Origin of the sequence: Lamprocystis purpurea DSM 4197 (genome assembly GCF_000379525.1) — a bacterium.
Classification (GTDB): Bacteria; Pseudomonadota; Gammaproteobacteria; order Chromatiales; family Chromatiaceae; genus Thiodictyon; species Thiodictyon purpureum.
Genome location: NZ_KB902363.1, coordinates 176,338 through 233,222, shown reverse-complemented (window position 1 = coordinate 233,222; position 56,885 = coordinate 176,338). Strand labels below are relative to the sequence as shown.

General features: G+C 65.4%; 53 protein-coding genes and 2 pseudogenes (1 of these 55 running past the window's edge). 34 read left to right on the top strand and 21 right to left on the bottom strand.

Going from position 1 to position 56,885, the window contains the following annotated elements; genetic code table 11:
* Nucleotides 1–1,638, bottom strand: the 5' portion of a protein-coding gene (locus tag A39O_RS31625) for a CTP synthase (protein ID WP_020503097.1). The gene continues 21 nt to the left of window position 1, outside the view; only the first 1,638 of its 1,659 coding nucleotides appear in the window; it begins with the start codon at nt 1,636–1,638; its stop codon lies off the left edge, out of view.
* A 324-nt stretch (nt 1,639–1,962) separates the two neighbouring features.
* On the opposite strand from A39O_RS31625, the gene A39O_RS0102280 reads away from it, so the two are divergent.
* Together A39O_RS0102280 and fnr are read left to right on the top strand one after the other, a co-directional pair.
* Nucleotides 1,963–2,472, top strand: coding sequence for a hypothetical protein (locus tag A39O_RS0102280; RefSeq protein ID WP_020503096.1), 510 nt, complete (start codon nt 1,963–1,965; stop codon nt 2,470–2,472).
* Nucleotides 2,473–2,679: 207 nt separating this feature from the next.
* Complete coding sequence (gene fnr / locus A39O_RS0102275) at nt 2,680–3,438, top strand: fumarate/nitrate reduction transcriptional regulator Fnr (protein WP_020503095.1); 759 nt, start codon at nt 2,680–2,682, stop codon at nt 3,436–3,438.
* On the opposite strand, the gene dnaQ is transcribed toward fnr, so the two are convergent.
* The 3 genes from dnaQ to A39O_RS0102260 form a co-directional block, all read right to left on the bottom strand.
* Nucleotides 3,435–4,151, bottom strand: coding sequence for a DNA polymerase III subunit epsilon (gene dnaQ / locus A39O_RS0102270; RefSeq protein ID WP_020503094.1), 717 nt, complete (start codon nt 4,149–4,151; stop codon nt 3,435–3,437). The two genes, fnr and dnaQ, sit on opposite strands and share 4 nt — an antisense overlap.
* A 101-nt stretch (nt 4,152–4,252) precedes the next feature.
* A complete protein-coding gene (gene rnhA / locus A39O_RS0102265; protein ID WP_020503093.1) occupies nt 4,253–4,696 on the bottom strand; it encodes a ribonuclease HI in 444 nt (147 codons plus the stop codon).
* 147 nt (nt 4,697–4,843) lie between these two features.
* On the bottom strand, nt 4,844–5,602 hold the full coding sequence (locus tag A39O_RS0102260; protein WP_020503092.1) for a class I SAM-dependent methyltransferase: 759 nt from the start codon (nt 5,600–5,602) through the stop codon (nt 4,844–4,846).
* Between the two features lie 320 nt (nt 5,603–5,922).
* Here A39O_RS0102260 and A39O_RS0102255 point away from each other — a divergent pair, with 320 nt between their 5' ends.
* From A39O_RS0102255 to A39O_RS31620, 4 genes are all read left to right on the top strand, one after another.
* On the top strand, nt 5,923–7,374 hold the full coding sequence (locus tag A39O_RS0102255) for a transglycosylase SLT domain-containing protein (protein WP_020503091.1): 1,452 nt from the start codon (nt 5,923–5,925) through the stop codon (nt 7,372–7,374).
* Nucleotides 7,375–7,410: 36 nt separating this feature from the next.
* Nucleotides 7,411–8,655, top strand: coding sequence for a methyltransferase domain-containing protein (locus A39O_RS0102250; RefSeq protein ID WP_020503090.1), 1,245 nt, complete (start codon nt 7,411–7,413; stop codon nt 8,653–8,655).
* Between the two features lie 74 nt (nt 8,656–8,729).
* On the top strand, nt 8,730–9,296 hold the full coding sequence (locus A39O_RS0102245) for a L,D-transpeptidase family protein (protein ID WP_020503089.1): 567 nt from the start codon (nt 8,730–8,732) through the stop codon (nt 9,294–9,296).
* A gap of 121 nt (nt 9,297–9,417) precedes the next feature.
* Nucleotides 9,418–9,642, top strand: a complete 225-nt coding sequence (locus A39O_RS31620; protein ID WP_020503088.1) for a hypothetical protein — start codon at nt 9,418–9,420, stop codon at nt 9,640–9,642.
* Between the two features lie 30 nt (nt 9,643–9,672).
* Here the strand turns inward: A39O_RS31620 and A39O_RS0102235 are convergent, their stop codons facing one another.
* Nucleotides 9,673–10,581 carry an HD domain-containing protein gene (locus A39O_RS0102235; protein WP_020503087.1) on the bottom strand — a complete coding sequence of 303 codons (909 nt, stop codon included), beginning with the start codon at nt 10,579–10,581 and terminating at the stop codon, nt 9,673–9,675.
* A gap of 602 nt (nt 10,582–11,183) precedes the next feature.
* Between A39O_RS0102235 and glsA the strand changes: the two genes are divergently transcribed.
* From glsA to A39O_RS31615, 3 genes are all read left to right on the top strand, one after another.
* Entirely contained in the window at nt 11,184–13,016 is a 1,833-nt protein-coding gene (glsA, locus tag A39O_RS0102225) for a glutaminase A (protein WP_020503086.1), read from the top strand.
* A gap of 110 nt (nt 13,017–13,126) precedes the next feature.
* Complete coding sequence (locus A39O_RS0102220) at nt 13,127–13,552, top strand: hypothetical protein (RefSeq protein WP_020503085.1); 426 nt, start codon at nt 13,127–13,129, stop codon at nt 13,550–13,552.
* Nucleotides 13,549–13,734 (top strand): rhodanese-like domain-containing protein, encoded by a 186-nt coding sequence (locus A39O_RS31615; RefSeq protein WP_020503084.1) that lies wholly within the window; start codon nt 13,549–13,551, stop codon nt 13,732–13,734. The genes A39O_RS0102220 and A39O_RS31615 overlap by 4 nt, the downstream gene beginning before the upstream one ends.
* Before the next feature lie 432 nt (nt 13,735–14,166).
* Here the strand turns inward: A39O_RS31615 and A39O_RS0102210 are convergent, their stop codons facing one another.
* Complete coding sequence (locus tag A39O_RS0102210) at nt 14,167–14,691, bottom strand: Pycsar system effector family protein (protein ID WP_020503083.1); 525 nt, start codon at nt 14,689–14,691, stop codon at nt 14,167–14,169.
* Between the two features lie 268 nt (nt 14,692–14,959).
* Between A39O_RS0102210 and A39O_RS0102205 the strand changes: the two genes are divergently transcribed.
* The 6 genes from A39O_RS0102205 (at nt 14,960) to A39O_RS0102175 (ending at nt 25,867) form a co-directional block, all read left to right on the top strand.
* A complete protein-coding gene (locus tag A39O_RS0102205) occupies nt 14,960–16,450 on the top strand; it encodes a ferritin-like domain-containing protein (RefSeq protein ID WP_020503082.1) in 1,491 nt (496 codons plus the stop codon).
* The gene (locus A39O_RS36110; RefSeq protein WP_157639568.1) at nt 16,447–18,813 is read left to right on the top strand and encodes a hypothetical protein; all 2,367 of its coding nucleotides are present in this window, start codon (nt 16,447–16,449) and stop codon (nt 18,811–18,813) included. Before A39O_RS0102205 ends, A39O_RS36110 begins: the two co-directional genes overlap by 4 nt.
* Complete coding sequence (locus tag A39O_RS0102190; RefSeq protein WP_020503080.1) at nt 18,810–20,210, top strand: radical SAM/SPASM domain-containing protein; 1,401 nt, start codon at nt 18,810–18,812, stop codon at nt 20,208–20,210. The genes A39O_RS36110 and A39O_RS0102190 overlap by 4 nt, the downstream gene beginning before the upstream one ends.
* Before the next feature lie 199 nt (nt 20,211–20,409).
* On the top strand, nt 20,410–21,930 hold the full coding sequence (gene qhpG / locus A39O_RS40205; RefSeq protein WP_026199098.1) for a flavin-dependent monooxygenase QhpG: 1,521 nt from the start codon (nt 20,410–20,412) through the stop codon (nt 21,928–21,930).
* Nucleotides 21,927–25,304: an ATP-binding protein gene (locus tag A39O_RS31600; protein WP_020503078.1), complete on the top strand. Its 3,378-nt coding sequence runs from the start codon at nt 21,927–21,929 to the stop codon at nt 25,302–25,304. Before qhpG ends, A39O_RS31600 begins: the two co-directional genes overlap by 4 nt.
* A 146-nt stretch (nt 25,305–25,450) precedes the next feature.
* On the top strand, nt 25,451–25,867 hold the full coding sequence (locus A39O_RS0102175; protein ID WP_026199097.1) for a YybH family protein: 417 nt from the start codon (nt 25,451–25,453) through the stop codon (nt 25,865–25,867).
* A gap of 307 nt (nt 25,868–26,174) precedes the next feature.
* On the opposite strand, the gene A39O_RS0102170 is transcribed toward A39O_RS0102175, so the two are convergent.
* A complete protein-coding gene (locus A39O_RS0102170; RefSeq protein ID WP_020503076.1) occupies nt 26,175–26,390 on the bottom strand; it encodes a hypothetical protein in 216 nt (71 codons plus the stop codon).
* A gap of 228 nt (nt 26,391–26,618) precedes the next feature.
* On the opposite strand from A39O_RS0102170, the gene A39O_RS0102165 reads away from it, so the two are divergent.
* The 14 genes from A39O_RS0102165 to A39O_RS40200 all read left to right on the top strand — a co-directional run bounded on the left by A39O_RS0102165 (nt 26,619) and on the right by A39O_RS40200 (nt 37,515).
* Nucleotides 26,619–27,479, top strand: a complete 861-nt coding sequence (locus tag A39O_RS0102165) for a transglutaminase family protein (RefSeq protein ID WP_020503075.1) — start codon at nt 26,619–26,621, stop codon at nt 27,477–27,479.
* A gap of 354 nt (nt 27,480–27,833) precedes the next feature.
* Nucleotides 27,834–29,279: a F0F1 ATP synthase subunit beta gene (gene atpD / locus A39O_RS0102155; RefSeq protein ID WP_020503073.1), complete on the top strand. Its 1,446-nt coding sequence runs from the start codon at nt 27,834–27,836 to the stop codon at nt 29,277–29,279.
* The gene (locus A39O_RS0102150) at nt 29,276–29,665 is read left to right on the top strand and encodes a F0F1 ATP synthase subunit epsilon (RefSeq protein ID WP_020503072.1); all 390 of its coding nucleotides are present in this window, start codon (nt 29,276–29,278) and stop codon (nt 29,663–29,665) included. Before atpD ends, A39O_RS0102150 begins: the two co-directional genes overlap by 4 nt.
* Nucleotides 29,658–30,014 carry an AtpZ/AtpI family protein gene (locus tag A39O_RS0102145; protein WP_020503071.1) on the top strand — a complete coding sequence of 119 codons (357 nt, stop codon included), beginning with the start codon at nt 29,658–29,660 and terminating at the stop codon, nt 30,012–30,014. Before A39O_RS0102150 ends, A39O_RS0102145 begins: the two co-directional genes overlap by 8 nt.
* Nucleotides 30,007–30,324 carry an ATP synthase subunit I gene (locus A39O_RS0102140; RefSeq protein WP_020503070.1) on the top strand — a complete coding sequence of 106 codons (318 nt, stop codon included), beginning with the start codon at nt 30,007–30,009 and terminating at the stop codon, nt 30,322–30,324. Before A39O_RS0102145 ends, A39O_RS0102140 begins: the two co-directional genes overlap by 8 nt.
* Nucleotides 30,308–31,006: a F0F1 ATP synthase subunit A gene (locus A39O_RS0102135; protein WP_020503069.1), complete on the top strand. Its 699-nt coding sequence runs from the start codon at nt 30,308–30,310 to the stop codon at nt 31,004–31,006. The genes A39O_RS0102140 and A39O_RS0102135 overlap by 17 nt, the downstream gene beginning before the upstream one ends.
* 29 nt (nt 31,007–31,035) lie before the next feature.
* The gene (locus tag A39O_RS0102130) at nt 31,036–31,317 is read left to right on the top strand and encodes a F0F1 ATP synthase subunit C (protein ID WP_020503068.1); all 282 of its coding nucleotides are present in this window, start codon (nt 31,036–31,038) and stop codon (nt 31,315–31,317) included.
* A 3-nt stretch (nt 31,318–31,320) separates the two neighbouring features.
* Nucleotides 31,321–32,136, top strand: coding sequence for a F0F1 ATP synthase subunit B family protein (locus tag A39O_RS0102125; RefSeq protein WP_020503067.1), 816 nt, complete (start codon nt 31,321–31,323; stop codon nt 32,134–32,136).
* Nucleotides 32,133–33,746 (top strand): alternate F1F0 ATPase, F1 subunit alpha, encoded by a 1,614-nt coding sequence (locus A39O_RS0102120; protein ID WP_020503066.1) that lies wholly within the window; start codon nt 32,133–32,135, stop codon nt 33,744–33,746. The genes A39O_RS0102125 and A39O_RS0102120 overlap by 4 nt, the downstream gene beginning before the upstream one ends.
* A 17-nt stretch (nt 33,747–33,763) precedes the next feature.
* Complete coding sequence (locus A39O_RS0102115; RefSeq protein WP_020503065.1) at nt 33,764–35,113, top strand: DUF2254 domain-containing protein; 1,350 nt, start codon at nt 33,764–33,766, stop codon at nt 35,111–35,113.
* Nucleotides 35,114–35,124: 11 nt separating this feature from the next.
* On the top strand, nt 35,125–36,012 hold the full coding sequence (locus tag A39O_RS0102110; protein ID WP_020503064.1) for a F0F1 ATP synthase subunit gamma: 888 nt from the start codon (nt 35,125–35,127) through the stop codon (nt 36,010–36,012).
* 22 nt (nt 36,013–36,034) lie between these two features.
* Nucleotides 36,035–36,433: a hypothetical protein gene (locus A39O_RS0102105; protein ID WP_020503063.1), complete on the top strand. Its 399-nt coding sequence runs from the start codon at nt 36,035–36,037 to the stop codon at nt 36,431–36,433.
* Between the two features lie 237 nt (nt 36,434–36,670).
* A complete protein-coding gene (locus A39O_RS0102100) occupies nt 36,671–37,378 on the top strand; it encodes a TIGR04283 family arsenosugar biosynthesis glycosyltransferase (RefSeq protein ID WP_085954676.1) in 708 nt (235 codons plus the stop codon).
* Nucleotides 37,375–37,515 (top strand): hypothetical protein, encoded by a 141-nt coding sequence (locus tag A39O_RS40200; protein ID WP_157639565.1) that lies wholly within the window; start codon nt 37,375–37,377, stop codon nt 37,513–37,515. Before A39O_RS0102100 ends, A39O_RS40200 begins: the two co-directional genes overlap by 4 nt.
* A gap of 583 nt (nt 37,516–38,098) precedes the next feature.
* On the opposite strand, the gene A39O_RS31595 is transcribed toward A39O_RS40200, so the two are convergent.
* The 7 genes from A39O_RS31595 to A39O_RS0102065 all read right to left on the bottom strand — a co-directional run bounded on the left by A39O_RS31595 (nt 38,099) and on the right by A39O_RS0102065 (nt 44,703).
* Entirely contained in the window at nt 38,099–40,303 is a 2,205-nt protein-coding gene (locus tag A39O_RS31595; RefSeq protein WP_020503061.1) for a hypothetical protein, read from the bottom strand.
* Complete coding sequence (locus A39O_RS31590) at nt 40,234–41,085, bottom strand: ATP-grasp domain-containing protein (protein ID WP_245561722.1); 852 nt, start codon at nt 41,083–41,085, stop codon at nt 40,234–40,236. Before A39O_RS31590 ends, A39O_RS31595 begins: the two co-directional genes overlap by 70 nt.
* Nucleotides 41,086–41,399: 314 nt before the next feature.
* Nucleotides 41,400–41,903: a hypothetical protein gene (locus A39O_RS0102085; RefSeq protein WP_026199096.1), complete on the bottom strand. Its 504-nt coding sequence runs from the start codon at nt 41,901–41,903 to the stop codon at nt 41,400–41,402.
* A gap of 345 nt (nt 41,904–42,248) precedes the next feature.
* On the bottom strand, nt 42,249–42,668 hold the full coding sequence (locus A39O_RS42025; RefSeq protein ID WP_020503059.1) for an SEC-C metal-binding domain-containing protein: 420 nt from the start codon (nt 42,666–42,668) through the stop codon (nt 42,249–42,251).
* 190 nt (nt 42,669–42,858) lie between these two features.
* A complete protein-coding gene (locus A39O_RS40195; RefSeq protein WP_157639564.1) occupies nt 42,859–43,056 on the bottom strand; it encodes a hypothetical protein in 198 nt (65 codons plus the stop codon).
* Nucleotides 43,053–43,730, bottom strand: coding sequence for an HAD hydrolase-like protein (locus tag A39O_RS0102075; RefSeq protein WP_020503058.1), 678 nt, complete (start codon nt 43,728–43,730; stop codon nt 43,053–43,055). The genes A39O_RS40195 and A39O_RS0102075 overlap by 4 nt, the downstream gene beginning before the upstream one ends.
* Nucleotides 43,731–44,346: 616 nt before the next feature.
* Entirely contained in the window at nt 44,347–44,703 is a 357-nt protein-coding gene (locus tag A39O_RS0102065; RefSeq protein WP_020503056.1) for a DsrE/DsrF/TusD sulfur relay family protein, read from the bottom strand.
* A gap of 2 nt (nt 44,704–44,705) precedes the next feature.
* Between A39O_RS0102065 and A39O_RS0102060 the strand changes: the two genes are divergently transcribed.
* The 4 genes from A39O_RS0102060 to A39O_RS0102045 all read left to right on the top strand — a co-directional run bounded on the left by A39O_RS0102060 (nt 44,706) and on the right by A39O_RS0102045 (nt 46,872).
* Nucleotides 44,706–44,951, top strand: coding sequence for a hypothetical protein (locus A39O_RS0102060; protein WP_157639563.1), 246 nt, complete (start codon nt 44,706–44,708; stop codon nt 44,949–44,951).
* A 111-nt stretch (nt 44,952–45,062) separates the two neighbouring features.
* On the top strand, nt 45,063–46,055 hold the full coding sequence (gene arsS, locus A39O_RS0102055; RefSeq protein ID WP_026199095.1) for an arsenosugar biosynthesis radical SAM (seleno)protein ArsS: 993 nt from the start codon (nt 45,063–45,065) through the stop codon (nt 46,053–46,055).
* Nucleotides 46,052–46,270, top strand: a complete 219-nt coding sequence (locus tag A39O_RS0102050) for a glycosyltransferase family protein (protein WP_020503053.1) — start codon at nt 46,052–46,054, stop codon at nt 46,268–46,270. Before arsS ends, A39O_RS0102050 begins: the two co-directional genes overlap by 4 nt.
* Nucleotides 46,267–46,872 (top strand): TIGR04282 family arsenosugar biosynthesis glycosyltransferase, encoded by a 606-nt coding sequence (locus A39O_RS0102045; protein WP_020503052.1) that lies wholly within the window; start codon nt 46,267–46,269, stop codon nt 46,870–46,872. The genes A39O_RS0102050 and A39O_RS0102045 overlap by 4 nt, the downstream gene beginning before the upstream one ends.
* A gap of 100 nt (nt 46,873–46,972) precedes the next feature.
* Here A39O_RS0102045 and A39O_RS36105 read toward each other — a convergent pair whose 3' ends face one another.
* Entirely contained in the window at nt 46,973–50,470 is a 3,498-nt protein-coding gene (locus A39O_RS36105) for a S8 family serine peptidase (RefSeq protein ID WP_026199094.1), read from the bottom strand.
* Nucleotides 50,471–51,085: 615 nt separating this feature from the next.
* Complete coding sequence (locus A39O_RS41535) at nt 51,086–51,289, bottom strand: hypothetical protein (RefSeq protein ID WP_020503051.1); 204 nt, start codon at nt 51,287–51,289, stop codon at nt 51,086–51,088.
* On the opposite strand from A39O_RS41535, the gene A39O_RS37515 reads away from it, so the two are divergent.
* Nucleotides 51,191–51,499: a type II toxin-antitoxin system prevent-host-death family antitoxin gene (locus A39O_RS37515; protein ID WP_245561733.1), complete on the top strand. Its 309-nt coding sequence runs from the start codon at nt 51,191–51,193 to the stop codon at nt 51,497–51,499. The two genes, A39O_RS41535 and A39O_RS37515, sit on opposite strands and share 99 nt — an antisense overlap.
* 402 nt (nt 51,500–51,901) lie before the next feature.
* Here the strand turns inward: A39O_RS37515 and A39O_RS31580 are convergent, their stop codons facing one another.
* From A39O_RS31580 to A39O_RS31575, 5 genes and pseudogenes are all read right to left on the bottom strand, one after another.
* Nucleotides 51,902–53,761, bottom strand: coding sequence for a COR domain-containing protein (locus A39O_RS31580; protein ID WP_245561731.1), 1,860 nt, complete (start codon nt 53,759–53,761; stop codon nt 51,902–51,904).
* A 70-nt stretch (nt 53,762–53,831) separates the two neighbouring features.
* Nucleotides 53,832–54,077 (bottom strand): annotated as a pseudogene (locus A39O_RS37505) (type II toxin-antitoxin system VapC family toxin); the annotation flags it as partial.
* Nucleotides 54,070–54,303 carry a hypothetical protein gene (locus A39O_RS0102020; protein ID WP_157639562.1) on the bottom strand — a complete coding sequence of 78 codons (234 nt, stop codon included), beginning with the start codon at nt 54,301–54,303 and terminating at the stop codon, nt 54,070–54,072. The pseudogene A39O_RS37505 and the gene A39O_RS0102020, both read right to left, overlap by 8 nt.
* 235 nt (nt 54,304–54,538) lie before the next feature.
* Nucleotides 54,539–54,856 (bottom strand): helix-turn-helix domain-containing protein, encoded by a 318-nt coding sequence (locus tag A39O_RS0102015; RefSeq protein WP_020503046.1) that lies wholly within the window; start codon nt 54,854–54,856, stop codon nt 54,539–54,541.
* A 97-nt stretch (nt 54,857–54,953) separates the two neighbouring features.
* Nucleotides 54,954–56,427: pseudogene (locus A39O_RS31575) on the bottom strand (transketolase-like TK C-terminal-containing protein); the annotation flags it as partial.
* Between the last annotated feature and the right edge of the window lie 458 nt (nt 56,428–56,885).

The window sequence follows — 56,885 nt, the reverse complement described above, 5'->3', positions numbered from 1 at the left end:
CCGGGCCGGTGGTTGCGCCTTTCGCTGATCGAGTGCGGCCTTGATGAAACCGCAGAACAGTGGGTGGCCGTCGCGCGGCGTGGAGGTGAACTCGGGGTGGAACTGACAGGCGATGAACCAAGGATGATCCGGGATTTCGATGATCTCGACCAGCCGGTTGTCGAGCGACCATCCGGACAGGCGCAGCCCCGCATCCTGCATCAGATTCAGGTAACCGTTGTTGAACTCATAGCGATGCCGGTGACGCTCGCGGATCTGCGGGCTGCCGTAGACCGCCCGCGCCAGGCTGCCCGGCTCCAGCCGACAGTTCTGCCCGCCCAGCCGCATGGTGCCGCCCAGCTCCGACTGCTCGTCGCGGGTCTCGACCTGGCCATGCTCGTCGCGCCACTCGGTGATCAGCGCGATCACCGGGTGCGGCGTCTGGCGGTCGAACTCGGTGCTGTGGGCACCCTCCAGCCCGCACACGTCGCGGGCGTACTCGATCACGGCGACCTGCATCCCGAGACAGATCCCGAGGTAGGGCACGCGCTGCTCACGGGCAAAGCGCGCGGCCAGGATCTTGCCCTCGATGCCGCGTTCACCAAAACCGCCGGGGACCAGGATCGCGTCCAGCCCGACCAGGCTGGCCGTGCCGTCACGTTCCAGATCCTGCGAGTCGATGTAGACCACTTCCACCCGGGTATCGGTATGCACACCGGCATGGGCCAGCGCCTCGGACAGCGACTTGTAGGCCTCGGTCAGGTGCATGTATTTGCCGACCATGCCCACCCGCACCTGGGCCTCGGGATGGTCGAACCCGTGGAGCACCCGGTCCCACTCGCTGAGATCCGCCTCGCCGACCTCGAGGTGAAACTGCCGCACGACCAGTTCGTCGAGCCCCTGAGCATGGAGCAGGCGCGGAATCCGGTAAATGTTGTCCGCGTCCGCCGCGGAGATGACGGCGTTCTCGGGCACATTGGTGAAGAGCGCAATCTTACGCCGCTCCTCATCCGGAATCGCCGTCTCGCCCCGACACAGGAGCACGTCCGGCTGGATGCCGATGGAGCGTAACTCCTTGACCGAGTGTTGGGTGGGCTTGGTCTTGATCTCCCCGGCGGTGCGCAGAAAAGGCACCAGGGTCAGGTGCATGAAGAGCGCGTTTTCGCGGCCCTCCTCCACCCGCATCTGGCGGATCGCCTCCAGGAACGGCAGCGACTCGATATCGCCCACGGTCCCGCCGATCTCCACCATGGCGATGTCGGAACCGGCCGCGCCGAGCCGGATATTGGCCTTGATCTCGTCGGTGATGTGCGGGATGACCTGGACGGTGCGGCCCAGATACTCGCCACGGCGTTCCTTGCGGATCACGCTGTCGTAGATCTGACCGGTCGTGAAATTGTTGTGGCGGCCCATGCGGGTGCGCAGGAAGCGCTCGTAATGGCCCAGGTCCAGATCGGTCTCGGCGCCGTCGTCGGTGACGTACACCTCGCCGTGCTGGAACGGACTCATGGTCCCCGGGTCCACGTTGATGTAGGGATCCAGCTTGATCATGGTGACCTTCAGGCCGCGCGCTTCCAGCAAGGCCGCCAGTGAAGCCGAGGCGATGCCCTTGCCCAGCGACGAGACGACGCCGCCGGTTACGAAGATAAACTTGGTCATAAGCGGTCAACGATGCGATGAACTGATCCAGGGCTGAGCCCGATTATCCCCGACACGCTACCAAATTCGCCGCAACCCCTCAATGCGCCATCTCGATCGCTACCGCGAAACCGGTGCGCCGCCCGCGATCGGCCAGGGCGAACGCGCGTCGGCCGGCGGCGCAGACGCTCGGGTTCCGCCAATAGTTTACCTATCAAATCGGCTAACAGTCGCGTATAGTCCGGGAGCGCGTCAAATCTAATGAAACGCAGGCCAGGTCACGATCTCCGATCGGCGGCCGCCTCCCACCCGAATTACTACTACATTTATCAGGAGCATCGACAGATGCAAAAATTTGCCAAGTTGATCAGTGTCGTCGCCATCGCCGGCGCGGCTGCCTTTGCCGCGAACACCGCGCAGGCCTGGGGCGGGCCCGGCGGCTGGGGCCCCGGCGGCGGCAACAACAACGGCGGCGGTTGGGGGGACGGCAGCGGCATGGGCGACATGTGGAACGACATGATGGGTGACGGCTCCGGCGACTTCAACATGAACATGAGCGGCAGCGGCACCGGCACCGGTCGCGGCTATGGCCGCGGTTACGGGCGCGGCGACGGGCGCGGCTACGGCAACGGCTACGGCAATCAGGGTTACGGCGGCTATCCGGGCTACGGCTACGGCGGCGGCTACCCCGGCTACGGCGGCGGCTACCCGGGCGGCTACGGCGGCGGCTATCCGGGCGGCGCTTACGGCGGCGGCTATCCCGGCTACGCGGCGCCCATGGCCCCGATGGGTCCGATGGGTCCCTACGGCGCCCCCCCGGCTCCGCCCGCCCCGCCGGTCGCCGAGACCAGGTAACTACAAGCAGGCGTCCGCGACGCCACCGGCCGCGCCCACCAGGCGCGGCCTTTTTTTTGCCTGGAACCTGCGATTCGACCAACTGTTGCCGCTCCGGCTGCCCCATATTGTCGTTCGGGACAAGTGCGAATCGACTTTGACTTGATCCAGATCAAAGCTTGCCCTCAATATAGAGCATTGAGAACACGCCAACTGGGGGCAGCCGCCTTGAACCAGCGCAACATCATTTCGTTTGAGACGCTTCGGGTCGCCTGCAAAAATTGTTCGGTGGGCTCCCTGTGCCTGCCCTTGGGGCTCGAACCGGAGGACATCGGGCGGCTTGAAAACATCGTCAAGCGGGCCCGCCCACTGCACCGCGGTGACTACCTGTTCCGCGACGGCGACCGCTTCCGCTCGCTTTACGTGGTCAAGACCGGCTCAGTGAAACGCTATGCGCCCAGCGCGGAAGGCGGCGAACGCGTGCTGGGCTTCCATCTGCCGGGGGAGATCATCGGACTGGACGCCATCGACAAGGACGCCCATGCCTGCGCCGCCAAGGCACTGGAGACCTCCGCACTCTGCGAGATCCCCTTTCCCCGTCTGGAAGAACTGAGTACAGAGATCCCCAGCCTCCAACGCCAGATGTACCGGCTGCTGAGTAAAGAAATCTCCAACGAAACCGAAATGCTGCTCTTGCTCGGCAAGAAAAGCGCTGAAGAGCGGCTGGCGACCTTCGTGCTCAACATGTCCAAGCGACTGCAAAAGCGCGGGTTGTCGCCAACCGACTTCCATCTGAGCATGTCACGTCACGAAATCGGCAACTATCTCGGACTTGCGGTCGAGACCGTGAGCCGACTCTTCACCCGCTATCAGGAAGACGGGCTGATGGTCGTCGACCGCAAGCACATCCAACTGATCGATCTCGACGGGCTGGAGGCCCTGAGCAACGGCACCGGACTCACGCGTCAGCAGCACCAGCACAATTAAGCTCTAAGCCACAGACACCCATCCGCACTGGCGGCGTCGATGGCCGCCAGCCGAGCGGCGTGCGCACGTTGCGCCGCCTCCCCGGCCGCGATCACCGGCAGCCGCTGACGCCCCGGGTCGAGCCGGCCGCGCTGATTCGACAGGCTCCGCTGTCCCGGCTCGGCGCCGGCGTCCCCACCCAGGTGCATGACCACCTGACCACCGGTCATGGCCAGATAGACGTCAGCCAGGATCTCGGCGTCCAGCAAGGCGCCGTGCAAATCCCGATGCGAATTGTCCACCCCATAGCGCTTACACAGCGCGTCCAGGCTGTTGCGCTGGCCGGGATGCAGCCGACGCGCCATCAGCAGGGTATCGTTGACTTCGCAGAGGTCGCTGATCCGCGTCGCGTCGGCGCGCCACCGCACCAGTTCATGATCCAGAAAGCCGATATCAAAGGCGGCGTTATGGATGATCAGCTCGCTGCCGGTCACGTAGCGCAGGAAATCCTCCGCGACCTCAGCAAAGCGGGGCTTGTCGCGCAGGAAGTCGTTCTCGATCCCGTGGACCGCGACCGCATCGGCGTCGATCTCGCGATCGGGCTGAAGATATTGGTGGAAATTGTTGCGGGTGAGGCGGCGATCGATCAACTCGACACAACCGATCTCGATCAGACGATGACCTTCACGCGGGTCGAGCCCGGTGGTCTCGGTGTCCAGAACGATTTGGCGCATGGGCAGGGGGGACTCCTTCGGACCGGATGACAGAGAAAGGGATAGTCAGCGAAACAGGGCCAATAGGGAACGCCTTTGGCGTCAACGAAGTCCCCTGGGGCTCAACCAAGTGCGCCGCGCGGGATACCCTGATTGGCCAGCCGATCGGCGCGCTCGTTGTCGGGGTGACCGGTGTGACCCCTGACCCAGTGCCAGTCGACCTGATGGGGCGCCAAAGCACCGTCGAGCCGCTCCCACAAATCGCGGTTCTTGACCGGCTTGCGTTCAGCGGTGACCCAGCCGTTGCGCTTCCAGCGGCTCATCCACTCGGTCACACCGCGCTTGACATACTGCGAGTCGGTGGTGATCGCGATGCGGGTCGGGCGCTTGAGCGACTCCATCGCCGCGATCACCGCCATCAGCTCCATCCGGTTATTGGTGGTCTGGCGCTCCCCGCCGCACAGCTCCTTCTCGGTCTCACCAAAGCGCAGCAAGGCCCCCCAACCGCCGGGCCCCGGATTGCCTTTGCATGCGCCATCCGTAAAGGCATGAACAACCTCAGTCATCGACACTCCCCTTCATCATTCCCCTCCAGGCCGCCGCCGCGGCGGTCAGCGAAACAGATAGCGTTCGCACCTGATATCCAGACAGACCTTCGTGTCGGGGCCGGTTTGAAACCCGCCCCTAGGTCCGGTTATCACGTCCGCAGGCTATCACATGGTGTTGCGGGCACTCGGCTCGATCGCCCCAGCCGGCAGCAGCGCACGGCGCGCACTCCAGGAGGGCCGCAACGGCGTCAGGGTCGAGACCCGCTTCACCGCCTTAATGACATAAACACCGCCCAAGGCCGGCCAGAGCGCGCGACCCAGGGTATCGAGGACCGCCAGCCGCGGACTCAGCGCACCATGGATCGGCGGCCGGAACATGATCTGCTTGCGAACCTCAATGTCGAACCCCAAGAGCGACAGCCAATCCTCGACCCGGTACGGGGTCAGGAAATGCCCGCACCAGGGAACGCGCCGCCGATAACGATAGAGCAACCGCAACAGGCCCCAACTGCTCAGGGCGTTGAACCCGAGAATGATCACCCGCCCCTCGGGGATCAGCACGCGCTCCACCTCGCGCAGCACCAGACGGGGATCCGACACGAAGTCCAGGGTATGCGTCAGGAGTGCCGCATCGATGCTGTCGGCGGCAAGCGGCAACGCCGCCGGGTTGCCGACGACCTGGAGTCCGTGGGGCCCCGCCGGCGCGCGGCAGGGCAGCAAGACACGGTGGCGGATGCGGGTCGCGGCCAGGACCTCCCGGAAGCAACTGCCGACCCCGACCTGCACCAGATAATACCCGAAGGTATCGAGTAACAACGCTTCCAGGCAAGCCGCCTCCTGGGCCGCGACGGCCTTGCCCAGCGGCGTCCGGTACCAGTTTTCGAAACTTGCCAACGGATAGCCCGGGCCTTTGCAAGCGGTCATGTGAATGCCTCTCAAGAGGAACCGCCGCCGCGCGCGACGCCCCCGCGGTGCAGCGAAGCACCGCACCGCGACGCACCGCCATCGTGAATCCGGGCACGCGCCGATCCTGGCCGATCCAGGACAACATCAGCCAAACAGGTTCAATCAGCGTCTCCCGAGCGCCTCATGGTACCCAGTATTTGCGGCGCTGTCCCCGCTGCCCCGTACCGCAAGACCGTGCCATACGTCTGGTAATGACTGCCGTCTTTGCGTATCATACGGAAGATTACCCGTAAGAAGCTATGTAAAGCAAGCACTTACGCTTAGATCGGGGGGTTTTTATGCGCTTTTCCAAACCATTGGTACGCCGCTTTGGCGTGCCGTCTGCCCTATTTGTCGCCATTTCCGCCATCAGCGGCTGCGCCGGCAACCAAGATCGGATCACGGCCACCGACGACGGCTACGGCGACATGGTGTCGGCCCGTGAGTACGGTTATGTCCGTCCCGCGGGGGAGGCAAAACGCTTCGCACGACGTGACGCCGTGCCGCAGGGAAGCTATGGCGACCTCTGGACCAACGTCCGTTCCGGCATGAAGCTCGATCTCCATGCCAATGCCCGTATCGACGCCAAGGTCGACAGCTTCCGCCGCGACCCGCAGTATCTCGCCAAGCTCTCGGAACGCGCCAAGCCCTATCTGCATGTCGTCATCGGCGAAATCCAGCGGCGCGGACTGCCCGCCGAATTGGCCTTGTTACCCCATGTCGAGAGCCGCTACAACCCGGCCGCCACCTCACCGGTGGCCGCGGCCGGCATGTGGCAGTTCATGCCCTATACCGGCCGTGAGATGGGTCTGCGGCAAGACGCCTGGCGCGATGAGCGACGCGACATCCTGGCCTCGACGCGGGCGGCCATGGACTATCTGCAACAACTCCAGCGCCGCTTGGGCGGCAATTGGGAACTGGCCATGGCCGCTTACAACTGCGGTCCGGGGCGGGTGGAGTCCGCGCAGGCGGCCAACCGGGCGCGCGGCAAGCCGACCGACTTCTGGTCACTGAACCTGCCGGGCGAGACCGAGAATTACGTGCCGCAGATTCTGGCCGCCGCGCGGCTGGTCGCGGAACCCGCGAAGTACGGCCTGCGCCTGCCGCCGGTACCCAGCGCACCTCAACTCGAAGTCGTCCGTACCGAGCGCCCCATGGACCTGGTGCGCGTGGCCCAGGCCAGCGGCGTCGGACTCGCGGAAATCCAGAGACTCAACGCCGGCGTCAAGCGCGGCCAAACCTCGCCCGAAGGACCGGGACAGGTCATCGTTCCGGCCGGCACCGGTCAGCGCGTGACGGCCGTCCTGCCCCAGGCACGGGTCATGGCCGCCACGGCCCTCTCCGGAGGTTCTTACGCACCGGCGCTCGCCGCGGCGATCCCGCGTGCGCGCCCTGCTCCAGTTGAGTCAAAGGTCTATGTCGTCAAAGCGGGCGAGACCCTGGCCGCGGTCGCGCGCGCCCGTGGGGTCGACCTCACCGAACTGGCCGAACTGAACGCCATGGCGCCGCGCGAGCCCCTGCTGCCGGGGCAAAGCCTGCGTGTTCCCGGCAGCGCCGACAGCGCCGTCCCGAGCAGCGGCACCCTGGTCACCCATCGGGTGCGCAAGGGCGAATCGCTGGACGCGATTGCCCGTCGTTATGGTGTCACCGTCGACGAACTGGTGCGCTGGAATCCGGTCGCGGGCAACGCGGAACCCCGCAACGGCGCGGTGATTCGTATCTATAAGCGCGCGTCCGAGTTTGCATCCTGATCGCGACTACAACCACCACACACCCGGCGCGTCCGCATGTCACACGCGGCTGACGAGACCCCGGCATCACTGGATCTGACCAGCAGCCGGGCCATGGCACGGATGCGCTTCGACCTGACCTGGCAGTGCCCGCGCGCACGGCACCAGGATAGTCTGGTCGCGACCAAACTCAACCTCTGGCGGGACCTGTTCCCGCCGGGGCTGGATGCGCGGGTGATGGGCCAGCCGCGCGGCCACCGGATCGAGCAGCGGTTCGCTCCCGGTGAACTGGTCGAACCCTGGCGCGAAGCAGCCTGTGTCCGCCTGCATCGCCACCAGTTCAATGCCGCCGGCGGCGGACCCACGGACCTGCAGCCGCGACTCGGCCGTTTCTATCCAAAGACGCTGTTCGATGGCCTGCCCACCGCGGTTCAGGGCAAGCCTCACCCACCGCGACTGGTCGACGTTCGCGCGGACAGCCTGCAAGCGGACTGCAATCACCCGCTGGCCGAACAACAACTCCAGCTCGCCGTCACCATCGAATCCATCTGGGCCCACGGCGAGGAGCGCGGCGGCCGCTGCACTGACGTGGCCGACCTGGTGACCGCCAACGGACCGGGCATGCAGGCCCGCTGGCGCACCCTGGCAACGGACTTCTGGTCCGACCAGCCCTTCACGCGCCGGGACGCGCGCCCGGATCCGATGTTCTACCAGGCCCCGCGCCTCGTCGATCACCTCGACCGCGCCGCCATCGCCGAGATCAGCGCACTCTACGGCCGCCTCATCCCGCCGGGCGCCCGCATCCTGGACCTGATGGCGAGCTGGCATTCACACCTGCCGGACGCCTTGACCGCGGACCGGGTGGTCGGGCTCGGCCTGAATCAGGCGGAACTGGACGCGAACCCGCGCTTGACCGACCGGGTCGTCCAGGATCTCAACGCGGCACCTGAGCTCCCGTTTCCGGATGGGGTCTTCGACGCGATCGTCTGCACCGTGTCGGTGGAGTATCTGATCGACCCACGCGCGATCTTCCGTGAAGCCGCACGGGTGCTGCGCCCCGGCGGCTGTCTCGTCATCACCTTCTCCAACCGCTGGTTCCCGACCAAGGCGATCCGGATTTGGGAAGCACTTCATGAATTCGAGCGGCCGGGCCTGGTACTCGAGTACTTCATCGACTCCGGCCGCTACCGCGACCTCCAGACCTGGTCACTGCGGGGCCTGCCGCGCCCGCCCGACGACCCCTATGCGGATCGGCTCGCCGCCGCGGACCCGGTCTACGCTGTCTGGGGCCTCCGCATCTGACCGGGTGACACCGCGGCGGACGATTCGATAGAATAGAGGGAAGGTTAACTTCTCTTCTCAACTTAATGCTTTCTATGTTAAATCTACCCAGCCTACTGCTCTTGCTCGGCGCGCTTGCCACGCCCCTGACCGCCTCGGCTTTCTCCTTCCCCTGGACCAAGACCGCCCCGCAAGACGCGGCCAAAGCCCAGCCCCATCAGGCGCCATCGCACCGTTCGGGCGAACCGCGCCTGGCGGATCGAATCCTCGTCAAGAAAGCGGAGCGCCGCCTCTATTTGATGCGCGGGAATGAACCCATCCGCAGCTACAAGATCGCGCTCGGCTACCAGCCCACCGGCCACAAACAGCGCCAAGGCGACGGCCGCACGCCGGAAGGGCGCTACTACATCGATCGACGCAGCGACGGGAGCAACTATCGCAAAGCCCTGCATATCTCGTACCCGCGCGAGGAAGACCGCCTGCGCGCACTACGCCAGGGCAACGACCCCGGCGGCCTGATCATGATCCACGGCCAGCCCAACAACCGGCGCGAGCGGCGCACCGGCGATTGGACCTTCGGGTGCATCGCCGTCTCCGACATGGAAATCGACGAGATTTGGGAACTCACGACCAGGGGGACGCCGGTCGAGATTCTGCCTTAGCCCATCCGTCGCTTTCATCCGGCAGTTGCTCGCACAAAGACACAAAGAAAACGAAGAGCGTCTGAGAGTTGCGCGACCATCACCCGCACTGAACAGTGGCAGGCCGACCAAGCGAACCGATTTGGAAAGTAACATTCCGGGCACCGGCGAGTTTCGCAAGCTGCGCTGGGAGGACGCGCGGCGCGGTGGGCTGCGGATCATTTTCTACCTGCTCACCGCCGATCACCAAGTCTGGTTTTTCACTCTCTACGACAAAGACGAGGCGGCCGATCTCAGTCAGGATGAGAAGCATGCCTTGAAGCAGGCGATTCAAGCCGAACTGGCGCAACGGAGACCGAAGCGATGACGGGTAAACGCAATCTGATTAGGGAGTCGATCAGGTGCTACAGCCGCCTGCCGACTGTTCCATAGACGCCCGGATCACGCACCGTAATTGCTCAAGATTGGGCTCAAAGAACTGCGCAACCAGGAGCCCCGCCGCCAGGTGTCGATCCAGAAAGGCCAGCTTCTGCGCGGGTGTGGCGGCGATGCGGCAATCCTCCCGCGATAGCCGCTCCTGGCATTGCATGGCGTGATCGTAGGTCAAGGCAATCGACGGGAGCAGGTCGGCCTCGGCCAGCAGGACGGCCTGAAACGCCAGGTCCGGATCGGTCGCGAGCAGCCCCAGGGGGTCAGCACCGGGCAGCACCGCGGGTGCCGGGCCGCCCTGGTGAAAGTGCCGGAAACAGCAGCGTGCATAAGGCCCCCCGCTGGTGACCTCGGTGGCCAGCACCAGGGCCGCGATGCGCGTGATCTCTTCTTGCGCGACCCCGGCCGCCGCCAGGCAGGGCCGGGCCGCGTCCATCGCCAATCGTTCCAGGCGAAAGGGTTGGCCGGCGTTGGTGGTGCCGTCATGGTGAAGGTCATGCACCAGGGCCGCGACGGCGATCCGCGCCTGCTGCGCGCCCGCCAGCCCGGCGTGCTTGGCGAGGAACAGGCTGCACAGCAAGACTTCACAGATGTGCCGGCTGTTGTGGTAGGCGTTGCGGGCCTGACCCGTCACCCCGTCATCCAGATCGGCGGCGATGCGCGTCCCGGCCACGGCCAGCGGGTCGCGCGGGCTCATCCCGACGTTGGCGGCCACCGCCGCGAACACCCGGCAGGTGCGCCGCTCCAACTGCTCGACGGCCTGGAGGCAAGCGACGATCTCGTTGGCGACCATCTCCGGCGAGGCCTCGGACAGGATGACGAAGGGTGCCCTGGACAGGTCGGGAAACGGCGATCCGGTGGCCTGGGGCTGATTCATGGAGACAACCTGTTTACTCTGTCCAGGGGATTCCCGAAGACTGATTGGGATAGTAGGACTCGGACGGGACGGATTCCAGCCCGATGACGGCTAAACCGCGCCAGCTCCAGCAATCGTCGAGTCTGCCGGGGCCGATCTCATCCAAGAACATCGCCTACCGCGCTGGGCACGGCGCAGCCCTGCGCCAATCGCGCTGATCCCTGCGGGCACCGGCGGGCCGGCGGCCATGACCTGCCCTGTCGCCTTGGCGCGGTTGCCCCGAAACCGACCGTACCCGGTGCCCCGCGCCACTCCTTGGTGCATCGCCCTCGGTTTGACGGCTCGAACGCAGCGGTGACACGCCCGACCCCATCGCGGCGGGACGCCGCTCCCACAGGGTCGCTGCGCGACTTTCACGGTAAAGCATAGACCTCCAGCGCGCGACGCCCGGACGCCGGCCGAAACGACAATCAAGGCCGGTTTGCCTGCCGCAGCGGCACGAGGAAGAGCGTTGTGTGCCGGGCGCCCCAAGCACGGCCCAGTCACGGGCCGGCCAAGTCCCTATCTGGCTCGGACTTTGCTTGGGCTTTTTACCCCCGTGTTCCACTCAGGTGTCCCTGCCAATGGCGGTCAAGGCGCTCGTCGACTCCCCGATTCAAAAATACCTGGAGGCGCTGCACGGGCGCGTCGCGGACCTGCGCGAAGGTGACCTCGCCTCCTACATCCCGGAACTGACCAGCGCGGACCCGGAGTGGTTCGGCATTGCCGTCGCCACGGTGGATGGTCATGTCTATCAGGTCGGCGACAGCCGCCAGGCCTTCACCATCCAATCGATCTCCAAACCCTTCGTCTACGGGCTGGCACTCGCCGATCTCGGGGTCGAGCGGGTCTTGGCCAAGGTGGGAGTCGAACCTTCGGGCGAGGCCTTCAATTCGATCAGCCTGGAGCCCGGCACCGGGCGCCCCCTGAACCCCATGATCAACGCCGGTGCCATCGCCACCACCTGCATGATCGCCGGGGACAGCCCGGAGCAGCGCGAGCAACGGATACTCGAGATGTTCGCGCGCTATACCGGTCACCCCATGGTGGTCGACGAGCGGGTCTATGCCTCCGAGGCGCGCACCGGGCACCGCAATCGGGCACTCGCCCACCTGATGCGCAATTTCGACGTCATCGAGACCGATCCGGAACCAGGGCTCGACCTGTATTTCCGCCAATGTTCGGTGCTGGTGAACTGCCGCGACCTGGCCCTGATGGGCGCCTGCCTGGCCAATAACGGGGTCAACCCGGTCACCGGGGTGCGCGCGTTGCCGGAGGCCCAGGTCGCGCGGGTGTTGTCGGTCATGTCCTCCTGCGGCATGTATGACTACTCGGGCGGATGGATCTACAGCGTCGGGATGCCGGCCAAGAGCGGCGTGGGCGGCGGCATCGTTGCCGTCCTGCCCGGTCAGGTCGGTATCGCCGTGTTTTCACCGCTGCTCGATGCCCGCGGCAACAGTTGTCGCGGCATCCGGGTGTGCGAGGAGATCTCCCGGGACTTCGATCTGCACCTCTTCCACACCAGCCGCTCCACCTCGGCCGCGATCATCCGCGCCCGCTATGACGCCACGCTGGTCGGCTCCCAGCGCCGCCGCCGACTGGCCGAGCGGGACCTGCTGGCACAACACGGCAACCGCGTGCGCGTCTACGACCTCCAGGGCGAGTTGACCATCGGGGCGACCGAATCACTGGTCCACGAGGTGCTGGACGAGTTGGCGGGGGTGGAGGTGTTGATCCTGGACCTGGCGCGGGTCGTCAACGTCGATCAGGCCGCCGCCCGGATGCTGGCGGACCTGTCCCGCGACCTCACCGGTCAGGGGCGCACCGTGCTGATCCCCGGGGCGGCCAACAAGTATGCCTTTATGCGGTTGGTGGCCCAGGCGTGGCCGCAGTCTCAGGATTTGGCGATCTTTCAATTCAGCGATAGCGACCACGCCCTGGAGTGGGCGGAGGATCGACTGATCGCGACCCTTGCGCCCCCGACCGACCCGACCCAAGAGACCGCGCTTGCCGACAACGACCTCTGTGTCACGCTGTCCGGCGAGGAGCGCGCCGGGCTTGCGGCCATCGCGCAGCGCCTGGAGTTCGCCGCTGGGGCGCCGGTGTTTCGCACCGGCGAAGCAGCCGATGCACTGTTCCTCATCGCCCAGGGCCGCTTCGAGGTCCTGTTGCCGGCCCCCGGGCAGCCGCCGCGGCGGCTCTCCACCCTGTCCCCTGGCATGTACTTCGGCGAATTACCCCTGGCGAGCGGCCAACCCCGTTCGGCCGATGTGGTGGCGCGCGACGGCGGCGCCTGCTGGCGCGTTCCCTTTGCGGCGATCGAGGCGGGGCTCAAGATTCGGCTGCTCTCGACCATCGCCTCACAGCTTGCGGAACGCCTGGCGGAACAGGCGCGGGTGCAGCGGCTGTTGGGCTGAGCGGGCGCGTCTTGCCGCAGTCACCGCACCCCCGGGCGGCCGCCGGTACTGGAGAGACACACCCGTGACCGAGCGCGACGCCAGTCACTGGATACGGAGTCGAATACACCATGCTCACCGACACCCGCGGCAGACTGGGGCGATTGCGGACTTGCCACCCGTTCTCCGCCCTCTCGAACCACCGGTTCCAAGAGGCATTGGACGCCGTGAGACCCATCGACTTGGGCCCCGGCGAATCGATGACGATCCGGTCGCGAAGCGGGGGCGGCGAGTACGTTTATGTCATCGACGGGGATCTCGATGCCGTGAGTAACGACGCGACCGCGGTGCGCTATGGACCGGGCGACGCGGAGTCCAGGCGCATCACGCTCGCTCCCGGTGATGCGCCCATGACCCTCTCGACCGTGGGGGGTGCGCTCCTGGGGCGCGTGGAGACCGAGGTACTCGACTACCTGGCAAGTTGGGAGACCTTAGGCCGAGGTCTCGGCGCCGTGCCGGACGCGGTCGCGACCCGGGTCTCGGCCGTCCGTCCTTGATCCCCCTGCCGGCGTTGCGGCACCGCTTCGCCGAGCTCGATCCGGCGAAGCACTATCTGGTTTACTGCAAGAGCGGCGGCCGCAGTGCCGTCGGCACCCTGCTGCTACGCCAGCGCAATTTCCATGCGGTCAGCTTAGCGACCGGCCTGCGGGACTGGCCCTATGCGCTTGTCGCCGACTGATACTCAAGGGGACCGCTTGATGGCAACTGCTGCACCTTGCGTTTATTTGAGATTTCTGGAATCGCCACCGGCTAAAGCCTCGACCTCCAGTTGCGGACAGACCTTCGCTGGCCGAAACGATGATCAAGGCCGTTTCAGGCCTTGATCATCATCCCGGCCAGCGGCGTGCGTAGTCAGGGCTTCCAGCCCTGACGGTGTCAGGCCAGGATGGCCTGACTACGCAACCGGCGAGCCCAAGTGGCCGGAATCTTGATCAAGGCCCACGCGGACGCGGCGCTGACCAACACCACGCGGTGGTCCTCGTCGATTGGCTACGAGGTTGGCGCCACGGCGATCCCGTGTTCATGGCACAGCGTACCGGACCCAGGGTAGCCGAGTGCCGGGGTTGGGCGCGGCCATCGCCGTCGGGGATTGTCCCGGCGACGGTCGGCGTCAGGCGGTCAGATAGAGGGCCAGCCACGTCAGGCCGCTGAGCGCCAGTCCGGTCATCAGGGCGACATAGCTGTACCGGAGCCACAGATATTTGCGCCGCAGGGCCAAGGCGCCGGCATGAAGATCCGCGATGATCACGTCGTAGACGCTCGCGTTTGTGCGCATGACCTCGGTCATGCGGACCAGGTAGTCCGGGTAGTCGAAGGCAGCGATGCCCCCGAAGAACAGTGGATTGGGGGCGGGAGCCCCCTCCTTGGCCGGGGGCCGGCGAACGACGGAGGAGCTGGGAATCAAGGCCGCCAGCGCGAACAGAGCCGCCGCGATGGAGGACACCAGCAACATCAGGAGCGCGGGCGGAAACTCGCCCTGGGCGAATCGGGTTGCCGTCAAGGTGGTCAGGAGGAAGGTCAGACCGAGTACGATATTGGCCTTCTGGTCGGCCAGGCTGGTCAGTGCCATCTGATTCTGCTGGGCGGTCCGCAGCATGTAATCGACCGTGGCGCGACCCTCGATGTCTTGCAACATGACTGAATCTACGACTGATTAGGGAGGAGATCAGGGGCTACAGCGGCCCGCTGGGCACGCGCCAACTGTAACCGATTGCGCGGTCATCCGCCTTGCATCTGCCCGGGTCCGGTCACGACGAGGGGCTTTGCTTGGGTTTCTTTACAAAACCCCAAAGTCGACAATTAAGGAGTCTGGGCTGTCGGCTTGTCGATCCGGTCAAGCCAAGGTCGTCGCCGGGGCAGTCAGCCCGTCCAATCGGAAACGCATACAGAGCCTGAGGTGCCCGATGACGGAGGAATCACAGCCGGAGGACGAGACGCACGGCCCCGCAGCGCAGGTGCCGCTGGACTGGGTAACGCTGCAACGCCCGCTTCCACCGAAACCGCAGGGCATGGGGTGGCGTGACTACCTCATCATGTTGCTGCATATTGGTGCGGAGCTGGAGCATAGCCTGATGGTCCAGTATCTCTATGCGGCTTACTCGCTCAACGACCAAACTGGAACCCCCGAACAGCGCCGCCAGGTCGGGGAATGGCGCAATCGGCTCCTGACGGTCGCCAAAGAGGAGATGGGGCACTTATTGACGGTGCAGAACCTGCTCTGCTTGATCGGGGGGCCGATTTGCTTCGACCGCTCCCATTTTCCGGCCGACACCGACTTTCTGCCTTTTCCTTTTCGCCTCGCGCCCGTCAGCGCGCAGTTGTTGGCGTGGTACGTGTACGCGGAGGCGCCTTACGACTGGCAATTATTGTTCCGCGAGCACAGTCAGGACCCGAGCGTCACGCTGAGGGAAGACATCCGGATGGTCGTGCAGAGCGTGGGTGACGCGCCGGTCACTGGCCACGCCCACACCGTGGGCCAACTCTATGATCGGATCATCAAGGTCCTTGCGGACCCGTCACAGATCCCCGACACGGTCTTTCGCCCGGATACCTATGCGCATCAGGCGTCCTGGGACGAGTGGGGTCGCGGCTACCGGCCCCCGCCGGCGCGGCCGGGCGAGACCGAGCCTCCCGCGGTGCCCATTGCCGAGCGCAGCAATGTGATCGTCCTGCGGCTGGCAACCCGGACCGAGGCGATCGCGGCCCTGCGGCAGATCGGGAAGCAGGGCGAGGCGGCCCACCTCAGAGCGGCGAACGATCAGGAGCCGTCCCACTTCGTGCGGTTCCTGAGTCTGCTGGATGCGTTTCGTCAGGCCGCAAGCGAGCAGGCATTCGTGTACAAGGTGCCGGTCAACCCGAGCACCCTGGGCACGCACGATCAGCCGGAGGGCAGCACCCGCATCGAGCAACAGACGTCTTGGCTTTGGGCGACCTTGTTCAACCTGCGCTACCGCGCCCTGCTCGCCTACCTGACCCACAGCTTCCGGTTGGCGCGGCTCGTCGACCCGCGCGAGCCCAATGTCCGGGGGGCAGTGATGCACAAGGTCTTTGGCGAGATGTACAACCTGAAGGCGCTGGCCGGAATCCTGGTGCGCCGCCCGCTGCGGGATGGCGTTCCGGCCGAGGACGCGTGCGCTGCGCCACCGTTCGAGCTGCCCTACACGCTGGCGTTGCCCACGGACGAGCCGGACTGCTGGCAACAGCATCAGGACATCCTGATGTCGTCGCTCGCGATCTGCGATACCTTACTGACGCGGGACGACCCGCTCGCTCCGGCATTGACCATCGATGAAGCCAACTATCTCAGGGCGCTGCGACAGTTGGATCAAAGGTCGGTGGCTTGGATCGATCTCATCAAAGGTGGATTGCCGCGAACTGGAGGGCACTGCACATGAGCATCCCAATGAGAATCAGGGCGCTACGCATTCTGCCGCCGCTCGCGATCGGTCGACTCGGTTCTGGCGCTGAGCCATTGGTAGCCTACGAGATCGAGGCGGACCCGGAACATCCGCTCGACATTCCCCGCATCAAGGGTGCCGTGACCTTCAGGGTGGACGGCGAAACGGGGGAGATCGTGGATGCGTTCATCCCGGAGGTCGTCTCCTTCAAAGAGGTGCGCACCCCGGAGGCCGATACGGACGGCGAGACGACGGAGCACATCCGGCCCGTCGCGCCCTTTCTCGAGGTCTGGACCCAGGTCGAGGGTGATCAATGGGTTCCGCTGACGCTCGAAATCCTGCTCGAAGAGGGTTTGACGCCGGCCGATGTGACCTGGCAGGTAACGGTTGCCAACCGCAAGGTGGCCCGGCGTACCGCGAACCCGGACGACGCGGTGTCGGCGCAGACCCCCTGGTTCTCGACCCATGGCGCCCAGCCCCTGCGCGGGCATTGCCGCAACTTTGTCGATGCCGAGGTCTCGATCGCTCTCGGCCAGGTGCAGTACATCAAGCCAACGGCGTGTCACCCCGAGATTCGCCTGCGCTTTACCCCTGCACCGGGCAAGATCTACGGACCCCGATTGGATTCCAGTGAGCTGCAGGAACTCTATGGAGCGTCCTGGCAGCAATCCGTGTGGACCCCGCCGCCCGAGCAGGCGGTTTATGATCCCGGCAAGGATTGGCTTCAATTCGGGAAGGACGACGGAGACCCCTCAGAGCAATTCGCCGCCCTTCAGACCTTGCCGCCGTCGCTCTACGCCATCGTCCCTCCCGGCCCCTGTTGGTTGAATGACAACATCGCCGTGAGTCGGGGCTATCTCGACGACACCTGTGACGGTGTCGTCGAAGTCAGGCTGCACATGGGTTCCGTGGTCCTCGAGGCGGCCGCCCGGATCTGCTCCGGACCGCCGGCGGTGTTGCCGGATACGGTGTTTCTCCGCACCCTGGCGGACGATCTGGATCAGGTGATCCATGGCCCTTGGGTCCCCACGGAGGAGCACGCGGAAGAGACCCGCGAACGCGCCCTCGACATTGTCCGTCGCGCCTTCGATACGGTGCGCTTCCTGAATGTCGCGGTGATGAACGGCAATCCCGTCAATGGACGCGATCCGCTCGACTTCGACACCATGCCCGCTGAGGAGGCGTTTGATGTCTACCGCATGATGCGGCCCATCGTCCCCGAGCGCACCGCGGACTCACTGATGATCATGGCGCTTCACCAACAGGTCTATGCCGCACTCCAAGGGGGGGCCTCCCCGTGGTTTGCCCATGCGTTGCGACTGCCGACCGAGGTGGGTGATTTCACGGATCACGGACGGCGCAAGATGCCGGCGATGATGTGCGGTGCGGATGGCGGATACCTTGCGCTCACCTACCGGCAGATCAACGCGATCCTGCGCTGCTCGGGTCTGCCGCTGCACCCAGGCCCCGAGGTGCCCGAGACGAACCCGCAGCAGCGGCTCATCGCACGCAATCGGCACGCGCAGATCCATCATGTCGCCGCCGGCAATCCGTTCGCCTCCCGGCCCGAGATGTCGGTGGGCAACTGCACCCCGGGTTTGGAAATGGACTTTCGGGCGGTCTGGCGCCGTCTGTTCGAGGGCATCGTGTTGCGGGAGTATGACAGTCTGGTGATGGAAATGGAGCCAATTGAAGGCGGACCGGCGTTGCCCGATCTGGTCGGGCACCGACTCCTCCGGGTCGATGACACCAATCTATACACCCAGATGATCGGACCCTCCCCCTATAACCCGCGTACCCGCACGACCGTGCTCGGGTTCACCGGCAACCCCGATGGCGTGCTGCCTTTGGAGTGGTCGAATGCGCTGGCCCAAATCCTGAATCAACGGGTTGGACAATCGGTCGACTGTTATTTCACAAAGACACCGGTCTGGTCCACCCAGGCGCTCTTTGATGTCGCCGATGCGCAGAACACTCTCAAGCTGTCGCTGCGGGTCCGGCCCTTTTTCGAGGACGGCAGCGCGATGATCTCCCGTACATTGGCCAAACCGGGCGAACTGACCCAGGGCCTCTGCTCCCCCTGGCAGAATGACTACCGCGAGTGCTCCTGCTATTACTGGGCGTCCGCCCGGCCCGACTTTGTGAACGTGAAGCCCAACAGCGCGGGGGCGAGCGAAGGCGACAATTGGATGCAGAAGGAGCGCACCGGGGACTATGTGCCCGACGACTACCGGGACGCCCGTTTGCTCAACTATGACGACCTGTTCCGGGCCTGGGAGCACTACCTGCGATTCCAGATCGGCGGGGTCGAGCGGGATCGAACCGCGGATGCTCCGCCGACCGGGAACGCATCGACATGACGCCGGCCGACGCGTTACGCGTGACCGCGCGCGGCGCTATGGCGCGTTCGGCACCGCGCAGTGCCGCGGTGCACTTGTTCGAGACCGGTCTCGGCAGTCATGTCTTTGTCGCGGATGGCAGTCGGCTCTTCGATGCGGATCCGATTCTGTTCTCCCGGCTCGACACGGCCCAAACCGACTGGACCGTCGGCGCTCTGCTGGCCGAGGCCGGACTGGACGAGGCACCGGCGATCGACGATGCCGCACTGTCCGGGCCACCGCTGCACGCGTTGTCGCTGGCGGTCGCGCAGCAATGCAACCTGGGTTGCACCTATTGCTACGCGCAGCAAGGGGAGTTCGGCGGGGCGGCGCAGAACATGAGCCGGAAGACGGCTCTCCAGGCGGTCGATTTGCTCGTGGACGCCGCACTGCCGGGCTCACGCCTCAACCTCGCCTTTCTCGGCGGTGAGCCATTGGCGAATCGCCCGGTCGTGCAGGCCGCCACCCGTTACGCCGCCGAACGGGCGGCCGAGCGGGGGGTGGACATCACCTTTTCCATCACGACCAATGGGACCTTGCTGCAGCCGGCTGACGGAGCCTTCTTCGAGGATTATGGGTTTGCCGTGACCATCAGTGTTGACGGTCCGCGGGAGGTGCACGATCGGCTACGTCCGTATAAGGGCGGCCGCGGCAGCTACGACCGCATCATGGAGCATGTGCGTCCGCTGTTGGCGACCCAGCGGAGCATGCAGGTGTCGGCCCGGGTGACAGTGACCCCAGCCAACCTCGGGTTGCGGATGACACTGGAGCAGCTCATCGCCGAGGGATTTCACAGCGTCGGCTTTGCGCCGCTGCTTAGCGCACCGTCCGGCCAAGGCGAAATGCAACGCGACGACCTGGAGCTGATGCTGGGGGCCATGATCGACTGTGGGCGGGAATACGAGCGCCGGATCCGGACCGGAGCGCGCTATCTCTTTTCCAACATGGTCAACGCCATGACGGAGATCGGCAAAGGCACCCACCGGCCTTATCCGTGCGGAGCCGGGGCCGGCTATCTGGGCGTCTCCGCGGACGGGGAACTTGCGGCCTGCCATCGGTTCGTCGGCGACCCGACGGGCGCCCTGGGCTCCCTGGCGACGGGGATCGATCAAGGGCGCCAAGCCGCCTGGCTGAAGGAACGTCACGTGCATCGGCAAGCACCCTGTACCCTGTGTTGGGCACGCTATCTCTGCGGCGGCGGTTGCCACCACGAGGTGATACGACGAGGTCGACCCGCCTGCGACTTCATCCGCGGTTGGCTGCATTACTGCCTCGGGGCTTATCTTCGCGTGTCGGCCGGGGCCGAGCCAGGCTCGGCTTCAGACCCGTCGGCGGTGACTAGCAGCCTGTCGGACTTAGCCCCTAGGATTAGGGTATGAGTCAACATAAAGGCTTTTTGTTGCTCCACAGTCTAACGTAAGGTGATTTCCGCGAAAAATCCAACCCGTAGGAGCCCGCTTGCGGGCGACGGGTGGGGGCACAATGACGCGATTCCGGCAGATCACGTCGCCCGCAAGCGGGCTCCTACGGAGCTTGATTCATGAACCGTTCCTTACCTTATTCTGGGGCCAGATCTGCATGTCGGTGACGACGGACATCTGCATTATCGGTGGCGGGCCGGCGGGAAGCGTTCTCGCCGCCCGGCTCGCCCAATTCGGACTGGGCGTTTGCCTGGTGGAGCGGGCGACATTTCCGCGCCGCCACTTGGGAGAGTCTTTGACTCCGGGGGTGCTGCCACTCCTGCAGTCGATCGGCGCTGGGCCGGCCCTCGAAGCGGCGCGCTACCCACGGGTACGCGGGGTTCAACAGCGCTGGGGGGCGGAGCAGGGATGGCGGGACCTCGACGGCCACGGGTTGCTGGTCGATCGAGGACATTTTGACGGCCTGCTGCTGGAGCAAGCACGCGCGTGCGGGGTCCGCATCCTGCAACCCGCGACGCTGGAAGGTTGGGAGCGGAGCGAGGCGGGATGGCGGCTGGCGGTCAGGTCCGAAGGTCGCCGGGTCGCGCTGGAGACGCGGCTGCTCGCGGACGCCTCGGGCCGAGCGGGCGTACTCGGGCGTCGCCGCCACCGAACCGGCCCGACGACCCTGGCCCTGTACGGCTATTGGAAAGGGAACGGATTGCCGGAGCAGCCGCGGATCGAGGCCGGAGCAGCCGCCTGGTTTTGGGGTGTGCCGCTGCCGGACGGGGTCTACAATGCGCTCGTCTTCATTGACCCACGCGATTTGCGGGCGATGCCCGGCACCTTGGCCGACAAGTTTCACGCGTTGATCGCCACTTCATCGCTGCTGCCCCGCGGGGGCGGGGCGGACCTGCTCTCCTCCGTTCAGGCCACCGACGCCACCCCCTACCTCGACGCGGATTGCGTGACGCGGGACTCGATCAAAGTCGGCGACGCGGGGCTGGCGCTGGACCCCTTATCGTCCAGCGGAGTGCAGCGGGCGATTCAATCGGCACTGCTGGGCGCAGTGGTGGTGAATACGCTGCTGGAACGGCCGCGGTCGCACGGAATGGCGCAGACGTTCTATCGCGAACATCTGGCCGAAGCCTCGGGTCGGCACCGGCTGTGGGCACGCGGCCACTATGCGCAGGTGGCCGGTACCGCGGCGACGCGGTTCTGGCGGCAACGCGCCGGAGCCCCGGCCTCGTCAGCGGTCACCCAGCCGCAAGCCGCTCCCCAGATCGCGCCGAGCACCCCCTTGGACCTGGCGCCGGGACTGGAAATCGTGGATCTGCCGTGCGTATTGGAGCGGTTCATCGAGCCCCGACCCGCGGTGCGACACCCCTGTCTAGCCTCGCCCGTCGCCTTCGTCGGCGAAGTGGAACTCGCACCCCTGTTGCGGTGTGTCCGCCGGGGAATGACCCCGCCCGAGTTGGTGCGATCCTGGATGCCCCGGGTTCCGCCGCAACAGGGATCGGCCATTGCCCATTGGCTGATCTCTCGGGGGCTGCTGATCCCGCAGCAGGCCGGAGCGGCCTTGGGCATAGACCCGGCCACCGAGCGATCGGCACGGTCGTTGGTCCGCGAAGCGGACCCTACAGGGCTGCTGGTCCCGCAGCAGGCCGGAGCGATGGCGATGGACCGGGGGCGGGCGTGACGCAGGCCTTGGGTGACTGGCTGCGGGCGCATGACCTTGGCGAGTTCGAGACGCTCTTGGTCGAGCACGAGGTCGACCTGAAGACCTTGAAAATCCTGACAGAGTCGGACCTCAAGGAACTCGGCCTGGGATTCGGTCCGCGCAAACGGATACTCAAGGCAATCGCGGCGCCGCAGCGTTCAGACGACCTCCCGCGCGGGAACGCCGAGCAGCCTCCAGCGATCGACTCGGTGGGCGAGCGGCGGCAGTTGACCGTGATGTTCTGCGATCTGGTGGGATCCACCGCCCTTTCCACGCATCTCGACCCCGAGGAACTGCGGGACCTCATCCAAACCTATCGAAAGGCCTGTGGTGATGTGGTCGCACGCTATGACGGCCACGTGGCGCAATATCTGGGGGACGGACTACTGATCTACTTCGGCTGGCCGCGGGCTCACGAGGACCAGGCCGAGCGCGGGGTGCGCTCGGGGCTCGAGATCGTACGGGCGGTCAACGCCATTCGGGCGGCCTCCCCGCTCTCGGTCCGCGTGGGCTTGACCACCGGCACCGTCGTCGTGGGAGAGGCGTCCCGCGCCGACAACAGCGAGTCGAAGCTGGCCGTCGGGGAGGCGCCGAATCTTGCGGCCCGCTTGATGAGCCTGGCGGGGCCGGACCAGGTGGTCATCGACCCTGCAACCCGATGCCTGATCGGCGATCTCTTTGCCCTGGCGGATCTTGGCACGCACAGCCTAAAAGGGTTCGCCAAGCCGGTCCCGGTCTGGCGCGTCGACGCCGTTTGCCAAACGGCGGGGCGCTTCGACGCCGCTCATGCCGGGAAGCAACTGACCGACATGGTCGGGCGCGAGGACGAGCTGGCACTGCTCCGCGGCCACTGGGAACGTGCGCGTGAAGGGAACGGCCAGGTGGTCCTCATCAGCGGTGAGGCGGGCATCGGGAAGTCCCGTCTGTGCCACGCGCTGCGGCAGGGTCTCGCGGAAGCGCATACCGCACTGCGCTACCAGTGCTCTCCCCATTTCACCAATTCCGCGCTTCACCCAATCATCGCGCAGCTCGAGCTGGCGGCAAACCTGGCCCGTGAGGACAGCTCCGAGCAAAAGCTCGACAAACTCGAAGCCCTGCTCGCGGGGGATGCGGACCTCGTGGCCCAGGCCGCACCGCTCATGGCCGACCTGCTGTCGCTGCCCCTTGAGCGTTATCCCCCCCTCAACGTTTCGCCCCAGCGACAGAAAGAGAAGACGCTGGAGGCGCTGGTCGGACAAGTCGAAGCACTATCGAGCAGGCAGCCGGTCCTGATCCTTCTCGAAGACATGCATTGGATGGACCCAACCAGCCAGGCGTTTCTCGACGCCTTGGTACTTCGGCTGCCACGGTTGCCGGTGCTGTTGGTGGCGACCCACCGCCCCGGTTATTCCCTGCCCTTCGCGGGTCTACCCTATGTGACCAGCCTCGCGCTTGGTCGACTGCAACCGAGCACGATCAGTGCGATCGTGGGCGTCCTGACCGGGGGCCGACAACTTCCGCCCGAGGTGCTGAACGAGATCATTTCCCACACCGATGGCATTCCGCTGTTCGTCGAAGAGCTGACCAAGTCGGTGCTGGAATCGGGGCTGTTACGCGAGGCTGGGAACCGCTACACGCTCGCGGCCCCTTTGCCCGCTCTGGCCATTCCGACATCGCTGCGGGATTCGCTCGCGGCACGCCTGGACCGCCTAGCCCCGTTCAAGGAGATCGCGCAAATCGGCGCCTGCATCGGCCGGGAGTTCTCCCGCGCGCTGCTCTACCGCGTGGCGGCATGGGAGACCGATCGACTCGACGATGCCCTCGACCGGCTGGTCGAGGCGGAGCTGATCAGTCGCCGGGAGACACCGTCTGATGTGATCTATACATTCAAACACGCGCTGGTGCAGGATGCCGCCTATGAACTCCTGCTCAAGAGCCGTCGCCAAACCCTGCATGCCCGCATTGCGCAAACCCTGGAGGCGAACTATCCCGACCAGTCGCTCCATAGTCCCGAGCTGTCGGCGCACCACTACACCCAGGCGGGTCACCTCGACAACGCCATCCCACTGTGGCGCCAAGCCGGCGCCCTGGCCATCGAGCGCGTGGCGCTGAACGAGGCGCTCGCCCACCTGCAGAAGGCCTTGACCCTCACGAGCCAACAACCCGAAACGCGGGATCGCGACGCACTCGAACTCACGATTCGTGAGCAACTCAATGCGGTCTGGGCCGGCTTGGGAGGATGGGCCGGCGCAGCGATCGGCACCAACACGGCGAGGATCCTGCAGTTGGCCGCGAGTCAAGGCAACACCCGAAGCCTCATCATCGGTCTGTGGTGGATGTGGACCAATACCATTACCCAGGGCCGTATCGCCGATGCGCTGCCATTGGCACAGCGTTTACTGGACGAGGGAGCGGGAACCGACGATGTGGACCTGAAGATCTTCGGCCCCGCCGCCGCCATGGTGACGCATTTCCTCCTCGGCCAGTTGCGCGAGGCGCAGACCCACGCCGACCGGGTCCTGGCGCTCTATGACCCACAGCGCGCCGAGCAGTGGATTCAACTGGCAGGTCATGACCTGAAGACCTTTGTCGGGGTGTATTCGTGTCAATGGATCTGGATGCAGGGCGACTATCAACGGGCCATGGATGTCAGCGACGAAAGCTGTGCGCACGCGCGCGCTGTCGGACATGCCTTCAATCGCGTTTGGTCCTTGACCTATACCGCCTACCTATTCGCCTACGGTCGTGAGCCGGAACGCTTGCTCGAGCGCCTCGTCCTGGCTGACCGCCTCGCGCAGGAACAGGGTCTGACCTTCTTCAACCAGGTCTCTATTCCGCAGGCGACCGGCATCGGCCAGCTCCAGCAGGGGCCTACGCAAGACGCCATAGCCCTGCTGCGGCGCGGCATCGCCGATTGGGCTAACGTCGGTGGCGGGGTGCGCATCCCCTATCTGAAATCGGTCCTCGCGCAGGCGCTGGCCCAGGCGGGCGACCTGGCCGAAGCCATGCGGCTCATTGACGAGTGCATCGAACAAATTGAGCGCCCGGCCTACCAGGAGCGGATCTGGCTGGCCGAAGTCCTGCGCATCAAGGGTTGGCTCATGATGCGCTTGGGCCGCGACCTGGAGGCCGAGCAGATCTTGCGCGCCGCCATCGACTGTGCGCGTCGGCAGGGCACCAAGTCCTGGGAATTGCGCTCCGCGGTGATGCTGGCAGGGCTTCTGGCGGAACAGGGAAAACACGAGGCCGCGCGGGGCGTGCTCGCACCCATCCAGCTCCGGCTCGCCGCAAGCCCGGTCACGAAAGACCTGGAGGAGGCCCGTGCGCTGCTTGAACGCCTGCGTCCATCATCCCTGCGGAAGGCCCAGGCGTAACGAGTCAAGAACAAGTGAAATGCAAACACAATCGTTGTCGTTGTCGTAATCGGAGAAGCGATGGAATTTGGCGTGCAAAAGAATTCGGGCCGCTACGATGACCTCGACAACGACAACGACAACGACAACGACAGAGGACCAGGAAAATGACCGAGAAGACACCGACACCTCCCCAGTTGGATCCCGACCTCTTGCGGGCCCACCAGGCCTATGAAGCGGCGATCAATTCAAACGACACCGACCAGGTGATGGCCATGTACGACAAAGACGCCATGATCCTGCAGCCGGATGACGCGATTGTCGTCGGTCATGACAACATTCGAAAATGGGTCGACGGCTACTTCACGACGTTCAAGACCCAGTGGACCAAGGTCGTGACGATGAACTGGGTGTGCGGTGACTTCGGCTTCGACCAGGGCCACGATACAGCGGTCGATATTCCGCGCGCTGGTGGGAACCCAATTTACTCGGACTGCAAGGGGATCCTGATCTACAAGCGGCAGACCAACGGCGAGTGGCTGGTCTTCCGTGACATCTGGAACAGCAACAAGCCACCCGCCTGACGCGAAGTGGCCTTGATCGTAATCCCGGCCAGCGGCGTGCGTAGTCAGGGCTTCCAGCCCTGACGGTGTCAGGCCAGGATGGCCTAACGACGCACCGGGCGAACCCAAGTGGCTGGAATCTTGATCAAGGACCGCGGTGCCGATCAAAAGCGTCCTGCTTGGTGGGTCGTATTGAATCCCGCACCGCGAGTCTGTCCACACCCGCGCGGCGAAGACCGCAGCGACGGGCGTTTGGAAATGGGATGATTCCTGCCTAAAGGCGCTGACGGGACCGATCGTTTAAAAAACAGGCGCAGGAGCGCCCCGGTCAGAGGCCCACCAACTGGGCCTGGTGGCCGGACTGCCGCACGGCCGCCAACAAGTCGGCGGGACGCGTCTTGTCGGCATTGAAGGCGATCAACAGCAGGTGCTCGGTGCCCGCACCGAAGCGGGGGGCGATCACCCCGTCGATGCCCCGCATGGCGTCCTCCAGCGACGCGCGCGCCGCGGCGCTGGCCTTGATCGTCATCCCGGCCAGTGGCATGCGTAGTCAGGGCTTCCAGCCCTGACGGTGTCAGGCCAGGATGGCCTGACGACGCATCCGGCGAGCCCAAGTGGCCGGAATTTTGATCGAGGCCGACGCAGGACGAGCCGGCGCGCCCTCGTCGGCGATGGGTTGATCTGGTTTCTCTGCGGACCGCGCGCATCAGGTCGAGGTCTCCATATCGATACTATCAGGTCATGCATTGATTCAACTGAAGAGCGATACCCCATGCGGCGCATCAAGATCAGCCACGTCACCGAGTACCGGTTCCCCACCCCCGTATCGCTGCTGCCCCATCGGTTGCTGTTGCGCCCGCGGGAGAACCACAACGTTCGGATCGAATCCTCACTCCTGGAGATCGTTCCCGCCCACACCGTGCAGTGGAAACGCGATGTATTGGACAACTCGGTTGCGATGGTCGGCTTCACCGAGCCTGCCGATCGGTTACACATCGCCAGCAGCGTGGTCATTCAACACTACGAGGACAACCCTTTCGATTTCCTGGTGAACGACTATGCCGTCACCCACCCCTTCGACTATGCGCAGGAGGATGGGATCGAACTCGCACCCTTCCGCCAGATGGTCTACCCGGATGACCAGCCGGCCGTCGCGCACTGGCTGGACGGTCTGGGCCTGCTCCGGCCGATGGAGACCTTCATGCTATTGGACCAGATGAACCACGCCATCGCGGACGGGTTTCGGTACCAGATGCGGGAAGAACCGGGCGTCCAGCCACCGGCACAGACGCTGGAGTGCAACAGCGGTTCCTGTCGCGACTTTGCGGCTCTCTTCATGGATGCTTGCCGCCATCTGGGGCTCGCCAGCCGCTTCGTCAGCGGCTATCTGCACACCCCCGGCAGCGACACCGGCAACGCCGCGACCCATGCCTGGGCCGAGGTCTACCTGCCTGGGGCCGGTTGGAAGGGGTTCGATTCCACCAGCGGCGAGGTCACCGGCAACCACCACATTGCGGTCGCCGTGGCACGCCATCCGGAGGCGGTGCCGCCGGTGGCGGGAAGCTACCTGGGCCGGCCCGATCAGCACCCATCGCTGAGCGTGGCGGTCCGTGTCAGTGCGCTCCCGGCCTGAGGGCAAACCCGCCGATGCGGAAGGGGTCCGACAACGCGGTTTGCAGATAGCGCGGGCTTGTTGGCGAACCATCCGAGTCCTGGACCCGATCGTGTTTGCGGGATGCCGCGTGCCCTGTGTTGGGCAGCGAACAGACGGCTGCGCGTCGTCCCGCCCAGTATGCTGATGATGGAGGCTGACAGTGGTGCCGCAGGGGCTGGTCCCCACCGCGTCGCGGGTCCCAGGCGGGTCGATTCCACCCGATCTCCACGTCTTTAAGGAGTCCACCATGTCCATTCAACGCATCGAAGAAAACGACGGCAAGGTGCCGCTCATCGACCATGCCGACCTCGCTGACCGCCCCGCCCGACGCCCATGAGCGCGCCTGACCCGGATCGCAGCCCGCCGCCCGCCGACGCCGCCGCGTCGGCCAATACCGGCCTGGTGGTTGCGGTACGCGGCAGCGTCGTGGATGTGCACTTCGCGACCCGGCTGCCGGCGATCCATACCGTCCTGCGCGCGGGGCCGCAGCGGCAGATCGTCATCGAGGTGCTGGCCCAGCGCGATGCCCATCAGGTGCGCGGGATCGCCTTGACGCCGACCCAGGGTCTGGCCCGCGGCATGGTCGTCGAGGACACCGGCGGGCCACTGAAGGCGCCGGTGGGCAAAGGCATCCTCGGTCGGATGTTCGACGTCTTCGGCAACGCCATCGACCGCGAGCCGGCGCCGACCGAGGTTCAGTGGCGTTCCGTGCATCGCGCCCCGCCGCCACTGGCACGCCGCTCCACCAGGTCCGAGGTCTTTGCCACGGGCATCAAGGTCATCGACGTGCTGATGCCGCTGGAGCGCGGCGGCAAGGCGGGGCTGTTCGGCGGGGCGGGAGTGGGCAAGACGGTGCTCCTGACCGAGATGATCCACAATATGATCGGGCATCAGGACGGCGTCAGCCTCTTCTGCGGCATCGGCGAGCGCTGTCGCGAGGGCGAGGAACTGTACCGCGAGATGCAGGACGCCGGCGTGCTGCAGCACATGGTCATGGTCTTCGGCCAGATGAACGAGCCGCCGGGCAGCCGCTTCCGCATCGGGCATGCGGCGCTCACCATGGCCGAGTATTTCCGCGACGACGAGCATCGCGACGTGCTGCTGCTCATCGACAATATCTTCCGCTTCATTCAGGCCGGCATGGAGGTCTCCGGGCTGATGGGCCAGATGCCCTCGCGCCTCGGCTATCAGCCCACCATGGGCACAGAGCTGGCGGGATTGGAAGAGCGCATCGCCAACACCGATACCGGCGCCATCACCTCGATCCAGGCGGTCTATGTGCCGGCGGACGACTTTACCGACCCGGCCGCGGTGCATACCTTCTCCCATCTCTCCGCCTCCATCGTGCTGTCACGCAAGCGGGCGAGCGAGGGGTTGTTCCCCGCCATCGACCCGCTGCAATCCAGTTCCAAGATGGCCACGCCCGGTATCGTGGGCGAACGGCATTATGCCTTGGCGCGCGACATCCGCCGCACCTTGGCGCAATACGCGGAGCTCAAAGACATCATTGCGATGCTCGGCCTGGAGCAACTCTCGCCCGCGGACCGCAACCTGGTCGCCCGTGCGCGCCGCCTGGAGCGCTTCCTGACTCAGCCCTTTTTTACCACCGAGCAATTCACCGGCCTCCCCGGCAAGCTCGTGAGTCTGGAAGACGCGCTGGACGGCTGCGAACGCATCCTGAACGATGAGTTCAAGGACCTGCCGGAGGGTGCGCTGTACATGGTCGGGTCCGTGGCTGAGGCGAAGGCGAAGGCGAAGACGCGGGAGACGGCGCCATGAATCTCAAAGTGCTGCTGCCGTTCCAGGTCTTCGCCGATCGGACCGGCGTATCGCGCATCGTCGCGGAGACGCGCGAGGGTGCCTTCGGGCTCTTGCCGCACCGGCTCGATTGCGTCGCGGCGCTGGCGCCGGGCATCCTGACCTATGCCACCGACGCCGATGGCGAGGTCTATCTTGCCGTGGACGAGGGGGTGCTGGTGAAGACCGGTCCGACCGTACTGGTCTCGGTGCGCCGGGCGATCGGCGGCACTGACCTTGGCCAATTGCGCGCGGCGGTCGAGCAGGAGTTTCTGACCCTGGACGCGCAGGAGCAGGGTCTGCGCTCGGTCATGGCAAAACTGGAAACCGGCGTTCTGCGCCGGTTCATGAGCCTTCAACATGAATGACGAACCCGTCAGTGGAACCTCGCATACCGGCCCGGACCTCGCCGACGCGGTCGGCGCCAAGGCCGCGCGTAAGCTCAAGGCGCAGCGCAACCCGACGCCGGGGGTTTGGTTCGGCCTCGGCATGATGGGGTTGATCGGTTGGTCGGTGGTCGTGCCGACACTGCTCGGCGCGGCGCTTGGGCTCTGGATCGACAAACAGTTTCCGGGCACCCACTCCTGGGCGCTGGCGCTCCTGGTGGCCGGACTGACGCTCGGCTGCTTCAACGCCTGGCACTGGGTGGCCAAAGAGGAGCGGGCCATGCGGGAAGAACAGGAAGAACAGGAAGAACAGGAGGAGCGCGATGCATGAGCCGCTGGCGCTCGGGCTGGCGGCGGCCGCGGGGCTGCTGCTGGGGGCGGTCTTTTTCGGCGGTCTGTGGTGGACGCTGCGCAAGGGCCTGCAGTCCCCGCGGCCCGTGCGGTGGCTCCTGAGCAGCCTGGTGCTGCGCACCGGTGTCGTGCTGACCGGGTTTTATCTGGTCGGCGACGGTCATTGGGAACGGCTGCTCGCGTGTCTCATCGGCTTTGTCGCGGCGCGCTGGCTCGTGACGCGACGCGCCGGCCCGCCGGTCGAGGAACCATCCGCCATGCAGGAGACGACCCATGCACCTGAGCCCTGATGAGACGCTCCTCTGGCAGTACGGGTTCATCAAGCTCAATGCCACCATTGCCTTCACCTGGGGCTTGATGTTCGTGCTCGCCGTCGGCTCCAAGCTCATCACGCGCAAGCTGTCCACCGAACTGACCCGCTCGCGCCGGCAGAACCTGCTTGAGATCCTCGTCACCGGCATCGAACGGCAGATCGCGGAGGTCGGGCTGCCCCAACCGAGACAGTATCTCGGCTTTCTCGGCACCCTCTTCCTGTTCGTCGCCGCGGCGGCCCTGGCCACGGTCATCCCCGGCTATGAACCGCCGACGGGTTCGCTCTCGACCACGACGGCATTGGCGCTCTGTGTCCTGGTGGCCGTGCCCGCCTTCGGCATCGCCGACCAGGGACTGGGCGGCTATCTGAAATCCTACATGGAGCCGACCTTCATGATGCTGCCGTTCAACCTCATCAGCGAGGTCTCACGGACCCTGGCCCTGGCGGTGCGTCTGTTCGGCAATATGATGAGCGGCGCGATGATCATTGCCATCCTGCTCACCATCACGCCCTTCCTCTTCCCGATTCTCATGACGGCGCTGGGGCTTCTCACCGGCATGGTGCAGGCGTATATCTTCAGCATCCTGGCCGCTGTTTACATCGCCGCGGCGACCCGTACACGCAAGCCGGCGCCGTCGGAACCGGCGCCCGGCACTTGAGCCCACTCCGAATCAACCCGAGGACCACCATGGATAGCTTCACCATCATTGCCGTCGCGTCGATCGTCATCGCCGGTCTCACCACCGGCTTCGGCACCATGGGGCCCGCCCTGGCGGAGGGCCGCGCGGTCGCCACCGCGCTGACCGCGCTGGCGCAACAGCCCGATGCCTCCGCCACCATCACCCGGACCCTGTTCGTGGGGCTCGCGATGATCGAGTCCACCGCCATCTACTGCTTTGTGGTCTCGATGATCCTCCTCTTCGCCAACCCGTTCTGGAACCTCGCCGTCGCCCAGGCCGCGGGTCGGTAGGTCATGCTCATCGATTGGTTCACCGTCGGTGCGCAGGTGGTCAATTTTCTCGTCCTGGTGTGGTTGCTGAAGCGTTTCCTCTACCAGCCGATCCTCCACGCCATCGATGAACGGGAGCGGCGGATCGCCGCCGAACTGGCGGACGCCGATGCGCAACGGGCGGCGGCGCAGCACGAGCGCGAGACCTTCCAGCACAAGAACGAAGCCTTCGATCAGCAGCGTGCGGCCCTCTTTACCCACGCGATGGACGAGGCGAAGGCCGAGCGTCAGCGGCTCTTGGAAGAGGCCCGGCAAGCCGCCGATGCCTTGCGGGCCCAACGCCGGGACGCGTTGCGACAGGAAGCCGATCAACTCGATCAGGCACTGCGGCGCCGGACCGTGCAGGAGGTCTTCGCGATTGCGCGCAAGACGCTGACCGATCTCGCTGGGGCGAGTCTGGAAGAGCGGTTGGTCGCGGTCTTGATCGAGCGCCTGCGGACGATGGACGACGCGGCGCACGCCGTCTTCGCGCTGGCGCTGCAGACGGCGACCGACCCGGCCTGCGTACGTAGCGCCTTCGATCTACCCGCGGCGCAACGCACGGCGATTCAAGATGTCATCCATACCGCTTTCGCACCGGCCGTCCCGATCCGGTTCGAGACCGCGCCGGACCTGGTCAGCGGGATCGTGCTCACCGCGAATGGGCAACAGATCGCCTGGGACATCGCGGATTACCTGCGGTCGCTGGAACGCGGCGTCGGCGAGCTATTGAAGGAGAAGGGGCCGCCGCACACCGCGGCCGGGCCTGACCCTTCAGACACCGCAGCACCGCACCCATGACGGCCGCGCCCGACCGCCTGGAGCCGGTCTTCGATCGCGCCTTCGCCGCCATCGGCCAGGCCCGCGAACAGTTCAGTCCGCACCTGACCCCACACGAGGTTGGCACCATTGCGACCGTCTCCACCGGTATCGCCACGGTCTCCGGCCTGCCTGGCGTCGGCTTCGAGGAGTTGCTGGCGTTTCCCGGCGAGGTCTTCGGCATCGCCTTCAACCTGGACGCGGACGCGATCGGTGTCGTGCTGCTCGGGGAGTACTGGCAGTTGCACGCCGGGGATCTGGTCGAACGCACCGGCCGGGTCATGGACGTGGCCGTCGGCGATGGCCTGTTGGGGCGCGTCATCGACCCGCTCGGCCGGCCGCTCGATGGTCAGGGGCCGGTGCGCACCGACGCGCGCCTGCCGATCGAACGCCCGGCGGCGGCCATCATGGACCGCGCGCCCGTCACCGTCCCGCTCCAGACCGGGATCAAGGTCATCGATGCGCTTATTCCGATCGGCCGCGGCCAGCGCGAGCTGATCCTCGGCGACCGCCAAACCGGCAAGACCGCCATTGCGATCGACAGCATCCTCAACCAGCGCGGCCAGGATGTCCTGTGTGTCTATTGCGCCATCGGTCAGCGGGCGTCCGCCATCGCCAAGGCGGTGGCCACCTTACGGGAGCAGGGCGCACTGGACTATACCGTGGTGGTGGTGACCGAGGGCAACGACGCGCCGGGGCTCGCCTACATCGCCCCCTACGCCGCGACCAGCATCGCCGAGCATTTCATGGAGCGCGGGCGCGACGTGCTGATCGTCTACGACGACCTCACCCACCATGCCCGCGCCTATCGCGAGCTGTCCTTGTTGCTGCGCCGCCCGCCCGGCCGCGAGGCTTTCCCCGGTGATATCTTCTACATCCACTCGCGCCTGTTGGAGCGTGCCACCCACCTGAGTCCGGAGCGCGGCGGGGGTTCGCTCACCGCCCTGCCGATCATCGAGACCGAGGCCGAGAACATCTCGGCCTATATTCCGACCAATCTGATCTCGATCACCGACGGGCAGGTCTATCTGTCGCCCTCGCTGTTCGCATTGGGCGTGCTGCCGGCGGTCGATGTCGGCAAGTCAGTCTCGCGTGTCGGCGGCAAGGCGCAGCGGGCGGCTTACCGCGCGGTCGCGGGCGACCTCAAGCTGAGCTTTGCGCAGTTCGAGGAATTGGAGACCTTTGCCCGGTTCGGCGCCCGGGTGGATGAACCGACCCGCGCGATCATCGCGCATGGGCAGCGCATCCGCGCCTGCCTCAAGCAGTCGGAGCTCGCCCCGGTGGCGGTGCCGGCGCAGCTCGCCATCCTGCTGGCCCTGACCGCGGGGCTCTTCGACACGGTGGACCTCGAGCGGATGACGGCGGCCGAGCAAGCGGTGCAGGCGGCCGCGGCGCAGCTCCCGGACGAACTGCGCGAGCGCCTGACTGGCGCCGAGACCTTGAGCGGCGGGGATCGGCAGGCGCTCATCGACCTGGCCGGCCGGGCGCTCAGCGGATTCCAGTCGCCGGCGGTGCCGCATCCTCCGGGCGGGGCCGCCCGTGCGCCGGACACGGCGGCCCCCGGGCAACCGACCGAAGCAAGCCCGCCATAACGACAAGGTCAAAGCCCATGTTCGCGAAACTGCACTACTGGTGGCAAGCCAAACGCTCCAGCTTCTGGTTCGTCCCGGCCGTGATCGTGCTGGACGCCGTAGCGCTCGCGACCCTGCTGATCACCTTGGACGTGACCGTCGAGCTGCATGTGGTCGAGCGCTGGCCGCTGCTCTTCGGCGCCGGCGCGGACGGCGCCCGCGGCCTGCTCACCGCGGTCGCCGGCTCGATGATCACGGTCGCCGGGGTGGTGTTCTCCATCACGCTCGTGGCCCTGGCGCTGGCCTCCAGCCAGTATACGTCGCGGGTCATTCGCAACTTTATGCGCGACCGCGTCAACCAGGCGGTGCTCGGCGTCTTCGTCGGCATCTTTGCCTATTGCCTGGTGGTGCTGCGGACGATTCGCGGGGGTGACGAAGGGGGGTTCGTCCCGACGCTGGCGGTGCTGGGCGGCCTGATCCTGGCCTTCGTCGGAATCGCCGTGCTGATCTACTTCATTCATTACGTCTCAACCTCGATCCAGGCGTCGCGCATTATCGCCGCGGCTGCCCAGGAGACCCTCGCGGCGGTGGATCAACTCTTCCCCGAGACCCTTGGCGACCACGCGGACGAAGACACGGACGCCAACCTGGCGCAGGCGCTTGCCATGCGGGCCTGGGTGGCCGTCCCGGCCGAACGGACCGGCTATATCCAGACGGTCGATGCGGACGCGCTGCTGGCGGTCGCCCGAGCGCACGGGACCATCGTGCGGATGGACCGCGGCATCGGGGATTTTGTGGTCGTGGGTACGCCGCTGGTCTCGGCGATCGACCATGGCGGCCTGGACGACAGGATCACGGCCGAACTGAACGCCCCCTTCGTCGTCAGCCGCCAGCGCACCGTGGAGCAGGATGTCGCCTACGGCATCCGGCAGATCGTCGACATCGCCATGAAGGCACTCTCGCCCGGCGTCAACGACACCACGACCGCCGTGATGTGCGTCGATTATCTGGCCGCCATCCTGGTCCGGCTGGCCCCCCGGCGGATTGCCGCCGCCCATTGGCTGGACCAGGATGAATTGCGGGTGATGGCCCGCGGCCCGAGCTTTGCGGGCCTGGTGAGCGAGTCCTTCGACCAAATCCGCCAGAATGCCGGCGGCAACGTCGCCGTCCTGTTACGGATGCTCGGCGCACTTGAAGCCATCGCCAGTCGGACCCTGAGCCCCGATCGGCGCCGGGCGCTTGGACAGACTGTCGAAGAAATCGCCGAGGCGGCCGAGCGCACCATCGACTCCCCACACGACCGGGCGCGGCTCGGCAACCGGCTGACGCGGGTGCGCGACGTGCTCGCAACCGAACCGGTGCTATTCGTCCGCGCACACCAAGACTGACCAGAGGCCCGATGAGCGACAGCACCGCCAGCCTGCGCCGCCAGATCAGGAACGCCGACGATCTCCAATCCGTTGTCCGCACCATGAAGACCTTGGCCGCGTCCAGTATCGGCCAGTACGAGCAGGCGGTGCGCGCTTTGGGCGATTATGCACGTACGGTGGAACTTGGCCTCGGCGTCTGTTTCCGCGGCAGCGGGGCGGACGTGGCGATGTCCGGGGCGCCGATCGAACCGGATCGGGGTAAGAACACGAGCCGGATCGGTGGCATCGTGTTTGGCTCCGACCAGGGACTGGTGGGCCAATTCAACGATGTAGTGACCGACTACGCGGTGCAGGCCCTGGCCGCCCTGACCGACCGGCCGCTGGTCTGGGCCGTCGGTGAGCGCGTCCATGCGCGGTTGACGGATGCCGGTTTGCCGGTGGTGGGCCGGTTCGCCGTGCCGGGCTCGGTCGCGGCCATCACCCCGCTCATCGGGCAGATCCTGGTCGCAAGCGAGGCTCGCGGGAATCGCGTCGCGCAGATCCATCTGTACTACAACCGTCCGGCGTCCGGTGCCGTCTATGCGCCCGTCAGCCAGCGGCTGCTGCCGCTGGACGACGCCTGGCAACGCCGGCTCGCCGCGCTCCCCTGGCCGACCGGGAACCTCCCCGAGGTCATGGGTACCGGAGCCGCGACCCTGAGCGCGCTCATCCGCGAGTATCTCTTCGTCTCGCTCTTTCGCGCCTGCGCCGAATCGCTGGCGAGCGAGAACGCCAGCCGCCTCGCCGCGATGCAGCGTGCCGACAAGAACATCGACGAACTGCTGGAGGCCCTCAACGGCAAGTTCCACCGCTTACGCCAGGGCGCGATCGACGAAGAACTGTTCGACGTCATCTCCGGCTTTGAGGCAACGCTGTAGGTCACACTATTGGATATTCGTGATGCCGGTCTACGCCGTCATCTGCATCATCGAGGGGTGGCGCCATTTCACGACGCCGGAGGCCCGGTGGGAATTGGTTACGGTGCAGGCGCTGAACTGGTTTGCGCTGATCGTCGCCACCTATATTCTATACAATGCGGGGGTGCAGGGTGTGCTCAACACCAATGCCTCCGGGCTCGTCATGCTGACCCTGTTGGCACTCGGCACCTTCATGGCCGGATTGCAGGCGCGGGTCTGGCGGATCTGCGGGTTGGGCGCCGTGCTGTTCCTTGCCGTGCCTGCCATCGGGTGGCTCGAGCAGTCGATCATGCTCCTGGTGGGCGCCACACTGGTGATCATCGCCATCGCCGGTCTGACCTGGTGGTTGGGCCAACGGCGTGACCGCGCCTTGCAGACTTGAACGTTTGCATCAGTCGGGGGGGATAGTCCTGGTCAGCGCCTGAAGCGTCGTTTTCACACAAAGAGTGCCGTGTCGTCTCGGGCCTCCGCACTGGGGCGCTCGGCCAAACCCGGTCACGACGCGAGCAAATCGGGAAGCGGAGCGCCGTGCCGAGGGACCGGGACGCTGGACGGTTTTATCAAATCCCGACGCACCCACCTTCGGAGTTTGGCGCCCCAACTTTGAAGTACCTTACCGATGCGGCCAATCTCCGTAGTCATCCCGACCCGACGCCTGAGCACGGCGTTGCGCGAGCGCTGCGCCGGGACGGCCGCGTGTCTCCCCGGCGCGGAGATCATTCTCTGCGAGCCGGACGACCTGGATCCGCTCGAGGCGCAGCCGCGGTTGCCGGCGGGCTGGCGACTGGTCAGGGCACCGCGCGGTCGCGGAACTCAGTGCAACGGCGGGGCCCGCGCCGCCTCGGGCGAACTCTTGATGTTCCTGCACGACGACACGGACCTGCCCCGCGATGCCGGATCGGTCCTTGAGACCGCCTTTCGCGACCCCGGCATCGGCATGGCCTGCTTCCGGATCGCCTTCGATCAGCGCCACTGGCTGCTTGGCGCCTATGCCTGGGGCTCGCGTTTCGAGTCGCGGCTGACGACCTTCGGCGATCAGGCCATGACCATCCGGCGCGACCTCTTCGCTGCCGTCGGCGGCTTCCCCGACTGGCCGCTGTTCGAGGATGTGGAACTGGCCCGCCGCGTGCGCCGGTGCAGCCGCATCGCCAAGCTGCCGAGCGCGGTGACCACCTCGGCCAGCCGCTTCCTGGCGAACGGGCCGGCGCGACAGCAACTGGCCAACGGACTCTTGCTCGCACGTTTCCTGCTGGGCGCCCCGCCTGAACGCCTCGCGGCCCTCTACGAACGGCAACGCGGCGCGATCTCAGGGGGTGATGCGGCGTGAGTCTCGACCTGTGGGTCGGCCTCGCCGTCTTGGCGGGGCTCTTGGTGGCCGAGGGCGCGCTGCCCTATTACGAGGCCCGCATGTCCATGGCGCCCGCAATCCCTCGACACCGACTGCGCGTTTCTGCATCGGGATGAGCTGCGAACCCGCTTCCCGGACTTTGAGGTCACCCTGCCGGCGGTCCTGAGTCTGGGGGACGGCCCGCCGATCCTGTGCATTGATGCCCAGCGCCTGCAGACCTGTCGCGATCTTGATGCGCTCATGGATCTGGTGCGCGACGTCTGTCGCGTGCAGTCGGCCGACGGATCCACTGATGGGGGTCCCTGACCGGGTCTGCCCGGCGGAGCGACCAAGACCTGGCCCGGGCTTTTGCGGGCGGCGGTGGCGCGTCCGGCTAACGTCCATGGAAGGAACATGAGCCACCCCGGAAGATGAATGTCCCCCGTGGGAGCGGCGTCCCGCCGCGATGAGTGCCGCGGTGACCTCGAACGGTAGGGCGACGCGCCGGGCCCCATCGCGGCGGGACGCCGCTCCCACAGGGTCGCTGCGCGCCTTTCATGGTTTCCAGGAAATCACCTTACACCCTGACCAACATGCCGATCCGGCGCCTCGGCAGCACCCTGATCGCCAGGGGCCAGTTCGACGCCTCGCTGCACGTTAACCACTCGGAACCGGCGGAAAAGACGTCGCCGCCCTGCCGGGCGGCATCCCGCCGGCCGATCAGGCGACGAACCGGCACTGGCTCGCCGCCGTGCGCGTATCCATATTGCGGCCGCGGGTCGTGTGATCCTCGATCTCGGCGGCCGTACCGATGACGCGGCCGTAGAGGAAGGTCGTGAAGGCGCCGTATTCCAAAAAGCTCGCGTCGACCTCGCCGGCGACATAGGGCCGCCACAAGATCTTCAGCAGGATCACGGCGATGACCGCGTCGATGTTGACGCAATAGACGTTGCTGCTGACGCCGTAGCTGGCCAGGGCATGAACCAGCTCGTGGTAGAACTCGTGGAAGATGTTGTAGCTGCCGCGGGACTGGAAGAGTTCCCGGACATAGACCTCCCGGGGGTCCAGATTGACCTCCTTGCCCTTGAAGATCGGGTGGTTGACGCACGGGATCTTGGCGTAGGACAGGTTGCCGACGGCCTTGGCCTTGGCCTTTTGGAGCTTGAAGTCGACGGCATAGTCGGCCGCGATGCGGACCAGGTCCAGGCCATGATGCGGATCGCCGGGATCGGCCAGCGTGCGCCCGCGAAAGCGCGCGATCAGGAACTGCATGGCCTCGAAGCCGTTGCCGCCGTGGGCAAAGCCGGTGTGGCTCAGAAAGCCGAGATAGCCTTTGTTGATCTGGACCCGCTCGGGCATCTCCGGCCCGTCCGCGCTGACCGCACCCTTCGCGCCCTGGGCCGAGATGGTGCCGGGGCCGTTGGAGGCGGTCAGCCCAAGCAGCACCGAGAAGGCGAAGCGCCCATCGGCATCGGGTCGGCACCCCAGCAAGGCGAGGTAGGCGGTCTCGGTGAAGCTCCAGCCATCGATCAGGGATTGCACCGGGACGCCGCCGAACTGATCCGCGCCCTGGCGGGCCGGGCTCACCGACGCGCCGACGAGCGTCGCCGCGACGCGCAGGTGCCAGGGCAGATTGGCCAGGGTCGTCACCGAGATCCGCTTGTGCAGCAGCGGCCGCCAGGCGAGGTGCAAGCAGATGGCGGCGAGCACGGCGTCCGCGCTCGGGTGGCCGCCCTGTGCAGCGGCCAGGCCGGTCAGGTAGCGCAGGATCGCGGTCTCGACCACGCCGCGGGCCCGCGCACCCGCGAGCATGGCCTCGGCCAAGGGGTCCGGCGCGGCGGCGAGCAGGGTGCCGGCCTGCTCCGGGGTCGTCGCGGCGATGCGCGCATCGACGGCGGCATGCGGATCGGCCAGGTCCGTGATGCCCGATTGCCGCAAGACGTCCAGCAGCGTTTGCACGGCCGTTCCGGCACCCTCCACCAGCTTCGGCCCGATCAGCGCCACTGCCCCGCACAGCGCCGTGTTCGGGCTGCTGCCGGCCTCGCGGGCGGCGTGCGCCGCCGCCAGCATCGGCGTGCCGTGCAGATTGACATAGGCGTTCAGCGCGACATTGGCGAGCGCCTGGCCGGAGTCGTCGGGATACTCGCGCACCAGGGCCAGGACCAGGTTGTCCTCGTAGGTACGGGTGGCCAGGTCCAGGATGCTGACGCCGTGCAAGCGCGTGATCTGCGTTTCCGGGTCCATCATGGATGCGCCGGAGGCGTCCTTCATGACCTCCCGCGGCGGGATCACACCGAGCTGGCGGTTGACCGCCTCGATCTGCCCCTTGTAGGGATCGACGGCCGGCACCGGCTTGACGTCGAGCACCGAAGGCAGCGCAAGCCCGGTGTCATCGGCGAACCAGCACTTCATCGACAGGTCGCCGATCGGCGCGAAGTCCGGCTGCCGGCGATTGAGCGCCATCACGGCGGTCATGGCCGACGGAATGTCGGCGATGTTGGTGACGACCGCCCCTTTGGCCGAGAAGACCGGGTGTTCGGCGGTATAGACGGCATCGACGCCGCACTTCTCCATGAACCAACGCTCCTTGGCGGCGGCATTGTCGCCGCTGCCGGCGATGGCACCGGCGTGGCCGCAGGCCTTGGTCAACCGGTCCTTCCAGCGCCCGACGATGCAGGCGATGACCGGCTTCTCGAACACCAGGTCCCGCTCGTAGTAGCCGCCGGGCTCGATGTACATCACGGCCGCATGGCTGCGGCGGTCGTGGTGGAAGGCGTTCGTGAACTCCGCGGCCGCGAAGTGAATATAGACGTCCTTGCCGGACGACAACGAGACGGTGGTCCCCCAGCCGGCGGTCAGCAGATAGACGGCGATCGTGGTCGTGAAGTTGCCGGAGTTCGAATAGATGGCGACCGTGCCCGGCACCAGCGACTCGGCCGGATGGGTGCCGCCCAGCGCGCCGCCGCGTTGACTTCAATCTCGAAGGCCGAGTAGCTCGCGGATTCCAGGTTGTCGGGCAGACTCAGCCGATGCCAGGCCGGGTCGTCGCCGTCGAAGGAGCATTTGAAATCGCAGGCGACCGGGACCAACCGCCCTTGGCCCTTCGGCATCATGCGGATCGGATTCAGCTCCAGCATACTCATGCCGTAATTACTGAAGAGGTCCCACAGCTTCGGCAGATTCTGTACCAGCGGGCTGATGATCTCGCGCGGCGCGTCGATGCTGTCCAGTGCATTGGCGACGATGAACCCCTTGAAGCCGGTGAGGGCGTCAAAGGGGATGGTTGCGATCTGGTCGGACGCCAGATCTTCGATGTCGACGCCGCCGTGGTGGGTGATGGTCAGCGTCGGGGCACGGTAGCGGGTTGCGTCCGAGATCGACACATAGATCTCGTGCTCGGCCGGCACAGCACCCTCGAAGGTGACGCCCTCGGCCTTGGCCACTTGATTGCCGACCCGGTGCTCGACGAAAAACAGCCGCTCCTTCTCGCGCATGGCAGTTGCCAGATCTGTGGCCCGCCCAATCAACCCGGACTTGCCTTTCTTGCCGATGCCGCCCTTAAAGATGGGCTTGATCAGCACGCTGCCCCAGCGATCGATCAGGTCCTTGACCTGCGCGCCGGTCGCGTCCGGACCCAGCACCTCCGCGGTCGGATAGTCCACATACTCAAGGAGCTTCGCCCCCCACAGCATCCCGGTGATCTGCATCGTTCCCCCCTCCCCGCCTGCGCGGAAAACTTTTTAGCATTCGGACGTGATAACCGGACCTAGCAACCTGTCGGACTTTAGGCGATTTCCGAATAAGACGCTATCAAGAATCAAGCTCCGTAGGAGCCCGCTTGCGGGCGACGTGACCTGCCGGAATCGCGTCATTGTGCCCCACCCGTCGCCCNCAAGCGGGCTCCTACGGGTTGGATTTTTCGCGGGAATCACCTTACGTTAGATTGTGGAGCAACAACAATCCTTTATGTTGACTCATACCCCAATCCTAGGGGCTAAGTCCGACAGGCTGCTCGAGTTATTCATGCGGGGAGCGGTCCGAAGAAGATCCGCCGTGCCTTCTCTTTGCCGATCACGCGCACCAGTTCTCCCGTGGTGCAGTACATGACAATGAGGACGAACAGCAGAATCTGGATGGCCCAGAAATGCGGCCAAACCATCTCGGCAAGCAGCTTCTCATTGCCGGCCACGACACCGCCGGCCTGCCGGGAGAACTCCACGAGCCGCTCCAGGTAATGGATCAGCGCGGCCATCAGCAGATAGAGCAAAGTCTTCCAGACCACATTGTAGATCAGTGGTTTGTGAGGATAGCGATTGATGATGGGCAGCAGGTCGGCGAGCAGGACCGCCTTGCCGAGGATCAGGGCCGCGACCGCGATCGACATGGAAGTCTTGACCGGGATTCCGGTTCCCTTGAGCATCAAGACGTGGATCAGCGCCACGAGGTGCAGGGCGACAAAAAAGAAGAGTGTCGGTGGAAGTATCGCAAGGAACTCCTCTTTGATCTTCGCGGAAAGCTTGCTCATGATGTTGCGGTCATAGGTGCGTTGGGTTTGGGGTTCGGGGCACGGTGGAACGGAAAACCGGATTGCGCCCATCGTCCGGCATCATGTAGCGCCTGACCCCAGGCTGTGCAGGAACGATGATCAAGGGCCTTGCGGGGATCATCAACCGCACTCGATTACGATTACGATTACGATTACGATAACGATCGAGACACCAAAGATGCTACCTAATGGACTCGTTTAACTCTCTACCCATCAGGCGCAACGGATCAAGCATGAATTGCAGATAATCGATACGGAAATGAAAACCCACGAGCGAGCCGGCAGGTCTAAACATGGAGGTGGACGTTTTCAGATGCCATTGGTTCAACGCCCACAGCAGACCTTGTATTTCTTCCCGCTGCCGCAGGGACACGGCGCATTGCGCCCAGTGCCCGCATACTTCTTGACGAGGCGAGGCGGTGCTGATGGCGGAATCGCATGGCTGGGCGCACGGCGCGAAGGAGCCATGGCGCCTTTTTGGTGCATGCCTGGAAATAACTCACGATGTCGCAGGATCATCGGAAAAACGATATTGCTTTTAAATTCCTTAAACTCTCCGTCATCCATGTTCAGATCCGGCTGCATTTGCGCCAGTAACGCGTCGCGACGCTCCTCCGACGTCACCGCCAGATTCCAGCACAACTGAGCGAGCGAAAATGCCTTCCGCAACTGCTCCGGCGAACCGTCAGTCCCATCGATCAGCGGCTGTGCGAAACGCACCAAAGCGTCACCAATTGCACCCATATGAGCATCTCTCCGGAAGGGAATCGTGGAACGGTTGGTATAGCGTTCGCACCTGATATCCAGACAGACCTTCGTGTAGGGGCGGGGTTTAAACCCGCCCCTACGTCCGGTTATCACGTCCGAGGGCTATACTGGGGCCGCACTCGCGCGGCCGATTATTCTGAAGTGTAGCGCCCCGGGGTGTAGGGGTTCAACCAGGGTTCGTGTTCACGCCGCTCGACTCGGGCACCAGGTGGTCATCGGGGAATTCGACCCTGCTCAGTGCGCCGGCGACCCGGTGCATCCGGCGCAGGACCTCCACCCGGTGCCGAGACCCGCGCTCACCAGCACGGCGACCTGCCGGGTTGCGGTCACCGGCCCCGCTCGGCTCGCCGAGGGGGGGAGTCATCCGCGGCGTCGCGGACTCATTTCGTGTGCAATCTGATCCATCGACGCAAAGACGTGGTCCGGGCGATGGGCGCGCAGCGCCTGTGCACTGTTATAGCCCCAGAGGACCGCGCCGGCCGCCATGCCCACACCGCGCGCGGCCTCGATATCCCGGATCTCGTCGCCGATATAGATCGCCTGCGCGGGGGCAACCCGGGCGGCGCTCAGAACCTGCCGCAGCCGCGCCTGTTTGCCATGGATCGCTGCACCGCACTCCAGATAGCGGACCGGACGCAAATTCTCCGGCCCCAGCAGTCGGCACACCGTGCGCTCCGCGTTGGAACTCACGATCCCCAAGGCCAGACCGGCATCGGCCAACTCGCGCAGCATGGGGGCGACTCCGGCAAAGAGCCGGATGCCGTCCAGGTCGTCGGCCATGCGCCGCCGCAACGCGTGGGCGACCACCGGCAGCTTCCACCAGGTCACACCCAGCTGACGCAGGACCATGCGGGCGGGTAGGTCCCGCAGCCGGTCACGCTCGGCCGGTGCGATCGGCCGGAAGCGATAGCGCGGCGCGATCCCGTTCAAAGCCCGGACGAACCAATCGAAGCTATCGGCCAAGGTCCCATCGAAATCGAAGACGACCAGCCGATAGTCGCTCCGTGCGGACGCCTGGGGTAGGGGTTTGAGAATCATAGACGGGATTATGCAAAGTGTTTGATCATCGCGGCAATGACTCAGCAGACCCCGCCGGGCACCTCGCAGGGGCCGTGCATGACATACACCAGGAGTTCCAAATCCACGGGCTCCGGTGCCTGCGCGTAGTAAATGGAGCGGTAGGCGGTCTTCCAGCTCATCTCGCGTCCTGACCGCCGGGCTGATCCTCGCGGGGGCCTTGATCATCGTTCCGGCCGGCCGCGGACGGTCCGCACAGCGGACCCTACGGTAACACCGTGATCTGTAGGGTCCGCTGTGCGGACCGACGACCGCGCAGATCACGCGGTGGCCGGATTTATGATCAACGCCCTCGCGGGCGACTATCGATGCCGATCGCGTTGCCGCCCTCATCGGTCCCGAGCGGCCCTAGCGTGTCGGGGCGAGACGCCCCCAACTCCTTTGACCTTAGGGCTCTCCAGGCTGCTTGGGCTCATGTCCGGCAGCAGGTGCCCCCGGCGCCTTTATTCGCGCGCAGGACCGCCGCCTCGATCACATCGAGCGCCGCGGCGAGCGACCTGGACCTCGTGCTCCAGGCCGAGGCGCCGGCTGGCAGCTTGGTACGCCGGCGAGTGCCTGTGGTGGACGACGCAAGGGTTCAGAAGGTCAGCACCTTGTCGCTATCGACGACCCACTCCGCCAGCGCTTTCATGGTCGAGTGCTCGGCACCCTCGAAATAGGGATGGTTCTTGTAGATCCCGCAACGCGCCATGCAGGTCCCGCAGACATTGACCGCGACGCCGCGCGTGATCAGGGCCTTGAGCATCCCGGAGAGATCTTGGTCATAGCCCTCGGGCAGACGGCAGACCTCGCGCGCCAGATCAACTGCGTCGTTCATCAGGAATAAACGGACCTCCTGTCCGCCGTCGGTCAGGGTGCCGGCCAGCCGCAGCGCGTTCCAGGTGACATCGGTGCTGTCGTAGGGCTCGCGGTTCAAGACAATCAGGATCTTCATGGGTGTTCTCCACAACGATGGGGTCGCAGGTCTGGGTGCCGGTAGCGCCGAGCAACGTGACGGGCCTGTCGGTCAATTTAGCGGTATGGATCTGGATCGGGTTCCTTCAAAATGCGTGGGTGATGGTCATTAAGGGCGAAGATACCGAAAAAGGCGCCGAGGCGGATGGGGGCGGCCTCATCGGCCAGAATGAAGCTGTTCAAAGGGGGCTGCCGCCGGTCGCTGGTACGGCTGTTGGGATAAGGTGACCCAATCCTGGCAGATTCCCCGCTTTCGTTCAACTTATAAGTTGAATGTTATGGGCCCCGCTTGCGCTACGCCCCAATCACTCACCCCGGTAGACCACGACGGAACTTCCCATGCACGCTACCCTACCCCGATTGCTCGGCACCGACTTCCCGCTCCTGCGCCGCCGCGGCCTGGCGACCTTGCAGGTCAACCTGGGCTATCGCTGCAATCAGAGCTGCCTGCACTGCCACGTCAATGCCGGTCCCGGCCGGACCGAGCAGATGGACGATGCCAATCTGGCGCTGATTCCCCGCGTGCTGGCCGCCCGGCGCGTGCCGACCCTGGACCTGACCGGCGGTGCGCCCGAGTTGCACCCGCGCTTTCGCGACCTGGTGCGGGCGGCGCGGGGCCTGGGCGCGCACGTCATCGACCGCTGTAACCTGACCATCCTCAGCGAGCCCGGACAGGAAGACCTGGCGGAACTCCTCGCCGAACATGGGGTGGAAGTCCTGGCCTCCCTGCCCGGCTATCTGGAGGAGAACGTCAACGCGCAGCGCGGCCACGGGGTCTATGCCCGCAGTATCGACGGTCTGAGGCGCCTCAATGCACTGGGTTATGGCCGGCAAGACGGCGAGCGGCGCCTCAATCTGGTCTACAACCCGGGCGATGCGAGCCTTCCGCCGGCTCAGGCGGGGCTGGAGGTCGCCTTCAAGCGGGAGCTGTGGGAGCGGCACGGGATTGTCTTCAACCGGCTCTACGTCCTCGCCAACATGCCCATCTGCCGTTTCGGCAGCACCCTGGTCTCCCGGGGGCAGTTCACGGCTTACCTGGCGCTGCTCAAGGCGAACCACTGCCGCGAGAACCTTGACCAGGTCATGTGCCGCGACCTGATCAGCGTGGACTGGCAGGGCCGGCTGTTCAACTGTGACTTCAACCAGCAATTGGGGCTGGCCATGCGCACGGAGGAATCCGGCGAGGCCTGGCCGCACCTGCGTGACCTGTTGGAGACGGATTACGCCGCGACGCCTATCGCCGTGGCCGACCACTGCTACGGCTGCACCGCGGGCCAAGGCAGCAGTTGCGGCGGGGCACTGGGGGACGCCGGCCAACCCGCAACGCCATGAAGCAGCGGCGCAAGCGCTTTGGCCCCCCGGCCGGCCTGCGGGAACGGGTCGTCACCTCCGGTCGGCGCTGGGAAACACAGGGTCCGTGGCGCACCGTTCTCCTGTGGCGGCTGCGCTTCGCCTACCGGCGTGGCGCACCAGCCCAGTTGCTGGCCGAACGCTATGGCGGTGGACCGCCGCGGGATGCCGCTTCCGCGCCGCAGGCCCAAGCATGAACGCGGCGCGCATCCTGGTCTTTGCCAAGGCCCCGGTCCACGGTCGGGTCAAGACCCGGCTCATCCCCGCCTTGGGCGCGGCAGGCGCGGCGCGGCTCGCCAAACGCCTGCTTGACCAGACCCTGAGGCAGGCGCTAGCGGCCGGAGTTGGCCCGGTCGAGCTGTGCGCCAGTCCGGCCGTCACTCACCCCGACTGGGTCGGGCAGGCCCTACCGCCGGGGCTTGCGACCAGTGACCAGGGGGAGGGTGACCTGGGGGCGCGCCTGGCTCGGGCCGCGCGGCGGCACTTGGACTCAGGCGGGGACGCGACGCGGCGGGTCCTGCTGATCGGCACCGATTGCCCGGCGCTATCCATCCAGCACCTGCGTGCAGCCGCCGCCGCCCTGGACGAGTGCGAGGCGGCGATGATCCCGGCCCATGACGGGGGATACGTGCTCCTCGGCCTGCGGGCCTTCCATCCCAGCCTGTTTGCGGACCTGCCCTGGAGCACCGCGGCGGTCGCGGAGCTGACGCTTGCTCGTATCAAGGCACTGAGCTGGCGGGTCTGGGTGGGCGCCGAGCTTCAGGACATCGACGAACCGGCCGACTTGAGTTGCTTGTGAGCGCACCTCGGCGCGGCGCTGCCTCTCCAATGGGGCGTTCAAAGAAAAGCCCCGCTTCCGGCCTTAGCCAAGAAGCGGGGCTTTCCAGCCGTCCTGCTGCTTACTTACCAGGCCAACTCACCGCACTCAGCGCCTCGGCATCGATGCCGCTGATGAGTCTGCGCCAGACCTCACCGTCGAAGTTCCATAGACCTCTGCCGTCAAAGTCGACCATCAGACCACCGCTCCATTCGCTTACGCCGCCCTTGCCGGCATTCCAGGCACTGAGTTTCGTCCAAGTCGTGCCGTCATAGTTCCAAAGCCCGTTGGAGTCAAAGTCCGCCACCAACCCATTCGTCCATCCGGCGATTCCGCCATCGCCGGGATTCCCGGTATGGATACTCTTCCAGTCGGTGCCGTCATAGCTCCAGAGACCCTTGGTGCCGCCGAAGTCCGCCGCCAGCCCACCGCTCCAGGCGGCCAGTCCACGAACATCGGGTCGGTTGACATTGATCCTTGCCCAGGTCGTGCCGTTATAGTTCCAGAGGCCGCTCGGGCCGAGGTCGACCGCCAACCCCTTTGACCATCCGGCCATTACACCCTTGCCGGACATCCCGGTATGGAGCCATTTAAGGGACTTACCGTCATAGTTCACGAGGACCTTGGTGCCGAAGTCCACCGCTAGCCCGCCCGCCCAGTTTGCCAGTCCACCGTTGATGGGACTGAGGGGATAGACCTTTTTCCAGGTCGCGCCGTTGTAGTTCCAGAGACCTTTGGTGCCTAAGTCTACCGCCAGCCCGCCCGACCAGCCAGCCAGACCTTCCGCATTCCCGTCGTGGATCCTGTCCCAAGCACCATCAATGGTCGCGTCCGGATCATTGCTGGTCGCACCCAGATCATTCAGGGTGTAGAGCCACAGGCCGGTGCTGCCGAAATCGACGACGAAATCGGCCACCACGGCGTCGACCACGGTCAACTCCACCGGAACGCTCAGCGTACCATCGGGTGTATCGGTCCGGACGTTCAGCTTGGACTGGTAAACGCCGACCGTCATCCCGTCGACGCCGGCATCGAAGGTCACGTTGACAACTTGATGCGCCGTGGGTGCCAGAACGCCGGACGTCGGACTCTCACTGAGCCAGGGGACATCCACCACCCCACCCGTGGCGATGGCCAGGACGTCCGTCTCGGCGCCGCCCGGGAAGGCGCCGACCAGGGCGCTGTTGCCCGTGGTGATGTCGATCACCCGCATCTCGCCCGCACCGCTATCACTGGTCCAGGCCGCCCAGTACAGGATGCCGGAGGCATCATCGAAGTCCATTCCTTGGGCATAATTGGCGTCGACCCCGACCGAGCCAACCACCGTGCCGGCAGCGGTCGCCGGATCGATACGCACCAGGACATTGTTCATGATATCTACGCCATAGATGAACGTGTTGTCCGGCGACATGGCGATATCGATGATGCAGGGGCCATTGGTGATGGGACCGATCACCGTTGGCTCGCCGGTCGTGAGGTTGACGCTGTAGAGCGTCGATGATGATCCACAGACACTCCCGGAGGCATACATGACCCCATTACTCCCCCCGCTCATGCCGGTCCAGGTTTCACCGGCAATCGGCGCGGCGGCAGCGATCACCGTGGTGGCTCCGGTGACCGTATCCAGACTGTGCAACTGGTTGGTCGCGTAATCGAGGGCATAGAGCTTGGTGAAATCGCCGCCGATGAAGTCCCCGGCTAAATAGGAGGTGCCAGGTTTGTTGGCGATGACGTTCCAGGTTCCAGGAACATCGACACTGGGAATGCTGACCAGATTCTCGCCGGGATAGACGTCCATGGCAAAGGCCGGCGCGCCACTCAGAGTCCCCAACGGCTGCGCCGGCGCGGGAGCGGCCGCAGACAAGTCTTTGATGGCGTCACGTGGCGCCGGTCCGGTGGACGCTGGAACCTCCGAAACCGGGATCAGACCGGTAAAGGTCGGAATCGCGATCTTGGCGGTGCCAGTCATCTGGGCGCTTGCCGTCACCGATTGCTCGGTGATCGCGAAATTCAGCGTCTGACCGCCGGTGTTGGACAGGTCCAAGGGCAGGGTCCGGCTCTTCCCCAGAGTCACCGTGGCCGCCAGGGAGGTGGGATTCAGCACCAGTTTGCCCGCCGGGGGGTCGCTGCACACTAGCCCGCCGGCCGCCAGCACGTTCAGATAGCCGTAGCCATAGGTGTAATTGCCCGGTCCTTCGGGCGGGGCACCGCAGTCACCGGCGGGTGGGGTATCGGCATTGCCTTGGAGGGCCTGGACGGTCTGATCGATCTGGCCGATCAGATTGGGATTGCAGGACCACAGCAGGGCGACGGCGCCCGCGCTGTGCGGGCTCGCCATCGAGGTGCCGCTATAGTCGCAACTCCAACTGTCACCGGGCAGGGACGAGCACACATTGACGCCGGGCGCGGAGATATTGGCCTTGGTATAGGGATCATGGCCAAATGCCGAGGGGCCGCGGCTGGAGAAGTAGGCAATCGCGCGCGCACTGTCGTGCGCGGCCGAGGCGAAGGAGGCCTGATAATCACCAGGTGACCCCAGCGAGCCGCAACCGTTTGACCCATCGTTTCCTGCGGAAAACGCCGGGAAGATACCGGCCGCCCGCCACGCATCCACCTTGCTCTGATACCAGGTATTGCCGCCGTCGCCGCCCCAGGAATTATTGACGACATGAGGGCGGTTGGCCGTATTGCCGCCCGGGGCCAGGAGCCAGTCGGCACAGGTATTCAGCGCAAGGTCGGAGCAACTGTTGGATTCACAGCCCTTGCAGGCAATCCACTTGGCCCCGGGGGCCATGCCCGCCTGCCAGGCGAGGCTGGAATCGTTCGCGCCGACCATGGTTCCCATGGTATGGGTGCCATGGCCGTTGTTGTCGCAGGCGCCGGCCGAACCACAGATGTTGGAGGGGTCCGCCCAGCAGGTCGGGTCGGCCGCGGCGCTCCCGCACTTGAAGGCATTCACCAGCGCGGGATGGTTCCACTGCACCCCGGTATCGATGTTGGCGACGACAATGCCCTCACCCTCTTTCGCATAGGTTGACCAAAAGGCGTCGGCGTTGGTATCCACGATACCCCACGCGAGGCTGCCGGCGGGCTGATTGCTGATGTCGGCACCGCCGCCGATGATCGGCAGATCGATCTCGAAGGTCCGCGGCAGCTTCAGGGCCGTGACCCCGGGGAGCCGGGCGAGCGCCTGGGCGACGGCCAGATCGGCCCGTTCGACATAGAGGAGGTTGCCGACGAAGAACGAGGTCGATTTCAACCCGGCCGCGGCGAGCAGTTGCTGCGCCTCTGCCTGGCTGGACTGCGCGGTCGCCCTGAGGGTGTCATAGACATACTGCCCGCGCTCTTCCCAGGTCATCGCGAAGCCATAGACCGAGCTCAAGTCCGCCTTCTGTTCAAAGTGGACATAGAAGGCACTGGTGCCTTTGGTCTGCAATGTCTGTATAAGTTCGGATTCGATCTTGGCCCCAGCGTCACCGACCGCGGCGGTGGATTGCGCGAACGCTCCCCCCGAACCGATCGTGACGAAGACGGCGAGACCCCACTGCCGGAGATTCCGATACCAGGAATGCCTTTTCATTTTAACTTGGTCCTATCCAATTCACCTCAAGTTGTGGTTACAACCCGCTCCTGATGCCGAATCCCAAGTGTATGCGGACATCTCAGACCAATTCAGAAACGGGTCGCATTCTTCGCACCCCGCAGATCGATTGAACAAGCGTGCGGCACAACACCCCTGAGAATCGGTGCCGACAATGGCCGCGTGAAGAACGACCGGCAGCAACCGACAAGGATCCGCAGGAACAGCCGACCGCGGAAGTGCAATCCAGACATAGCGCCGCGCTAATTAGCATATGACATATTTCTAAATTCGTCAAGGTAGAGGCATTTCAATTTAAATGCTTGTTTGCTTCAATAATCATTAAGAGCATGATCTAAAGCGAGCTACAACGTTTTCTTCTTATAGTATGTATTGGATTTAATTAACTCCTAAGAGCCATTTGCGCTGCGACGTTTTTCGCGGGCGCCGCGGGGCTGGGCCGGGGGCCGGCGAGCCTGAAGCGCAGACGTTTTCGCGCGGGCGCGGGCACCAGCGGTATCCAATTTGAGAGGAGTTCTCAGAAACCTCGCGTGCGGACAACCACGCCCGCCGGCGACGCGCTGGCGCCCTGGCCGGTCGCGGGAGGCGTCGAGGTTAACCGGTCGCCGGGATGGGCTGGACCAGCGAGCGCATCTGCTCGATGCGACCTTCTTTTTCTCGAACGCCTCGCCGCCCTGTTGCCGCCAGGTACTGGGCGAGCTGCTCATCGAGCAAAGGCGCGAAGATGTCGGAAACAACTGTCTCTACGATCGGTCGAGGCCCAAAAACCGCTTCGGGGAACTGATCGATCAGGCACAACGGGAGCCCATTGAGATTACCCGGCGCGGCCGGCCGGTTGCCTACGTGGTCTGCGGGCACGACCTCAAGGCGCTTGCGGACTTAAGCACGCGCCGCGAAGAAGCGGTGAGATGGTACGCCAACGATCGGCGCACGACCGCAACCTCGCCGGGGGTTGCAGTTCCAATGTTGGGTGGCTGCCCGCCGACAGCGTGCCGGCAGCGAGACTGATGGTGGATGCGCTGCGCTTATCCACCCTACAAAACCGGCCCGCTGTAGGGTGGATAAGGCGCGCCGCTCGGTGTCAGGGACCCGGCACGCCGGTCGTGCGCGCCGCATCCACCAGGGGGGCTGCGCGATGCTGCCCAAATTTGGAATTGCTGCGCCGGAGGCGGCGGCCTTGACCGACGCGGATAGCGACCGATTGGTCCATGAGCTTCGCTAAACGCGTGGTGCTGGATACGGGGGTCCTGGTGAGCGCCGCGATCCGCACCTCATGCGGATGCACCCTTGGCGCGGTATCCCGATACTTCCCCCCGCCGCGTTCCTGGTCGGAATTCGCTGGCGGTCGCCAAGGACCCGGCCGGTATAGAAGGCGGGGCCGCTAGCGCGTTCCGCCCTACACGAGTTCCGTCACCAGGCCGGATGGCGCAGCCGGTATGCATCCAGGATCAGTCCCGCGATCTGTTCGGCAGTTCGGCCGTTGGGCTTGATGCCAAAGCTCACGGCAGGCCAGCCGGGGATCTCGGTATCGTCGAGATGGACCGGGATGACTGCATCCTCCGCGCGGCGGGTTAGCAGCACACCGCGGATGGTCTCCCACTCCAGCGCGCACCAGGGTTTGGCGTAATGCCGGGAGAAGAAGGGAACGACCAGCTCGGCCTGCTTGTAGCAGTCTTGCAGCTTCAGATCGCCGCCGCTGCCGAGCAGCCGGGCCTCGTACCAGGCATCATAAAAGACCCGGTGGCGTCCGAGGACCCCGGCAAGACACTCAACGACGTCCAGCACCAGGCTCCGATGCTCGCCAGGGAACGACACCGCGACGGCAAAAGGCGCATCGACCGCCGGCAGCTCGCGGGCCCACTCCGGCAACCGCGTCGGCTCCAGCCCGTCGAGCAGTGCGAGCACCGCGACATCGGCGTAATCGGGCGGCTTGGGACACTCGATGGTCCGCTTGCTCCGCGCCTTGCGCTCGATCAGTTCCTTCTGCGCGAACATCGCGGGCTCCGTCAGATCCGCACAGGTCCGGCAGATGCACGGCACCCACTTCCCGACCTTGTCCTTGAGCCCCGGAAAGCTCGCGTTCAGCGCATCCAGGTCGCTCGCGATGATGCTGAGCAGCGCCTTGTGTTCCGGACCGCGGGCGCGTAGCGCGATCTCGTTGCCGCGCACGGTCGTCTCCACCAGCACCGCCGTCCCGTCGTGCTCGAACAGCGCACCGCGTGACCAGCAGAGATCCGGCTGCTTGACGAAACGGTGCATCCGCACGATGAGCCGGCTGACCAGTCCGCGGGGCAGAAACGCGTAACGGTAGGTCAACATCAGGTCGCCGGTCCTGGCCCAATCGCTCAACGCGGGCGGCTTGGACGGCGACAGGTGTTGGGGGGCCAGCCAGGTCTCCGGCTTGGTGTCGGGCAGCGGATAGCAGAGCTCGAACCGGGCCATCAGGGCACGCAGCTCAAGGTCCTTGTCCGCGTAGCCGCGGTCGCACCACAGGCGATCACAATCAGCCAGCGTGAACCGGCCCCGCCGTTCCTTCACCTGCTCGTCGTCCAGGATGCGAAACACCGCATCCGTCACCCATTGGTTCTGCAGGAACACCGTTCGACCCAGCTCCCGCGGCTCCCGGAAGTGCAGGAACACTCCCAGGTCATGCAGGTATTGGCTCAATAGCAGCGCCTTCTCGCGGTCCAATTCCAGATGACGTCCGTAGACCGCGAGATATTCGTCGAGTTGGATATAGGGCCGGGAATGCGCCAACGCCTCCAGATCCCGGCGAATCGCGACCCACTTGGCCGGCACGTCCTCGCCGATATGCGGCAAGCGCCTGGCGAAGTATTCCACCGCTTGGCGCAGGCCGTCCGCCGCCCCCGGATGTTCCAGGTTGCCCCGGAGGACCTGCTGCACATTGGGAAAGCGCACCTTGATGCCCGCCTCGTCGATCTGCTTGCTCCGCCCGCCCTTCTCGTTCTGAAAGATCAGCAGTGGGCTTCCCTCGCTGAATGTGTCGACCACCTCCAGCCAAAACTTAAAGCCCTCGTCATGGATCGATTTGTTGTCGCTACGCGTATCGTCGACCAGCACATAGAGTGAGCGCCTGGTCAGAAAGAACTGGTGCGTGGCGTGATAAATCTGCTGGCCGCCGAAGTCCCAGGCATTGAGCCGGAAGCTGCGTCTGTCCGAGGTCGGGAACTCGTGCCGGTGGATGTCGATGCCGCGGGTGGTCTCGTCCTCGGCGGGCAGGCCCAGCTCGGGCAGGAACAGGCGGCGCAGCAGGCTGGTCTTTCCGGCCCCGCCCTCGCCGACAATCAGTAGCTTGGCCTCGTAGGAACGCCGATTCGAACAACTCGGGCGTCAGGCTCACCAAGGTCGCCTCCGAAGCGTCGCGGAGATCCTGAATGATCTGCACGGCGGCGGTTCGGTCCATTCGGGACAGGGCATTGCCGATCTCCAGCAGCACGGCATCGGTGATCACGACCGGCTGGCCGTCGTACCGCTGCGAGAGCACCAGCGCCTCGGCATGGTGCTGATCGTTCTCGTTTACCAGCGCGAGGATGTAGCCGGTATCGATGAAGACGGATTCAGGCATCCTGCTCGCCGACGCTGTACGCGTCGTGGTTGGTCGAGAGATCCGTCGGCCCCTGAATGCGCACCCGGCGCAGGCGCGCAAATAGGGTCTCGTTGCCACCGGCGTCCTGGGATTCGGCATCCACTAGGACAACGCGCACCGTCTTGCCGTCCAGTCGACGGCGATGTTCCGCCGGGATGTCGAGAACTCCGTCGTGGGCAATGGCTTGAAATTCGATTGCCTTCATACCGATGGTCATTCTGGTTCGCGGCCGGTTGCGGCCTGGGCTCTTGGCAGGGAGTTGGGAGCCGGGTCTTGTTGTTTGTGTGGTGGTCTCATTCGGTCAAATTAGGCCAATCTAGACCTAGCTGCAAGCAGGGGCGGAGCCCAGGCGGCGTGGCGGCAGGGCTCAGCAAGAAATAGGGGACATGCCACAATAAGGGTACATCAAAGTCAGAGCCCTTTTTGTAGTGGCCCGTATTTCAAGCGATGGCTTGAATCCCTTTCTTCTCGATGACGGTCAAGAGCCGCAGCGCCGGGCCGCCGGGGCGCTTGATGCCTCGCTCCCAGTCCGAGACGAGGTTCTTGCTGACGTTGAGGTAGCGGGCAAAGACCGGCTGAGAGAGATGCTCACGCTCGCGCAACGCCCGGATGGCTGCGGGCGAGAGCGGTTCGACCGGCGTCAGGCATGAGTCGTCAAACTCGCGCATGGTCTGATTGTCGATGGCGCCAACCTCGTGGAGGGCCTCCATGGTTTCGTGGATCGAGGCCAGCGCGTCGCTACGGTACTGCTTGGTCATCGTCGTCAACCTCCGAAAATTGGCCGTTGCGGACCAGCGCCGCGAGTTGCTCATCCGTCAACTCCAGGACGTGCCGCGCCGCCTTCTTGACGGCGGCTCAGCAATCCCAAGGATTCGGGCCGCCCGTATCGATCCCATACCGCGCGATAGCCTCCTCGACCCTGGATTGTTCGATGGAACCATCGTCAGCCACGGCCTTGAGCGCGGCGACGGCGATGTGGTGCCGATCCACCTCAAAGAAGCGGCGTAACGCGGCACGGGTGTCGCTGCGCCCATACCCGTCGGTGCCCAAGGTGACATAGCGGCGCGGCACCCAGGCGCGAATGAGATCCGGTACCGTGCGCAGGTAGTCGCTCACGGCGACCACGGGGCCCGCGGTCGGCGCCAGGCATTGCTCGACCCAGCTCAGGTCGGGCACTGCGCTCGGGTGCAGACGATTGCGCCGCTCGGCGTCGAGTCCGTCGCGGCGCAGCTCCGTGAAGCTGGTGACGCTCCACACATCCGCGGCCACGCCCCAGTCTTCCTCTAGCAACTCGGCGGCGGCCAACCCCTCGCGCAGCAGGGTGCCGGCCCCCAGCAGCTGCACGCGCGGCCCGCCCTGGCGGTCCGCGGCCAGCCGCAGCCGGTACAGGCCGCGCAGGATACCTTCCTGCGCACCCTCCGGCATGGCGGGGTGGACATAGTTCTCGTTCGTCACCGTGACATAGTAGAAGACGTCCTCCTGGTCCTCGAGCATCCGCCGCATACCGTCCTGCACAATGGCGGCCAGCTCGTAGCCGTAGCAGGGATCGTAGGCCACGCAATTGGGTACGACCGAGAATAGCAGGTGGCTGGAGCCGTCCTGGTGCTGCAGACCCTCGCCCGAGAGGGTGGTGCGGCCGGCGGTGGCGCCGATCAGGAAGCCCCGACAGCGCGAATCGCCGGCGGCCCAAACCAGATCGCCGATGCGCCGGTAGCCGAAGACTGAATAGAAGATGTAGAAGGGCAGCATCGGCACACCGTGGGTGCTGTAGCTAGTCGCGGCGGCGATCCAGGAGGCCAGGGCGCCGGCCTCGGTGATGCCCTCCTCCAGGATCTGGCCGTCGCGGGCCTCCTTGTAGTAGAGCAGTTCGTCCTTGTCCTCCGGTTGGTAGAGTTGCCCGACCGCGGAGTAAATGGCGACCTGCCGGAAGAGCGCCTGCATGCCGAAGGTGCGCGCCTCGTCGGCGACGATCGGCACCAACGTGCGGCCGAACGCCGGGTCGCGCAGCAGATGCGACAGAAGCTGCACGAACACCATGGTCGTGGACTCCTCCCAGCAGCCGGGCGAAGGCGGTCGCCGCGGGCGCGGCCCGCGCCGGACCCTGGCCGACACGTGCCGGCAGATAGCCGCCGAGCGCCTGCCGGCACGCGTGCAGGTATTTCATCTCGGGGCTGTCGGCCGGCGTGCGATAGAAGCTTAAGGCCGTGACATCGGCGTCGGACAGCGGCAGTTCAAAACGGTCGCGGAAGGCGAGCAGCGCCTCGGCCTCCAGCTTTTTCTGCCCGTGGGAACCCATCTTGCCCTGACCCCAATGGCCCATCCCGTAGCCCTATAGTGGACCCCGAAAACCGGACAGTAATTTAAGCTCGCGCCGAACCAAAAGGGGCATATCAGAATGGGCGAAGCGAAGCGCAAGACGTACACGGCATCCTTCAAGGCCAAAGTCGGTCTGGAAGCGATCCGCGGGGTCAAGACGACGAACGAGATCGGACAGGAGCATGGGGTCCACTATAGGGCGCGCTCCAATGACAGCTTAGAGTGTGCAATAGGGGGCAAGAAAAGGCCACAACTGATAAGTAATCCGTCGGTCCCGTACTGCATCGCTATAGTTCTGTTGGTTTTTGATGGCTCGCGTTGTCGCTATGGGACATTAAAGGGACAGTGCGAGGGAAAGTAAGGGGCTTTCTCGGCTGTCCAGCGCCGGCCGGGTTCGCCCTGGGGCTCGACGAGGGGATGTCCGGAGCAGTGCCGGCGGATCGGCGCCCGTGCTCTCGCGCGGCTGGCAGT

Bases quoted from the DNA above. Each gene is read 5' to 3' on its own strand.
- A39O_RS0102280 (WP_020503096.1), top strand. From the start codon at position 1,963: ATGCAAAAATTTGCCAAGTTGATCAGTGTCGTCGCCATCGCCGGCGCG.
- dnaQ (WP_020503094.1), bottom strand. From the start codon at position 4,151: ATGCGCCAAATCGTTCTGGACACCGAGACCACCGGGCTCGACCCGCGT.
- rnhA (WP_020503093.1), bottom strand. From the start codon at position 4,696: ATGACTGAGGTTGTTCATGCCTTTACGGATGGCGCATGCAAAGGCAAT.
- A39O_RS0102260 (WP_020503092.1), bottom strand. From the start codon at position 5,602: ATGACCGCTTGCAAAGGCCCGGGCTATCCGTTGGCAAGTTTCGAAAAC.
- A39O_RS0102255 (WP_020503091.1), top strand. From the start codon at position 5,923: ATGCGCTTTTCCAAACCATTGGTACGCCGCTTTGGCGTGCCGTCTGCC.
- A39O_RS0102250 (WP_020503090.1), top strand. From the start codon at position 7,411: ATGTCACACGCGGCTGACGAGACCCCGGCATCACTGGATCTGACCAGC.
- A39O_RS0102245 (WP_020503089.1), top strand. From the start codon at position 8,730: ATGTTAAATCTACCCAGCCTACTGCTCTTGCTCGGCGCGCTTGCCACG.
- A39O_RS0102235 (WP_020503087.1), bottom strand. From the start codon at position 10,581: ATGAATCAGCCCCAGGCCACCGGATCGCCGTTTCCCGACCTGTCCAGG.
- glsA (WP_020503086.1), top strand. From the start codon at position 11,184: ATGGCGGTCAAGGCGCTCGTCGACTCCCCGATTCAAAAATACCTGGAG.
- A39O_RS0102220 (WP_020503085.1), top strand. From the start codon at position 13,127: ATGCTCACCGACACCCGCGGCAGACTGGGGCGATTGCGGACTTGCCAC.
- A39O_RS0102210 (WP_020503083.1), bottom strand. From the start codon at position 14,691: ATGTTGCAAGACATCGAGGGTCGCGCCACGGTCGATTACATGCTGCGG.
- A39O_RS0102205 (WP_020503082.1), top strand. From the start codon at position 14,960: ATGACGGAGGAATCACAGCCGGAGGACGAGACGCACGGCCCCGCAGCG.
- A39O_RS36110 (WP_157639568.1), top strand. From the start codon at position 16,447: ATGAGCATCCCAATGAGAATCAGGGCGCTACGCATTCTGCCGCCGCTC.
- A39O_RS0102190 (WP_020503080.1), top strand. From the start codon at position 18,810: ATGACGCCGGCCGACGCGTTACGCGTGACCGCGCGCGGCGCTATGGCG.
- qhpG (WP_026199098.1), top strand. From the start codon at position 20,410: ATGTCGGTGACGACGGACATCTGCATTATCGGTGGCGGGCCGGCGGGA.
- A39O_RS0102175 (WP_026199097.1), top strand. From the start codon at position 25,451: ATGACCGAGAAGACACCGACACCTCCCCAGTTGGATCCCGACCTCTTG.
- A39O_RS0102170 (WP_020503076.1), bottom strand. From the start codon at position 26,390: ATGCCACTGGCCGGGATGACGATCAAGGCCAGCGCCGCGGCGCGCGCG.
- A39O_RS0102165 (WP_020503075.1), top strand. From the start codon at position 26,619: ATGCGGCGCATCAAGATCAGCCACGTCACCGAGTACCGGTTCCCCACC.
- atpD (WP_020503073.1), top strand. From the start codon at position 27,834: ATGAGCGCGCCTGACCCGGATCGCAGCCCGCCGCCCGCCGACGCCGCC.
- A39O_RS0102150 (WP_020503072.1), top strand. From the start codon at position 29,276: ATGAATCTCAAAGTGCTGCTGCCGTTCCAGGTCTTCGCCGATCGGACC.
- A39O_RS0102145 (WP_020503071.1), top strand. From the start codon at position 29,658: ATGAATGACGAACCCGTCAGTGGAACCTCGCATACCGGCCCGGACCTC.
- A39O_RS0102140 (WP_020503070.1), top strand. From the start codon at position 30,007: ATGCATGAGCCGCTGGCGCTCGGGCTGGCGGCGGCCGCGGGGCTGCTG.
- A39O_RS0102135 (WP_020503069.1), top strand. From the start codon at position 30,308: ATGCACCTGAGCCCTGATGAGACGCTCCTCTGGCAGTACGGGTTCATC.
- A39O_RS0102130 (WP_020503068.1), top strand. From the start codon at position 31,036: ATGGATAGCTTCACCATCATTGCCGTCGCGTCGATCGTCATCGCCGGT.
- A39O_RS0102125 (WP_020503067.1), top strand. From the start codon at position 31,321: ATGCTCATCGATTGGTTCACCGTCGGTGCGCAGGTGGTCAATTTTCTC.
- A39O_RS0102120 (WP_020503066.1), top strand. From the start codon at position 32,133: ATGACGGCCGCGCCCGACCGCCTGGAGCCGGTCTTCGATCGCGCCTTC.
- A39O_RS0102115 (WP_020503065.1), top strand. From the start codon at position 33,764: ATGTTCGCGAAACTGCACTACTGGTGGCAAGCCAAACGCTCCAGCTTC.
- A39O_RS0102110 (WP_020503064.1), top strand. From the start codon at position 35,125: ATGAGCGACAGCACCGCCAGCCTGCGCCGCCAGATCAGGAACGCCGAC.
- A39O_RS0102105 (WP_020503063.1), top strand. From the start codon at position 36,035: ATGCCGGTCTACGCCGTCATCTGCATCATCGAGGGGTGGCGCCATTTC.
- A39O_RS0102100 (WP_085954676.1), top strand. From the start codon at position 36,671: ATGCGGCCAATCTCCGTAGTCATCCCGACCCGACGCCTGAGCACGGCG.
- A39O_RS31590 (WP_245561722.1), bottom strand. From the start codon at position 41,085: ATGCAGATCACCGGGATGCTGTGGGGGGCGAAGCTCCTTGAGTATGTG.
- A39O_RS0102085 (WP_026199096.1), bottom strand. From the start codon at position 41,903: ATGAGCAAGCTTTCCGCGAAGATCAAAGAGGAGTTCCTTGCGATACTT.
- A39O_RS42025 (WP_020503059.1), bottom strand. From the start codon at position 42,668: ATGGGTGCAATTGGTGACGCTTTGGTGCGTTTCGCACAGCCGCTGATC.
- A39O_RS40195 (WP_157639564.1), bottom strand. From the start codon at position 43,056: ATGACTCCCCCCCTCGGCGAGCCGAGCGGGGCCGGTGACCGCAACCCG.
- A39O_RS0102075 (WP_020503058.1), bottom strand. From the start codon at position 43,730: ATGATTCTCAAACCCCTACCCCAGGCGTCCGCACGGAGCGACTATCGG.
- A39O_RS0102065 (WP_020503056.1), bottom strand. From the start codon at position 44,703: ATGAAGATCCTGATTGTCTTGAACCGCGAGCCCTACGACAGCACCGAT.
- arsS (WP_026199095.1), top strand. From the start codon at position 45,063: ATGCACGCTACCCTACCCCGATTGCTCGGCACCGACTTCCCGCTCCTG.
- A39O_RS0102050 (WP_020503053.1), top strand. From the start codon at position 46,052: ATGAAGCAGCGGCGCAAGCGCTTTGGCCCCCCGGCCGGCCTGCGGGAA.
- A39O_RS0102045 (WP_020503052.1), top strand. From the start codon at position 46,267: ATGAACGCGGCGCGCATCCTGGTCTTTGCCAAGGCCCCGGTCCACGGT.
- A39O_RS36105 (WP_026199094.1), bottom strand. From the start codon at position 50,470: ATGAAAAGGCATTCCTGGTATCGGAATCTCCGGCAGTGGGGTCTCGCC.
- A39O_RS0102020 (WP_157639562.1), bottom strand. From the start codon at position 54,303: ATGAAGGCAATCGAATTTCAAGCCATTGCCCACGACGGAGTTCTCGAC.
- A39O_RS0102015 (WP_020503046.1), bottom strand. From the start codon at position 54,856: ATGACCAAGCAGTACCGTAGCGACGCGCTGGCCTCGATCCACGAAACC.